The 57,550-nt window shown below is 71.0% G+C and carries 46 protein-coding genes and 1 pseudogene (1 of these 47 cut by a window edge); 13 read left to right on the forward strand and 34 right to left on the reverse strand.

The window, feature by feature from the left end; all coding sequences use genetic code 11:
* Nucleotides 1-48: 48 nt before the first annotated feature.
* The 4 genes from ACWGDB_RS13800 to ACWGDB_RS13815 all read right to left on the reverse strand — a co-directional run bounded on the left by ACWGDB_RS13800 (nt 49) and on the right by ACWGDB_RS13815 (nt 5,180).
* Nucleotides 49-1,878: a glycoside hydrolase family 2 protein gene (locus ACWGDB_RS13800; RefSeq protein ID WP_453822621.1), complete on the reverse strand. Its 1,830-nt coding sequence runs from the start codon at nt 1,876-1,878 to the stop codon at nt 49-51.
* 66 nt (nt 1,879-1,944) lie between these two features.
* Complete coding sequence (locus tag ACWGDB_RS13805; RefSeq protein ID WP_453822622.1) at nt 1,945-2,844, reverse strand: carbohydrate ABC transporter permease; 900 nt, start codon at nt 2,842-2,844, stop codon at nt 1,945-1,947.
* A 2-nt stretch (nt 2,845-2,846) separates the two neighbouring features.
* Nucleotides 2,847-3,797 carry a carbohydrate ABC transporter permease gene (locus ACWGDB_RS13810; RefSeq protein ID WP_453822623.1) on the reverse strand — a complete coding sequence of 317 codons (951 nt, stop codon included), beginning with the start codon at nt 3,795-3,797 and terminating at the stop codon, nt 2,847-2,849.
* A gap of 21 nt (nt 3,798-3,818) precedes the next feature.
* A complete protein-coding gene (locus ACWGDB_RS13815) occupies nt 3,819-5,180 on the reverse strand; it encodes an extracellular solute-binding protein (RefSeq protein ID WP_453822624.1) in 1,362 nt (453 codons plus the stop codon).
* Nucleotides 5,181-5,441: 261 nt separating this feature from the next.
* Here ACWGDB_RS13815 and ACWGDB_RS13820 point away from each other — a divergent pair, with 261 nt between their 5' ends.
* Together ACWGDB_RS13820 and ACWGDB_RS13825 are read left to right on the forward strand one after the other, a co-directional pair.
* Entirely contained in the window at nt 5,442-6,524 is a 1,083-nt protein-coding gene (locus ACWGDB_RS13820; RefSeq protein WP_453822625.1) for a LacI family DNA-binding transcriptional regulator, read from the forward strand.
* 251 nt (nt 6,525-6,775) lie between these two features.
* Nucleotides 6,776-7,669, forward strand: a complete 894-nt coding sequence (locus ACWGDB_RS13825; protein WP_453822815.1) for a S1 family peptidase — start codon at nt 6,776-6,778, stop codon at nt 7,667-7,669.
* 285 nt (nt 7,670-7,954) lie between these two features.
* Here ACWGDB_RS13825 and ACWGDB_RS13830 read toward each other — a convergent pair.
* From ACWGDB_RS13830 to ACWGDB_RS13840, 3 genes and pseudogenes are all read right to left on the reverse strand, one after another.
* Nucleotides 7,955-8,968: pseudogene (locus tag ACWGDB_RS13830) on the reverse strand (lanthionine synthetase LanC family protein); the annotation flags it as partial.
* A gap of 24 nt (nt 8,969-8,992) precedes the next feature.
* Entirely contained in the window at nt 8,993-9,571 is a 579-nt protein-coding gene (locus tag ACWGDB_RS13835; RefSeq protein WP_383609402.1) for a class I SAM-dependent methyltransferase, read from the reverse strand.
* A complete protein-coding gene (locus tag ACWGDB_RS13840; protein WP_453822626.1) occupies nt 9,568-10,008 on the reverse strand; it encodes an SRPBCC family protein in 441 nt (146 codons plus the stop codon). Before ACWGDB_RS13840 ends, ACWGDB_RS13835 begins: the two co-directional genes overlap by 4 nt.
* Nucleotides 10,009-10,192: 184 nt before the next feature.
* Between ACWGDB_RS13840 and ACWGDB_RS13845 the strand changes: the two genes are divergently transcribed.
* Nucleotides 10,193-11,212 (forward strand): DUF2278 family protein, encoded by a 1,020-nt coding sequence (locus ACWGDB_RS13845; RefSeq protein WP_453822627.1) that lies wholly within the window; start codon nt 10,193-10,195, stop codon nt 11,210-11,212.
* A 58-nt stretch (nt 11,213-11,270) separates the two neighbouring features.
* On the opposite strand, the gene ACWGDB_RS13850 is transcribed toward ACWGDB_RS13845, so the two are convergent.
* From ACWGDB_RS13850 to ACWGDB_RS13860, 3 genes are all read right to left on the reverse strand, one after another.
* A complete protein-coding gene (locus tag ACWGDB_RS13850) occupies nt 11,271-12,062 on the reverse strand; it encodes a polysaccharide deacetylase family protein (RefSeq protein WP_453822628.1) in 792 nt (263 codons plus the stop codon).
* Nucleotides 12,063-12,140: 78 nt separating this feature from the next.
* Complete coding sequence (locus ACWGDB_RS13855) at nt 12,141-13,562, reverse strand: family 43 glycosylhydrolase (protein WP_453822816.1); 1,422 nt, start codon at nt 13,560-13,562, stop codon at nt 12,141-12,143.
* A gap of 52 nt (nt 13,563-13,614) precedes the next feature.
* Nucleotides 13,615-15,114 carry a family 43 glycosylhydrolase gene (locus ACWGDB_RS13860; RefSeq protein WP_453822629.1) on the reverse strand — a complete coding sequence of 500 codons (1,500 nt, stop codon included), beginning with the start codon at nt 15,112-15,114 and terminating at the stop codon, nt 13,615-13,617.
* 238 nt (nt 15,115-15,352) lie between these two features.
* On the opposite strand from ACWGDB_RS13860, the gene ACWGDB_RS13865 reads away from it, so the two are divergent.
* Nucleotides 15,353-17,356 (forward strand): flavin monoamine oxidase family protein, encoded by a 2,004-nt coding sequence (locus tag ACWGDB_RS13865; RefSeq protein ID WP_453822630.1) that lies wholly within the window; start codon nt 15,353-15,355, stop codon nt 17,354-17,356.
* A 31-nt stretch (nt 17,357-17,387) separates the two neighbouring features.
* Here the strand turns inward: ACWGDB_RS13865 and ACWGDB_RS13870 are convergent, their stop codons facing one another.
* From ACWGDB_RS13870 to ACWGDB_RS13900, 7 genes are all read right to left on the reverse strand, one after another.
* Nucleotides 17,388-18,239 carry an ABC transporter ATP-binding protein gene (locus ACWGDB_RS13870; protein WP_453822631.1) on the reverse strand — a complete coding sequence of 284 codons (852 nt, stop codon included), beginning with the start codon at nt 18,237-18,239 and terminating at the stop codon, nt 17,388-17,390.
* Complete coding sequence (locus tag ACWGDB_RS13875) at nt 18,236-18,424, reverse strand: hypothetical protein (protein WP_453822632.1); 189 nt, start codon at nt 18,422-18,424, stop codon at nt 18,236-18,238. Before ACWGDB_RS13875 ends, ACWGDB_RS13870 begins: the two co-directional genes overlap by 4 nt.
* Nucleotides 18,421-19,446: an ABC transporter ATP-binding protein gene (locus ACWGDB_RS13880; protein ID WP_453822633.1), complete on the reverse strand. Its 1,026-nt coding sequence runs from the start codon at nt 19,444-19,446 to the stop codon at nt 18,421-18,423. The genes ACWGDB_RS13875 and ACWGDB_RS13880 overlap by 4 nt, the downstream gene beginning before the upstream one ends.
* 6 nt (nt 19,447-19,452) lie before the next feature.
* Nucleotides 19,453-20,310 (reverse strand): ABC transporter permease, encoded by an 858-nt coding sequence (locus tag ACWGDB_RS13885; protein WP_383609429.1) that lies wholly within the window; start codon nt 20,308-20,310, stop codon nt 19,453-19,455.
* A complete protein-coding gene (locus ACWGDB_RS13890; protein WP_383609432.1) occupies nt 20,307-21,260 on the reverse strand; it encodes an ABC transporter permease in 954 nt (317 codons plus the stop codon). Before ACWGDB_RS13890 ends, ACWGDB_RS13885 begins: the two co-directional genes overlap by 4 nt.
* 6 nt (nt 21,261-21,266) lie before the next feature.
* Nucleotides 21,267-22,913 carry an ABC transporter substrate-binding protein gene (locus tag ACWGDB_RS13895; protein WP_453822634.1) on the reverse strand — a complete coding sequence of 549 codons (1,647 nt, stop codon included), beginning with the start codon at nt 22,911-22,913 and terminating at the stop codon, nt 21,267-21,269.
* 67 nt (nt 22,914-22,980) lie between these two features.
* Nucleotides 22,981-24,117, reverse strand: a complete 1,137-nt coding sequence (locus ACWGDB_RS13900; protein ID WP_453822635.1) for a C45 family autoproteolytic acyltransferase/hydolase — start codon at nt 24,115-24,117, stop codon at nt 22,981-22,983.
* Nucleotides 24,118-24,228: 111 nt separating this feature from the next.
* On the opposite strand from ACWGDB_RS13900, the gene ACWGDB_RS13905 reads away from it, so the two are divergent.
* Nucleotides 24,229-25,143, forward strand: a complete 915-nt coding sequence (locus tag ACWGDB_RS13905) for a MurR/RpiR family transcriptional regulator (protein ID WP_453822636.1) — start codon at nt 24,229-24,231, stop codon at nt 25,141-25,143.
* A gap of 39 nt (nt 25,144-25,182) precedes the next feature.
* Here the strand turns inward: ACWGDB_RS13905 and ACWGDB_RS13910 are convergent, their stop codons facing one another.
* The 4 genes from ACWGDB_RS13910 to ACWGDB_RS13925 form a co-directional block, all read right to left on the reverse strand.
* Nucleotides 25,183-27,882: a SpoIIE family protein phosphatase gene (locus tag ACWGDB_RS13910; RefSeq protein WP_453822637.1), complete on the reverse strand. Its 2,700-nt coding sequence runs from the start codon at nt 27,880-27,882 to the stop codon at nt 25,183-25,185.
* Nucleotides 27,883-28,018: 136 nt separating this feature from the next.
* On the reverse strand, nt 28,019-29,155 hold the full coding sequence (locus ACWGDB_RS13915) for a PP2C family protein-serine/threonine phosphatase (protein WP_453822638.1): 1,137 nt from the start codon (nt 29,153-29,155) through the stop codon (nt 28,019-28,021).
* A gap of 106 nt (nt 29,156-29,261) precedes the next feature.
* A complete protein-coding gene (locus ACWGDB_RS13920) occupies nt 29,262-30,041 on the reverse strand; it encodes an IclR family transcriptional regulator (RefSeq protein WP_453822639.1) in 780 nt (259 codons plus the stop codon).
* Between the two features lie 70 nt (nt 30,042-30,111).
* Nucleotides 30,112-32,178 (reverse strand): SpoIIE family protein phosphatase, encoded by a 2,067-nt coding sequence (locus ACWGDB_RS13925; RefSeq protein ID WP_453822640.1) that lies wholly within the window; start codon nt 32,176-32,178, stop codon nt 30,112-30,114.
* Nucleotides 32,179-32,432: 254 nt separating this feature from the next.
* On the opposite strand from ACWGDB_RS13925, the gene ACWGDB_RS13930 reads away from it, so the two are divergent.
* Complete coding sequence (locus tag ACWGDB_RS13930; protein ID WP_453822641.1) at nt 32,433-34,904, forward strand: SpoIIE family protein phosphatase; 2,472 nt, start codon at nt 32,433-32,435, stop codon at nt 34,902-34,904.
* Between the two features lie 99 nt (nt 34,905-35,003).
* On the opposite strand, the gene ACWGDB_RS13935 is transcribed toward ACWGDB_RS13930, so the two are convergent.
* Together ACWGDB_RS13935 and ACWGDB_RS13940 are read right to left on the reverse strand one after the other, a co-directional pair.
* The gene (locus ACWGDB_RS13935; RefSeq protein ID WP_453822642.1) at nt 35,004-36,218 is read right to left on the reverse strand and encodes a hypothetical protein; all 1,215 of its coding nucleotides are present in this window, start codon (nt 36,216-36,218) and stop codon (nt 35,004-35,006) included.
* 212 nt (nt 36,219-36,430) lie between these two features.
* The gene (locus ACWGDB_RS13940) at nt 36,431-36,901 is read right to left on the reverse strand and encodes a flavodoxin family protein (protein WP_453822643.1); all 471 of its coding nucleotides are present in this window, start codon (nt 36,899-36,901) and stop codon (nt 36,431-36,433) included.
* A 337-nt stretch (nt 36,902-37,238) separates the two neighbouring features.
* On the opposite strand from ACWGDB_RS13940, the gene ACWGDB_RS13945 reads away from it, so the two are divergent.
* Entirely contained in the window at nt 37,239-37,766 is a 528-nt protein-coding gene (locus ACWGDB_RS13945; RefSeq protein WP_453822644.1) for a DUF1062 domain-containing protein, read from the forward strand.
* Between the two features lie 61 nt (nt 37,767-37,827).
* Here ACWGDB_RS13945 and ACWGDB_RS13950 read toward each other — a convergent pair whose 3' ends face one another.
* Nucleotides 37,828-38,988: a magnesium and cobalt transport protein CorA gene (locus ACWGDB_RS13950; RefSeq protein WP_453822645.1), complete on the reverse strand. Its 1,161-nt coding sequence runs from the start codon at nt 38,986-38,988 to the stop codon at nt 37,828-37,830.
* Nucleotides 38,989-39,134: 146 nt separating this feature from the next.
* Between ACWGDB_RS13950 and ACWGDB_RS13955 the strand changes: the two genes are divergently transcribed.
* Nucleotides 39,135-40,256 (forward strand): winged helix DNA-binding domain-containing protein, encoded by a 1,122-nt coding sequence (locus ACWGDB_RS13955; RefSeq protein WP_453822646.1) that lies wholly within the window; start codon nt 39,135-39,137, stop codon nt 40,254-40,256.
* A gap of 14 nt (nt 40,257-40,270) precedes the next feature.
* On the opposite strand, the gene ACWGDB_RS13960 is transcribed toward ACWGDB_RS13955, so the two are convergent.
* The 4 genes from ACWGDB_RS13960 to ACWGDB_RS13975 form a co-directional block, all read right to left on the reverse strand.
* Complete coding sequence (locus tag ACWGDB_RS13960; RefSeq protein WP_453822647.1) at nt 40,271-40,921, reverse strand: LysE family translocator; 651 nt, start codon at nt 40,919-40,921, stop codon at nt 40,271-40,273.
* A gap of 159 nt (nt 40,922-41,080) precedes the next feature.
* Nucleotides 41,081-41,866: a S1 family peptidase gene (locus ACWGDB_RS13965; protein ID WP_453822648.1), complete on the reverse strand. Its 786-nt coding sequence runs from the start codon at nt 41,864-41,866 to the stop codon at nt 41,081-41,083.
* A gap of 268 nt (nt 41,867-42,134) precedes the next feature.
* Nucleotides 42,135-44,951 carry an AAA family ATPase gene (locus ACWGDB_RS13970; RefSeq protein WP_453822649.1) on the reverse strand — a complete coding sequence of 939 codons (2,817 nt, stop codon included), beginning with the start codon at nt 44,949-44,951 and terminating at the stop codon, nt 42,135-42,137.
* Between the two features lie 193 nt (nt 44,952-45,144).
* Complete coding sequence (locus ACWGDB_RS13975) at nt 45,145-45,990, reverse strand: response regulator transcription factor (RefSeq protein ID WP_453822817.1); 846 nt, start codon at nt 45,988-45,990, stop codon at nt 45,145-45,147.
* Between the two features lie 129 nt (nt 45,991-46,119).
* Here ACWGDB_RS13975 and ACWGDB_RS13980 point away from each other — a divergent pair, with 129 nt between their 5' ends.
* Complete coding sequence (locus ACWGDB_RS13980; protein WP_453822650.1) at nt 46,120-47,790, forward strand: AMP-binding protein; 1,671 nt, start codon at nt 46,120-46,122, stop codon at nt 47,788-47,790.
* Nucleotides 47,787-49,385, forward strand: a complete 1,599-nt coding sequence (locus tag ACWGDB_RS13985; RefSeq protein ID WP_453822651.1) for an AMP-binding protein — start codon at nt 47,787-47,789, stop codon at nt 49,383-49,385. The genes ACWGDB_RS13980 and ACWGDB_RS13985 overlap by 4 nt, the downstream gene beginning before the upstream one ends.
* A gap of 22 nt (nt 49,386-49,407) precedes the next feature.
* On the opposite strand, the gene ACWGDB_RS13990 is transcribed toward ACWGDB_RS13985, so the two are convergent.
* Nucleotides 49,408-49,923 carry a GNAT family N-acetyltransferase gene (locus ACWGDB_RS13990; RefSeq protein ID WP_453822652.1) on the reverse strand — a complete coding sequence of 172 codons (516 nt, stop codon included), beginning with the start codon at nt 49,921-49,923 and terminating at the stop codon, nt 49,408-49,410.
* Between the two features lie 41 nt (nt 49,924-49,964).
* Nucleotides 49,965-50,654: a hypothetical protein gene (locus ACWGDB_RS13995; protein ID WP_453822653.1), complete on the reverse strand. Its 690-nt coding sequence runs from the start codon at nt 50,652-50,654 to the stop codon at nt 49,965-49,967.
* 246 nt (nt 50,655-50,900) lie between these two features.
* On the opposite strand from ACWGDB_RS13995, the gene gcl reads away from it, so the two are divergent.
* Nucleotides 50,901-52,685, forward strand: a complete 1,785-nt coding sequence (gene gcl / locus ACWGDB_RS14000; RefSeq protein ID WP_453822654.1) for a glyoxylate carboligase — start codon at nt 50,901-50,903, stop codon at nt 52,683-52,685.
* Nucleotides 52,686-52,893: 208 nt separating this feature from the next.
* Here the strand turns inward: gcl and ACWGDB_RS14005 are convergent, their stop codons facing one another.
* From ACWGDB_RS14005 to ACWGDB_RS14020, 4 genes are all read right to left on the reverse strand, one after another.
* Complete coding sequence (locus ACWGDB_RS14005; RefSeq protein WP_453822655.1) at nt 52,894-53,133, reverse strand: hypothetical protein; 240 nt, start codon at nt 53,131-53,133, stop codon at nt 52,894-52,896.
* A 424-nt stretch (nt 53,134-53,557) separates the two neighbouring features.
* On the reverse strand, nt 53,558-55,015 hold the full coding sequence (locus ACWGDB_RS14010) for a catalase (RefSeq protein ID WP_453822656.1): 1,458 nt from the start codon (nt 55,013-55,015) through the stop codon (nt 53,558-53,560).
* Nucleotides 55,016-55,211: 196 nt separating this feature from the next.
* Nucleotides 55,212-56,102: a 2-hydroxy-3-oxopropionate reductase gene (locus tag ACWGDB_RS14015; RefSeq protein ID WP_453822657.1), complete on the reverse strand. Its 891-nt coding sequence runs from the start codon at nt 56,100-56,102 to the stop codon at nt 55,212-55,214.
* Nucleotides 56,103-56,266: 164 nt separating this feature from the next.
* A complete protein-coding gene (locus ACWGDB_RS14020) occupies nt 56,267-57,106 on the reverse strand; it encodes a TIM barrel protein (RefSeq protein WP_453822658.1) in 840 nt (279 codons plus the stop codon).
* A 135-nt stretch (nt 57,107-57,241) separates the two neighbouring features.
* Between ACWGDB_RS14020 and ACWGDB_RS14025 the strand changes: the two genes are divergently transcribed.
* Together ACWGDB_RS14025 and ACWGDB_RS14030 are read left to right on the forward strand one after the other, a co-directional pair.
* Nucleotides 57,242-57,493: a hypothetical protein gene (locus tag ACWGDB_RS14025; protein ID WP_328421642.1), complete on the forward strand. Its 252-nt coding sequence runs from the start codon at nt 57,242-57,244 to the stop codon at nt 57,491-57,493.
* A protein-coding gene (locus ACWGDB_RS14030) for a helix-turn-helix domain-containing protein (protein WP_328421640.1) crosses the window boundary here: on the forward strand, nt 57,490-57,550 show its 5' portion. 308 nt of this gene lie beyond the right edge of the window; only the first 61 of its 369 coding nucleotides appear in the window; the start codon lies at nt 57,490-57,492; the stop codon falls past the right edge of the window. Before ACWGDB_RS14025 ends, ACWGDB_RS14030 begins: the two co-directional genes overlap by 4 nt.

A 57,550-nucleotide genomic window follows, 5' to 3' on the forward strand; every position in this document is an offset into this window, starting at 1 on the left:
CCCCGTCCTACGGCGGGGAGCCGCCACTCTCCTGTCCTGCTCCCGCTGTCAGGCCCGGTCGTCGTCCTGGTTCTCGATCGCTGCCGGGCGCAGCTGTGCGGCACGGATGCGGTCGACGTCCAGCTTGGGACCGCGGTCGAAGCGGTAGATGCCGTTCTGTTCCTGGAAGACGTCGGTCAACTGGGTGTAGCAGTAGCCGAACATGTCACGGTCGCTCAGCAGCACCTCGGTCAGGCCGCTGAAGCGGGCGTGGAACTCCTCCTCGTCGCGGACGCGTTCGCCGTAGCCCCAGGACTCGCTGCGGTCCTCGCCGGACTGGGCGGCGGCCGCCTCGGGGTCCCACCAGATGCCGCCGAACTCGCTGACGAAGTACGGCTGGCCACCGTAGGGAACGGAGTAAGGCGTCCCGCCCTCGTGCGAGTTGACGAAGGGGTCGCCCTTGGCGAGCCCTGACATCAGCTGCCGGAAGGTCTCCGGGTCCTGCTCATAGTGATGCGAGTCGTAGATGTCGGTCTCGGCGACGCGATGGGCGTAACCGGAGGCGTCGATCACCGGGCGGGTGGTGTCCATCGCCTTCGTGGCCAGGAACATCGCGCGGGTGACGTCGTCGAGCCGGGTGATGCGGTCGTGCAGCTTCTGGTACGTCTCGTTGAGCGGGCACCAGCCGATGATCGAGGGGTGCGAGTAGTCACGTTCGAGGGCCTCCAGCCATTGGGCGACGTACGAGGCGTCGGGCCGCTGGTTGTCGCCCGAGGAGCCGCCGACCTCGCAGCCCCAGTCGCCGAACTCGCCCCAGACCAGGTAACCGAGGCGGTCGGCGTGGTGGAGGAAGCGCTCCTCGAACACCTTCTGGTGCAGCCGGGCCCCGTTGAACCCGGCCGCCATGGCCAGCTCGATGTCCCGGACCAGCGCCTCGTCGGTGGGCGCGGTCATCAGTCCGTCGGGGTACCAGCCCTGGTCGAGGACGAGGCGCTGGAAGACGGGGGAGCCGTTGAGCAGGACCGTCCTGCCGCTGAGTCCGACGGAGCGCAGTCCCGCGTAGCTCTCGGCCCTGTCGACCACCTCGCCCGTGGTGTCGAGGAGTTCGAGGCGCAGGTCGTACAGATGCGGGTCGTCCGGCCCCCACTCACGGCGCCGGTCGTCGGGCACGGGCAGGTGCAGGCGCGGGGCCAGGTCCAGGTCGGCGCGGGCCTCGGCGCGGCTCACCTCGCCGAGGGCGTCGCTGAGGACGGCGCGTACCCGGTGGCCGGGGCGGTTGCCGGACAGCGGGAGTTCGAGGTGGAAGGCGGAGCCGGCGAGGTCGGGGGTGATACGGGGGCGCCGCAGGTGCAGATCGGGGACGGGCTCCAGCCAGACGGTCTGCCAGATGCCGGTCACGCGGGTGTAGTTGCAGTCGTGGTTGGCGTACTGGATTGCCTGCTTGCCCCGGGCCTGCGGGCCGGACCTGGGGTCGCGGGCCCGAACCGTGATGACGACCTCCTCGCCCCCGCCCGCGATGTCGCCGAGGTCGGCGGTGAAGGGGGTGAAGCCGCCGCGGTGCCGGGCGACCTCGCGGCCGTCGGCCCACACGGTGGTGTCGTGGTCGACGGCGCCGAAGTGCAGCAGTACGCGGCGTCCGGCCCATTCGGCGGGCAGGGTGAGGGCGCGTCGGTACCAGACGGCCTCCAGGAAGTCGGTGTCGCCGATGCCGGACAGCTCGGACTCGGGCGGGAAGGGAACGAGGATCTCGTCGCGCAGCTCGCGGCCGAGCAGGCCGCGTTCGAGCCCGCTGTCCCCTCGGTCGGTCTCGAACTGCCAGGCGCCGTTCAGGTTGAGCCAGTCGCGCCGCACGAACTGCGGTCGCGGGTACTCCGGGCGCGGTACGGAGGGGGTGGGCACACATGCTCCAGTCGATCGGGGGCCGACGGGATGCCACCGGCCCGTGAGTACGGCGAGGGGGTGAGGTCAGGAACCTCCGAGGCCGGTGGTGGCCACGGAGTCGACGATGCGGCGCTGGAAGAAGAGGAAGACCACGATCAGTGGCAGCGCGGCCAGCAGCGCGGACGCCATGGACTGGGCGTACTGGATGCCGAAGGCGTCCTTGACGGTGGCCAGGCCGACGGGGAGCGTCATCAGGCCCGGGTCGCTGGTGACGATGAACGGCCACATGAAGTTGTTCCACGCCCCGATGAAGACGAAGATCGCCACGGCGGCCACGATCGGCCGCGACAGCGGCAGCACGATCGACAGGAACACCCGGAACTCGGAGGCCCCGTCCATCCGGGCCGCGTCCTCCAGTTCCCGGGGGATGGCGTCGAAGAAGCGCTTGAGGATGAAGACCATCATGGGCGCGACGACCTGCGGCAGGATGACGGCCGCGTAGGTGTCCACCAGGTTGAAGAGCAGCATCTGCTCGAAGAGCGGTACGACGAGCAGCTGCGGCGGCACCAGGATCGCGGCCACGGTGACGGCGAGCAGGGTCCGGCGGCCGCGGAAGGTGCCGCGCGAGAACCCGTAGGCGGCGAGCGTGGACACGACGACCGTGATCAGCGTGACCAGGCCGGCGATCAGGAAGCTGTTGAAGGCCCAGACGGTGACGTTCCCGCGCTCCAGGATCTGCTGATACGCCTCGGTCGTGAAAGCGCCCTTGATCGGGGACAGCCCGGGCGACGCCGCGTCCTGCTCGCTCTGCACCGAGGTCGCGACCGCCCAGACGAACGGCAGCAGCCAGACGGAGGCCAGGACGGCCAGGGCAGTGCCGGCCAGCGCGCGCGGCAGCCGGCCGTGGCCGAGGAGCAGGGACGATTCGGCAGCTGCCAAGGGGGGACGGCGCCGCGGGCGAAGGGGTGTTGCGGTGGCGGACACGGTCAGTCCTCCTGGCGGAAGAGACGCAGTTGCACGAGCGAGACGACGATGACGAGGGCGAAGAAGAGGTACGAGACGGCGGAGGCGTAACCGAGCCGGTAGCCGGTGAAGCCGACGTCGTAGACGTATTCCAGGACCGGCCGGGTCGAGGCGTTGGGGCCGCCCTTGGTGAGGATGTAGATCTGGTCGAACACCTTGAGCGAAGCCAGTACTTGGAGCATCGCGACGAGCACGGTGGTCCTGCGCAGCTGCGGCAGGGTGATGGACCACAGCCGCCGCCAGGCTCCGGCGCCGTCCAGCGCGGCGGCCTCGTAGTAGGTCGCGGGCAGGGACTGGAGCGCGGCGAGGTAGAGCAGGAAGTTGAAGCCGACCGTCCACCAGACGGTGAGGGCGGCGATCGACCACATCGCGACGGCTTCGTCGGAGAGCCAGCCGACGGGCGCCATGCCGAGGGTGTCGAGGAACTGGTTCGCCAGGCCGAGCTCCGGCTGGTAGAGCCAGGTCCAGATGAGCGTCACCACGGTCACGGGCAGCAGGTAGGGAGCGAAGAAGGCCAGTCGCCACACCCATTGCCCGGCGAGGCCGCTGTGCACCAGCAGGGCCATGGCCAGCGCGATCAGGACCAGCGGCACACTGGAGATGGCGGTGAAGACGACCGTGTTGCCGAGGCTGCTCCAGACGTCCGGATCGCCGAACGCCTCGGCGTAGTTGTCGAAGCCGACGAACGCCGTGTTACGCAGCGTGAGCGAGCTGTCGGTGAAGCTCATCCACAGCCCGTGCACGATGGGCCAGACCAGGAACAGGACGAAGACGAGCAGGAACGGCACGACGAAGACGAGGCCGGGGCCCTTGGTGGTGCGGCTGCCCTTGAAGCCGATACGGCGCAGGCCGCCGGGGCGGTCGGCGGCCGGGCCGGTCACGGTGTCGGCGCCGGGGGGTGCGGTGGTGGTCACGTGGGTCACTCCTTCTGCTCGTCAGGCCACCGGGTTGGGCTGCCGGAGCAGCGCGTCCGCCTCGCGGACCATCTGACGAACCGCCTTCTCGGCGGAGGTGTTGCCCAGCAGCGCCGACTGGAGCGGCTGGCACATCCGGTTCTGGAAGTTCGAAGCGGCCCCGGCGAACCAGTTGGGCGGATCGAGCACCGCCATCTCTCCCGCGTCCGCGTAGGAGGACTGCGGGTCGAGGGCGGCGTACTCCGGTTCCGCGATCACGGGCTGGTAGGCGGGGATGTGACCGGCGCTCGCCCAGGTGAAGCTCTGCTTGACCATCTCCGCGACGTACCGGTGGGCCCGGCGGCGGCGTGTCGGGTCGGGGTTCTCCTGGTGCGGGAGGACGAAGCTGTGGCTGTCCGTGTAGACGGCCGGCTTGTCGAAGACCTGCGGGAAGGGGGCGGCGCCGAGCGGGATGCCGGACTGCTTCAGCGTGGGCAGCTCCCACTCGCCGAGCATGACCATGCCGCCGCGACCGCCGATGAAGCCGGCCATCGCGCCGTTGTAGTCCAGGTTGTTGGGGTTGGTACGGCCGTCGAAGAGCCGCTGCATGAAGTCGACGACGCGTACCGCGGCGTCGACGTCGATCTGCGGGGGCCCGCCGTCCGGCAGGGTGAAGGCGGCACCGGTCTGGGCGTAGAGGGCCGCGAACTGCCGCCAGGTCTGGGCGGTGTCGGTGACATGCCCGAACAGGATGCCCTTCTGCCCGGTCGCCTCGGCGAGCGCCTTGCCGGCGTCGAGCAGGGCCTCCGGGGAGCCCATCGGCGCCAGTTCACCCGAGGAGTCGAGGAGGCCCGCCTTGTCGGCGGCCTCCTTGTCGTAGAACACGATGAAGGGGTGGACGTCGAGCGGGATGGCGTAGACGGTCCTGTCGTGCTGCGTCCGCGACCAGACCGCGGGTGCGAAGTCCTTCTGGCTGACGCCGAATTCGGCGAGCAGATCCAGGTCGAAGGGGTCGAGCAGGCCGCCGGGCGCATAGCCGGCCAGCCTGGAGAGGTGCATGATCGCCACGTCGGAGGCCCGGCCGCCGGCGGCCGACATGGCCAGCTTGGTGTAGTACGACGGTCCCCAGTCGAGGATCGTGCGCTCCACCTCGAAGCCCTGTGGCCCCTCGGAGACCGCCTTGATCATGTCGTCCATCAGCATGCCGTCGCCGCCCTGGAACAGGTCCCAGACGCTCAGCGCGGAGGCGTCGGCGGCGGCCGGTGAGGCACAGCCGGACAGCGGGCCGGCGGCGAGCAGCGTGCCCGCGGCGGCCGTGCCGTGACGCAGCAGGTGACGGCGGGTGGGACCAGGTGCCGCGCCGGGTGCGGGGGCTGGTGGTGAGGCGGAGAAGCGGGTGAACATCGCGGACCTTCCGACGGCCGGACACGCATGCCGGACCGACGGTGGAGCGCCCATGGCAAGGGGCGGTCCACCGCCAGGGTCAGGCGGGGGCGCACCGGTCGAGCCGATGCGATGGCTCGTTTTTACATCGATGTACATTGGCTGTAAAGAGCCAGGAGGCACGGCCGGAAATCGAGGGCCGAACGGGCCGGAAAGACGCGCTGCCGATCCGCGACCTGCCGGGACATAAACTCAGCAGCGCTGAGGGGCAGGGAGGTTCCGGTGGCACGACCCAGGATCAAGGACGTCGCACGCCTCGCAGGCGTGTCGGAGAAGACGGTGTCCAACGTCATCAACGACTACACCCACGTCTCCGACCGCACCAGGCGCGTCGTCCGCGATGCCATCGAGGAACTCGGCTACAAGGTGAACCTCGCCGGTCGCCACCTGCGCCAGGGCCGCACCGGCATCATCGCTCTCGTCGTTCCCGAACTCGACGTCCCGTACTTCGCGGAGCTCGCCCGGCACGTCATCCGCGAGGCCGAGCGGCGCTCCCTCACGGTGCTGATCCACCAGACGGGGGCGGATCGCGAGCACGAGCTGGCGGCACTGACCGGATTCGGGTCCAGCTTCGTCGACGGAGTCATCCTCAGCCCGCTCGCCCTCACCCCCGACGACCTGCGCGACCGCGCGGGCGCACCGCCCACCGTGCTGATCGGCGAACTGCTGGAGAAGGGCGCCGACCACGTCGCCATCGACAACGAACAGGCCGCGCGGGAAGCGACCAAGCACCTTCTCGGGCTCGGCCGCCGCTCCGTCCTGGTCATCGGCGGACGCAGCGGCGCGGGCCTGGGCACGGCCGAGGCCCGCACCCGCGGCTACCACGCCGCGCTGGCGGAAGCGGGCATCGCCCACGACCCGGCCGCCCTCCTGCCCGTCGAGTCCTTCCGGATGCCGGACGGCGCCGAGGCCGTGGCCCGGGCGTTGAGCGAGGGCGCCCGCCCCGACGCACTGCTGTGCCTCAACGACCAACTGGCGCTGGGTGCCCTGCGCGCACTGCACGAGCACGGCATCCGCGTTCCCGAGGAGGTCGCCGTCATCGGCTTCGACGACGTCGAGGCCGGACGCTTCAGCGTCCCCACCCTCAGCACCGTGGCCCCCGACAAGGCCGCGGTGGCCCAGGTCGCCGTCGAACTCCTGCAACACCGGATGGACGAGGCGACGGGGTCCGCCTCGCCGGACGCCGACTCGGCCGAGGTGCGCTCACCTCAGGACCTCGTGGTGGCGCATCGTCTGGTGCTGCGTGAAAGCACGGAGGGTTTCGTTGGGGTGCGGCCTTCGGGCTCTCGGCGGAAGTCGTCCTGAACCTTGACGGCGTGCTGATCGCGACCGCCGACGCCACGGCCCGCGGCTGAACACGCCCTACCCCCGCCCCACGCGTCCGGGCACAATGAGCGCTGCTTCGTCTCCGCCCGGCGTCGCAGGCGACATCACGACGGCGCCCGGGCTCGCCTTCGAATCCCGCACGACACCAGCACCACGGCAGGCAAGCCCGGCACGCCCGGTCACCGGTCGGGCGTGCCCGAACCGACCGACCGTCCTCGGGGAGATTCGGGATGACAGCACGCCGTACAACCAACAGACGCTCACAACTGATCGCCTACACGCTGAGTCTGCTCGGCGTGGCCGCCCTGACGGTATCCGGCACCGGCGCGACGGCAGCGTCCGCTGCCCCGCCGCCCACACGGCCCTCGGCGTCCGGCCCGGCCTCGGCGATCACATCACTGGGGATCGACGGGACGGCCTGGGCCGTGGACGAGCGGAGCGGGACGTTGCGAGTCCTCGCCGACGCCACGGTCACGGACGCCGAGCTTGCCCGACTCCGCCACGCCGCCGCCCGGTTCGCCGGTGCTGTCACCCTCGAACGCCTCGACGGCCGGCTGCGCACGCTCCTGTCCGGCGGCGACGGCATCCACGCCCCCGGCCGGCGCTGCACTGCGGGCGTCAATGTGCGGAGCGGCTCCACGTATTACTTCCTCACCGCCGGACACTGCACCGCGGACCTGCCCACCTGGTACACCACTGCTGCTCTGGACACGGCCGTCGGCCCCACCACCGGCAGCAGCTTCCCCGGCAACGACTTCGGGGTCGTCCGGTACGCCAACGCCTCTGTGCCGCACCCCGGCACCATCGGAACGGTCGACGTGACCGGGACCGCGTCCGCCCACGTCGGTCAACGGGTCTGCACCCGGGGCGCGACGACCGGAGTCCGATGCGGCGTGGTCACCGCCCTCAACGCGTCCGTGAACTACGGCGGCGGTGACATCGTCCACGGGCTGATCCGAACCAACATCTGCGCCGAACCCGGCGACAGCGGCGGTCCGCTGTACGCCGGCGACAAGGTCATCGGCATCCTCTCCGGCGGCTCCGGAAACTGCGCCAGCGGAGGGACCTCCTACTACCAGCCGATCCAGGAAGTGCTGAGCGCCTACGGCCTGTCCGTCTACTGACGGCGCGCCCTGGGCCAAGTCGGCCTGACGCGAGCGAGTCACCCCGGGCTGGTCCGGCCACGTGAACGCGTAGTCCGGCTCGCCTCCCCGTACGACCCGTACGAAGCGCAGCAGTTCGCGCACGATGCCTGCGTTGCCCATGGCCCATCCCGGCTGCGGTTCGAGTTCGCTCGGGGTGGCCCGGTGCTCGACGTTGGACCAGCGGGCGCCGTCGCCGTCGCGGGTGGCGTGCGCGGCGAGGTCTGCGGCCAGGAGCCGGGCGAACCCGGGGGAGTCGTCCTGCTCGGCGATGCGGTCGACGGCGAGGGCGAGGACGCCCGCCGTGCCGCAGCAGCGGCCGTTGTTGTCCCAGAAGCCGGGGCGCAACCGGTTCGGCAGGCCGGAGTGCGTGACGGTGTGCCAGCAGCGGTCGGCGAGGGCCGGCCAGGCAGGGTCGGGGGACAGGTCCCGCAGCAGGCGGAAGACCTGGGCGTCGCCGGTGGGGCCGTGGCACCAGCCGTAGTTGTGGCGCTCGACCAGGTCGGGGCGGTGGTGCGGGTCGGAGTGGGGGACGAGAAAGCCATCGGGTCCGCCCTCGTCGCGCGAGAGGACATCCGCGGCACCGGCCAGCGCGAGCTCGACCAGGTCCTTGCGGCCGGTCGCATGGCCGACCGCGGCCAGGCCGTACACGATGCCGAGGGTGCCGTGCGAGATGTGGTGCATACGGCCGGGGGCGCCGGGCCGGTGCTGCCAGTTGACCCCGGTGGGAGTCTGCTCGGCCGTGCGGGCGTATGGCTCCACCGCCCGGACGGCGAGGTCCTCCTGCCCTGCCAGGAGCGCGCCCAGGCCGATCCCGGCGTTCCCGCCCATCAGCTCGAACAGCTCGCCCCAGCGGGTCCCGTCGAAGCGGGAGCGCACCAGCTCCAGGGCCCGGTCCGCGGCGCTGCCGGCGGCCGTGTCGCCCAGGTCGACGTGGACGGCGCGCAGCGCGAGGGCCATGCCGGTGCGGCCGAAGTACAGGGAGTCGTCCTCCCAGCTCTCGACCGAGTCCGCCAGCCCGCGGGCCGCGCGCACGGCGGTGTCCGCGTAGGAGTCGTCGCCGAAGTGCCGCCACGCTTCCAGGAGAACCGGGACGACCGAGGCCGTGCCGCTGTAGAGCATGGGGTTGAGCTCGTCGTCGGAGGGCCTGGTCGGCCATATGAGACCCCCGTCCCCGCTGTCACGCCCGGCTGACAGCAGCCACCGAAGGCCGTCAACGGCCAGGGCCTCGACCTCGTCCGGCGTCATATGCGTCGCCTCCCTCTCCTTGTCGGCGCCCATTCGGGCATGTCCCCTTCGTGGGTCTCAGGCACGCAGTACGAAACATCGCATCCCGCCCGCGTCGAGGTCGTACCACTCACCTCGGTCCCACCCCTCCGTCACGATCGCCACGTCCTGTGCCGTCACCCCGATGTGTCGCCGCTCCTGAGGCAACCGCTCCGCCAGCGGCGTCGTCACCACCCACACCCCGCCCGGCGCCAGCAGCCCCCGCACGCGGTCCGAGACCGCCCTCTTGTCCGACATGAAGGCCAGGACCAGCCGCATCGTCACAAGGTCGAACCGGGTCCGGGGCAGCTTCGCCGCGACGTCGGCCCCGTCCTCGAAGTCCAGGCGGAGCACGCGCAGTCGGGGCTCCAGGTCCGCGTACCGGTCACGGGTCGCCGCCACCGCCGCATCCGCCCAGTCGACGGCGAGCGTGTCGTGGCCGAGGCCGGCGAGCGCGGCGGCGTAGGTGCCGAGCCCGCAGCCGATGTCCAGGGCCCGGGCGCGGGCGCGTGGCCGCATCGCCTCACCGAGCAGCCGCAGTTCCCGCTCCGTGACGCCCCGGAAGCCGCGGCCCCGCGCGAAGTGGTCCTCCCAGCGCGCCCGTTCGACGGGGGTCACGTCTGCCTCAGAAGCCGATTCACCGCACGCCCGAACACATACCGAGCCGTCCGCTTCAGCGCACCGTCGGCCACCCCCGGCAGGAACCGGACCCGCACCTCCTCGTGCCACACCACCCGCGCCCGCCCTCCCGGCCCGGGCCGCACCTCGATCTCGGCCCACCCCGTGATCACCCGGCCCCGCTTCTCCAGTCGGCACAGGCCCGGCGAGTCGTCCCCCGGGGGCTGCCACACCGTGACCTCCATCGGGTCGTCGAAGGACAGCGGGCCGACTCCGGAGCGGGCGATGACGAGGGTGCCCACACGGGTCGGTTCGGGTGGGGTGACCCGGATGCGCGTCAGTGGGACGGCCGCGGCATGGCGGGGCCACTCCGTCAGGCGGCGCCACGCCTCGTCGAGGGGGAGTGGAACCGTGCGTTCGAGGAGAAAGTTCGCCACGGAACGATCTTAGGGAATCGGAGCTGGTCATCGGCGCAGTCGTATACGCGTCGCGCAGTCGGTCCAGCCGGACGTCGGCGGGCGGACGTACGCGAGGTGAACTCTGCTTCGGCCACGCCGCCCGCGCCCTACGCTGCCACCCAAGGGCGGGCAATCCGTCCGCCTCCCGGGGGAGTTGGTCGCCATGCCGCTGAAGACCTATGGCGTACTGATCGGACGAGCGGTCGACACCCGGCGCGAGGGCGCCGACGACACGCCGCACTACCAGATCCACCTCAGCGACGATCACGGCACGCAGTACCGCGCCGCCGTCAACGTCCTGTCCCAGCAGCAGCCCTCCGAGCTGCTCTACCTCGTCGCCGAGGACTTCCGGCACCCGATCACGGCCCGTCTGGAGGGGTTGGAGAGCGGCTGGAACACCCTGCCGCCCGGGCCCGGCGGTCCGAACCTCGACTTCGTGCGCGGCAACCTCTTCGACCCGTCCCTGATGCGGAAGCTGCCCCCGGACCTCGAAGGCCCCGACAACGACCTCGCCGACCTCCTCGACCACTCCGTCCGCCGTGCGGTCGCCGACCCGGAGGCCCGCGTGCATCTGTTCGGAGAGCGCTGGGGACCCGAAGCCAAGGTCAGGGACAAGGTCTTCGGCTTCCTGCCCGGCAACGGCGTCCACGACATCCACATGAACCAGGGCAACAGCCGCCGCTTCCGCGACGACGACGGCGTCTGGCAGGACGGCGGGCTGCTCATCCACTTCCCGGCGCAGTCGCGCTGGGTCGGGATCTTCCTCGCCTTCCAGAGCCAGTCCTGGAGGACGGACGACGTGACCGGCCACGCCGTCGAGGACGTCGACGGTTCGCGCCCCGTGCCCGGCACCCGGCCCGTCCGTATCGTCGCCGCCCTCGTCAACCCCCGCGGTCCCGCCCCCGAGGCCGAGACGGTGACCCTCCTCAACGTCTCGCCCGCCCCGGTCGACCTCACCGGCTGGCACCTCCAGGACCGGCTGGGCCGGCTGTCCGCCGTGCCGCCGGGACCGCTCGCGGCCGGGGCCTGCCTCACCGTCCGCCTCAGCGGTGGCGCCCAACTCGGCAACCACGGCGGCGAGATCAGCCTCCTCGACGCCAAGAGGCTGAAGGCGGACGGGGTTTCGTACACCGCCGATCAGGCAGGGCAGGAGGGGGGGTCGGTCGTCTTCTCGGCACGCTGAGCCACCGCTCCCCGCACCGCCTTCACCCCACCGCTTTCACCTCACCCGGTGAGACGGCTCACCGGTACACCTTCCCCGGCTCGGCCTTCCCCGGCGCGAGCAACTGCGGGACGGTCACGAACACGAACCCGCGCTTCTTCAGCGCGTCGATGATCCCGGGCACCGCCGGTACGGTGCCGTCGTAGATGTCGTGCAGCAGGATGATCCCGTCCCGCTCGGTCTGGTCCAGGACACGCTGTTCTATGAGCTTGGAGTCATTGGTCTTGTAGTCCTTGGCCGTCACGCTCCACAGGACCTCGGACATCCCCAACTCGCGGCAGACGTCGTGCACCGTGTCGTTCGTACGGCCCTGCGGCGGGCGCATCAGGGTGGGGCGCCGCCCGGTGAGGCGCTCTATCTCCTTGTTGGGGCGCTCTATCTCCTCCCGTATCTCGTCGGCGTCCAGCTCCGTGAGTCTCTCGTGGTCCCAGGTGTGGTTGGCCACCTCATGGCCCTCGTCGGCCATCCGCTCGACCAGCTCCGGGTACTTCTCGATGTGCCGCTTGCCGAGGAGGAAGAAGGTTGCCGGAACCTTTTCCGCCTTCAGGATGTCGAGCAGCCGCGCGGAGTGTTCGCTCGGCCCGGCGTCGAAGGTCAGCGCGACGCACTTGGCCTCGCGGCAGTCGACGCTGCCGATGCGGGCCTGGGCGGTGGAGGAGGCCTGGGCCCGGGCGGTGCTGGGTGACGTGGTGTCCAGGCGCACGTACTGCGTGAACGCCACCAAGGAAGCGGCCGCCACCAGAACGGCGGCGGCAGACAACCAAGCCCACGACTTTTTCATCTTCTTGATCGGAATGATCGGAAAAGGCATGTCGCGACTATACAGTGCGAGTATACTCGCACTGTATAGAGGGCGTTCATAGGGTCTGAACGGCAGATTCCGCCGGCTTTACTGGGCGTAGAACGTGGCGTCCGCCCGATCCGTCGCCGTGCTCGGCGCCTGGACCACCAGCAGGTAGTCGTGGTGCCGCACGTAGCGCCCGGCGTAGTTGTACGACTCGTACGAGACTCCCGCCGCGTCGGAGAGCCCGGCCCGCTTGTGGAAGCTGGCGTCGGACGCGAACTGCGCCGTGCCGTCGCTCTTCTCCAGCCACACCTCGAAGTTCTTGTGCCGCAGGTAGTACCCGGGGAAGTTGGCCGACTCCAGCGACACCGTGCCGCTCCCGGTCAGGCCGGTGACGACGCGGAACTGCGAGTCCGCGAGCGGGGAGACGCCGGCCTCGATGCGGGCGCGGTACTCCCAGTGCCGGACGAACCGGTCCGCGAAGTTGTACGAGGAGAAGCGCTGGGGTGTGACGCCGTCGGCCACCGGGATGCCGAAGTCCGGGGTGCCGTCGGCCTTCCAGTACAGCTTCTGGACGCGGGTGCGGCGGTTGGGGTCGTTGAGCGGGTCTCCGGTGATGTCCTTGTAGCTGCGGTCGTGGTAGACGAGGATGTCGCTCCTGCCGTCCTCGGAGACGGTGAAGGAGTTGTGGCCCGGCCCGTACTGGCTGGTGGCGGCGTTGCTGGTGAACACGGGCGTGGAACTCTTGGCCCAGTTCGCCGCGTTGAGCAGGTCGGCGCTCGCGGAGGCGGACAGCAGCCCCAGGCAGTAGTTGCTGTCGGTGGCGCTCGCCGAGTACGACATGAAGACCTTGCCGCCGTGCTGGATCACCGCCGGGCCCTCGTTGACCTTGTAGCCGACGGTCTCCCAGGAGTAGGTGGGCCGCGACAGCATCACCGGAGTGCCGGTGATGGTCCAGGGGTTGGTCATCCTCGCCAGGTAGATGTCCGTGTTGTTGTTCACGGACGGGTCGCGCTGGGCCCAGGCCAGATAGCGCACGCCGCCCACGACGAAGGTCGTGGCGTCCAGGGAGAAGCTCTCCCACTGGGTCCTGATCTGTCCCTTCTCCGTCCAGGCGGCCGTCAGCGGATTGGTTCCGGTGCCCTCAAGCACGTACATCCGGATCGCCCACACGTCGTTGGTGGCGCCGGCGGCGAAGTAGACGTACCACTTGCCGTCGATGAAGTGGATCTCCGGCGCCCAGATGTGCGCCCCCATCACGCCGCTGGTGTGCTTGGTCCAGATGGTGACCTCCGGGGCCGTGGACAGGCCCTGGATGGTCGTCGCGCGGCGCAGCACGATGCGGTCGTACTCGGGCACGGTCGCGGTGAAGTAGTAGTAGCCGTCGGTGTGTTTGAAGATGTGCGGGTCGGCCCGCTTCTCCGCGATCGGGTTGGTGTAGGTCACGGCGGGGGAGTCCGGTACGGCCGCCCGGGCGGCCGGAGGGGGTCCGGCGAGGCAGGCCGCCAGGGCGACGAGGACGGCCATGAGCAGCCGTACGGCTATGCGTCTCAAGGGAGTTCTCCAGAAGTGCGGGTGATCAGGTGGTGGGGACGAGGCGCCACTGCTGGCAGTTGTTGTTCAGCCACGTCCACTGCCGTACGTCCGCGCCGTTCGCGGCGGAGCAGTCGGCCACGTCGGCGACCTTGCCGGTGGACTCGTTGAGGATCCGGATGTAGTCACCGCTCGCCGTGAACACGAGCCGGTAGCGCTGGCACTTGTTGTCCAGCCAGGACCACTGCCGGATGTCCGCGCCGTCGGAGGCGGAGCAGTCGGCGACGTCCATCACCTTGCCGGTGGCGACGTTGACCAGCCGGTTGGTGTCGTCGCCGAGGTCCTCGACCTTCCACTTCTGGTTGGCCCCGCCGGTACACGTCCACTGGAAGATGTCGGTGCCGTCGGCGGTGCTGCCGCCGTTCACGTCCAGGCACTTGCCGCTGTTGCGGTTGACGAGGGTGTACGACGTCGGCGTCGCGGCCGTCTCGCCGGACGGGCCGGGCAGCGTGGTGCCGAGGGCGACGGGGGTGCCGAAGTTCGGGGTGCCGTCGGCGTTCCAGGTGAACTCCTGGGCCCGGGTGGTGCGTCCGTTGCCGCAGCCGCCGCCGGACGAGGAGTTGGCGTGGTAGACGATCCAGTTCTCGGTGCCGTCGGGCGAGGCGAAGAAGCCGTTGTGGCCGGGGCCGTAGGCGCCGTTCGCGTCATTGCGCTGGAAGACCGGCGTCTGCTTCTTGGTCCAGGAGCCGGGGTTCAGCGGATCCGAGCCGGTCAGCTCCAGTTGGCCGAGCTTGTAGTCGGCGGTGTTGCAGTAGCTGGCCGAGTACGTGAGGAAGGTGCGGCCGTTGTGGTACAGCGGTTCCGGGGCCTCGTTGACGGGTATGCCGGACCGCTCCCAGTCCAGGGTCGGACTGGAGATGATCGCGAAGCTGCTGCTCGCCAGGGTGTACGGGTTGCTCAGCGGCGCGATGACCAGGCTCTGCGTACTGCCGTTGATGAAGCCGCTGCCGACCAGGTACAGCTTGTCGTTGGCCTGCAGCACACTCGCGTCGATCAGCCAGCCGCCCGGCGTGAGGTTGGAGCCGGTGAGCGAGCCCTTGTACGTGTACGGGCCCATCGGGTCCGTGCCGGCGCTCTCCAGCACATGCGTGCGCTGCGAGTCGCAGCACGCCACACCGCCCTGTCCGGCCGAGTAGTACACGTACCAGCGGCCGTTGAAGAGATGCATCTCCGGCGCCCAGATGTTGGTGTTGCGGGTCGACGTGGTGTCCGACCACACCTGTACGTTCGGCGCGGTGGCCAGACCCGCGAGAGTCGGTGACTTGCGGATGCCGAGGACGCCGGTGAACGTCGTGGTGATCAGGTAGTAGTTGCCGTCGTGGTACTGCAGCCAGGGGTCGGCGCCCTTGAACGACTTCAGCGGGTTCGTGTACGGGCGGCCGTCCGCCGCGGACGCCGGCTGCGTGGTCGCCACCAGGGCCAGCAGCGAGGCGAGCATGCACAGGATGAGTGATCTGCGGCGTTTCCTGAGGGGTGTACGAGACATCCGAGGCATACGAGACCGTCCCTGTCCGTAACTTCGAACGAAGTTCGTGATTCCGATCGTGATTGGGTCAGAAGATAGAAGTGGGCCATGTCCCCGTCAACGGTTTCGTCATCCGCGCCGCACAAACCCGCGTGCGGACGCATGCCGGGCGCGGCCGGCCGACGATGCGCTTGCCCGTTCAGGTGATGAACCGACCGATGCGCTACCGGAAGGTCAATTGCCCCCGTATCCAGTGCACATGGACAATCACCGCGCGCCCGTCGGCTCAACTTCCTTCTCCCGACGGCAGTTCACGGCCGCAACCACCACGACGGCCGCCCTGGCCGCGTTGACCCCGGCCGCGGCCGCCGCCGCGCCCGCCGTTCCCCAACAGGCCCCCGGGCGACCGCGATCCACCGCCGACTGGGACACCTGCCTGGCCGTCGCACGCGCCCTGCTGGTCGTCGACGAACACGACAAGCCGCTCGTCCCGGGGTATCGGGAGATCCTCGACTCCGGGCTGCCGCGCGCGAAGACCAAGACGGCCAAGAGAGTCCTCGTCATCGGTGCCGGACCGGCCGGTCTCGTCGCCGCCTGGCTGCTCAAGCGGGCCGGACACCGGGTCACGCTCGTCGAAGCCAACGGCAACCGCGTCGGCGGCCGCATCAAGACGTTCCGCACCGGCGGCCACGAGCAGGCGGCCCAGGCGTTCGCCGACCCGGCCCAGTACGCGGAGGCCGGCGCCATGCGCATCCCCGGCAGCCACCCGCTGGTGATGACCCTGATCGACCAACTCGACGTGAAACGCCGCCGGTTCCACCTGGTCGACGTCGACGGCGAGGGCAAGCCCGTCAACAACGCCTGGCTGCACGTCAACGGTGTCCGCGTGCGCCGCTCCGCGTACGCGAGGTCACCCCGCAGGATCAACCGCTCCTTCGGCGTCCCGCGCGCGTACTGGGACACCCCCTCCGGCACCATCCTGCGCCGCGCCCTGGACCCCGTACGCGACGAGTTCAGCACCGTCGGTCCGGACGGCAAGCGCGTCGACAAGCCGATGCCGGAGCGGGTCAAGGGCTGGGCGCGGGTCGTGCAGAAGTACGGAGACTGGTCGATGTACCGGTTCCTGACCGAGGAGGCGGGCTTCGACGAGCGGACCATCGACCTGATCGGCACGCTGGAGAACCTCACCTCACGGCTGCCGCTCTCCTTCATCCACAGCTTCATCAGCCAGTCCCTGATCAGCCCCGACACCGAGTTCTGGGAGCTGATCGGCGGCACCGCGACGCTTCCGGACGCGCTGCTGAAGGAGGTCGCCGACGTCCTGCGCCTGGACCGGCGCGCGACCCACATCGAGTACTGGGCACCGGACCGGCCCGGCGCCGACGACACCTCCCACGTCCACGCCAAGGGCCCGCATGTCTGGATCGACACCGTCTCCGAGGGACGCGACGGCAAGGTGGTGCGCGAGGAGTTCACCGGCGACCTCGCGATCGTCACCGTGCCGTTCTCGGGGCTCCGGCAGGTGCAGGTCAGCCCGCTGATGTCGTACAGGAAGCGGCGCGCGGTCGCCGAGCTGCACTACGACAGCGCGACCAAGGTGCTCCTCGAATTCGGGCTGCGCTGGTGGGAGTTCACCGAGGCCGACTGGAAACGGGAGCTCGACGCCGTACGGCCCGGGCTCTACGACGACTACCGCAAGGGCAAGGCCCCGGCCGACGGCAGCCTCCTGGGCGCCCACCCGTCCGTCCCGGACGGCCACATCAGCGACGCCCAGCGCGCCCACTACGCCGCCAACCGCTGGGCCGGCCGCGACCAGCCCGAGGCCGCGCACATCATCGGCGGCGGCTCGGTCTCCGACAACTCCAACCGCTTCATGATCAACCCGTCCCACCCGATCGAGGGCAGCAAGGGCGGCGTCGTCCTCGCGTCCTACAGCTGGGCCGACGACGCGTCCCGCTGGGACTCCCTCGACGAGGACGCCCGCTACCCGCACGCGCTGCGGGGCCTGCAGCAGGTCTACGGCCGGCGCGTCGAGGTCTTCTACACCGGCGCCGGGCGCACCCAGAGCTGGCTGCGCGACCCGTACGCGTACGGCGAGGCGTCCGTGCTGCTGCCCGGCCAGCACACGGAGTTGCTGGAAGCCATCCGCACCGCCGAGGGGCCGCTCCACTTCGCCGGGGACCACACCTCGGTGAAGCCGTCGTGGATCGAGGGCGCCCTCGAATCCGGGGTGCGGGCCGCGTTGGAGGCGCACGCGGACTGAGACCCCGACGGGCCGCGCGGGCCCCGTGGTGTCACGCGGCGTCCGCCTGGGCCCTGGCCCGTACCGCGTCGGCCGGATCCCAGCCCCGGCGCGGTACGGAGGCCAGCAGGAGGCGGGTGTACGGGTCCTCGGGCGCACCGAGGACCCGGTCCGTCGGGCCCTGCTCGACCACCCTGCCGCGCCGCATCACCACCGTCTCGTCGGTGATGTGCCGGACGACGGCCAGGTCATGGCTGACGAACACCAGGGCCACCCCCGTGTCCCGCCGGATCTCGCCGAGCAGGTGGAGGATCTGCGCCTGGATCGACACGTCCAGCGCGGCGACCGCCTCGTCCAGGACGAGAACGCGCGGATCGACGGCGAGGGCCCGCGCGATGGCCAGGCGCTGGCACTGACCGCCGGACAACTCGTGCGGGTGCGCCCCCGCCTCCCGGGCGCCGAGGCCCACCTGGTCCAGGAGGTCGGCGACCTGCCGGTCGTCGGCATCGCGGCCGTGCAGACGCAGGGCGGTGCGCAGGCACTGGCGGGCGGTGAGGCGCGGATCGAGCGAGACGTAGGGATCCTGGAAGACCATCTGGATCTCGCGGGCACGGGCGAGCCGGTGCGCCGCCCGGCTCCGACTCGGCGACGGCCGTGCGGCACGGTCCCGGCCGTCCACCGCGACCGTACCGGCGTCCGGCCGCACCAGGCCGACCAGCATGCGGGCGACGGTGCTCTTGCCCGACCCGGACTCACCGACCACACCGAGCGAGCCGCCGCGCGGGACGGTGAAGGAGACCTGGTCGGCGGCGGTGAGGCGGTCGCCGCCGGGCAGCCGGTAGGTCTTGGTCAGGCCGTCGGCCACGAGCAGGGACGCCTCGGGCCGGGTGTCGGTCGTGGTCACGGCGTGCTCCTGTCGGCCGGGGAGGGTGGGGCGACGGCCGGTCGTGACTCGGCGGATGCCTCGGCGTGGTCGGTGTCCGGGCCGGGGTCGTGTGCGTAGGTCAGGTCGGGCAGGTGGCGGCGGATGCTCTTCCTGCCGTCCGCCATACGCGGAGACGCCTCGGGTCGGGTCTCGGTCGCGGTCATGCTGTGCTCCTCTTGGCCAGGGGCGCCGACGGGACGGTGGCGAGTGGCGGCTCGGTGGGCTCCTCGGACAGGTCGGCGAGCCTTCGGCACGCGGCGTTCCCGCCGCCGGGGACCGCGACCGGCTCCGGGAGCCAGGTGGTGCACTCCGGCTCGGCGTGCTCGCAGCGTGTCGCGAAGGGGCAGCCCGTGAACGCGTCGGACAGGGACGGGGGGCGACCGGGGATCGGCTGCAACGCCCGTGCGGTGTCGCCGAGTTCGGGGGAGCAGGCGAGCAGGCCACGGGTGTACGGATGGCGGGCGTGGGTGAAGAGGCGCTCCGCGTCCTGCTGTTCGACGACGCGGCCCGCGTACATGACGTACACGCGGTCGCAGAACGCGGCGGCGAGATGCAGGTCGTGGGTGATGAACAGCATCCCCAGGTCCCGTTCCTCGCGCAGGGTGCGCAGCAGGGCGAGGATCTCCGCCTGGGTGGTGACGTCGAGCGCGCTGGTGGACTCGTCGGCCAGCAGCAGCCGGGGCTCGGCGGCGAGGGCCCCGGCGATGACCACCCGCTGGAGCATTCCGCCGGACATTTCGTGCGGCCGTTGACGAAAGCGCCGCTCGGGGTCGGACAGGCCCACGGCGCCGAGGAGTTCGACGGCCTTCTCGCGCGCCGCACGCCGGTCGCCCGCACGACCGGTGCGCAGAAGCCGTTCGACGAGGAAGTCGCCGATCCGGCGCACCGGGTTGAGGGCGGAGCGCGGGTCCTGGTGGACCATCGCGACCGTGCCGGCCCGGTGTTCGCGCAGCCCGGCCCCGTTCAGGCCGAGCACGTCCGTGCCGTCGACCAGCACACGGCCGGTGACCGTCGCCTCCTCGGGCGTCAGCCGCAGCACCGTCTTCGCGGTGGTGGACTTGCCCGAGCCGGACTCGCCGACGAGGCCGACGGTCTCCCCGGAGCCGACCCGCAGACTCACGTCGGCGAGCAGGGGCCGGGCCGCACCCGGCAGGCCCAGGGTCAGGTTCTGGATGTCGAGCAGCATCGCGGGCTACCTCCTGGCGCCGAGCCGGTCGGCGGCCCAGACCCCGACCACGTTGAAGGCCACCACGACGGCGGCGATGGCGGTGCCCGGCACCAGCGCGGGCAGCAGGGCGCCCTGGACGATGGCGGCCTGGCCCTCCTGGACCATCAACCCCCAGTCGGAGCTGGGTGGTTGGGAACCGAACCCCAGATAGCTGAGAGTGGCCAGGCTCATCAGGGCCTCGCCGAACAGCACGACGAGGTACCCGACGATCGACCGGGCGAGATTGGGCACCAGATGCCGTACGCAGATGCGCAGGCCGCCCATGCCCTGGACGCGATAGGCGTCGACGTACGGCTTGGACCGCTCGGCCAGCGCCACACTGCGGGTGTACTTGGCGATCGTCGGCGCGAACGCGAGACCCAGGCCCAGGACCGACGTGGTGATACCCGCGCCGAACACGGCGATGATCAGCACGACGAACAGCAGGCCGGGGAAGGCATACATCACGTCCGTCACCCGTGACACCAAGGTGTCCACCCAGCCGCCGCGCCAGGCGGCGACCGTGCCCAGGGTGACGCCGAGCAGCGCGGCGATGGCCAGCAGCGCGAGCGGGGCGATCAGGCTGGTACGGGCGCCGTACAGGACCCGCGAGAGCAGGTCCTGCCCGGAGGCGTCGGTGCCGAGCAGGTGGTCGCCGGTGGTGCCGACCAGGGAGGACGACAGGTCCACGGCGTCGGGCGCGTACGGCGCGAGCAGCGGGGCGAAGGCGGCGGCCAGGACGACGAGGGCCAGGAAGCCGGCCCCGACGATCACGAGGACGGGACGGCGGCGGGCGCGCCTGCGGCGGGCCGGGAGCAGCACATCGGCGGATACGGCGGTCATGCGGGGCTCCTCATGGCCTTCAGGCGTGGGTCGAGCAGCGGGTGCACGAGGTCCACGAGGGTGGTGACGAGGATGTAGCAGGCGACCATCAGCAGCAGCACCGCCTGGGCGACCGGGAAGTCATGGCTGTTCACGGCACCGACCAGCAGCGAGCCGATGCCGCTCAGGCCGAAGACGGTCTCGATCGCCACCGTGCCGGCCAGCATCCCCGCGGTGACCAGGCCGCACATGGTGACGACCGGGCCCAGCGCGTTGCGCAGCACGTGCCGGCGGATGATCTGCCGCTCCGGCAGCCCGGCCGCGCGGGCCACCTCGACATGGTCGGCCGAGCCCGCCTCGACCATCGCCTGCCGGGTGACCCGGGAGATGACGGCCACCGCGCCGAGCGCCATGGCGAGGGCGGGCAGCGTCAGATGGTGCAGCGTCCCGCCGAAGCCCTCGCCGCTGCCCGTCACCGGGAACCAGCCCAGCCGCACCCCGAAGAAGGCGACCAGTGCGATACCGCCCACGAACGAGGGAACGGAGGCGGTGAGCGTGGTGGTGCCGACGACGGCGGAGTCCACCCAACTGCCGCGCCGGACCGCGGCGAGCACTCCGGCGCCGACCCCCAGGACGACGAACAGGACCGTGGCGTAGCCGACCAGCGCGAGCGTCGTCGGGAAGCGGGACGTCAGCAGGTCGGAGACCTGGTCGCCGTACTGGAAGGAGCGGCCGAGGTCGAGGTGGAGGCAGTCCCACAGCCAGCGGCCGTACTGGACTACCAGCGGCTCGTCGAGGTGGTACTGCTCCCGCACGGCGGCCAGCCGCTCCGGGGTGAGCTTGTCGCGGCCCCCCGCCAGGAACACGGCGGGGTCGCCGGGAGCTGCGTACACGGCGGCGAAGATGACGAAGGACGAGGCCAGCAGCGTGGCCAGCAGTCCCGCGAGCCGCCGTCCGATCGAGGCGAACATCAGCGCTCAGCCCTTCTTCGCGCCGAGCTTCGCGGCCCAGGGGTGGTAGAGGTACGCCATCGAGGCGGGCGGACCGGTCAGCTTGTCGTCGATGACGAGCGCCGTGGGCACCTGCGCGACGGGGATCCACACGGCCGCGTCCGCGAACTGCCGCTGCACGTCGATCGCGAGGGCGGCGCGCTTGGCGTCGTCCAGCGTGCGCAGGCCCTCCTTGAGCTTGGCGTCGTACGCCGAACTCCTGAACCCGACCCAGTTGTTGGAACTGTCCGACAGACCGTTGTCGTAGAAGCCGAGCGGGTCGCTCTTGGAGATGTACCAGTCCGCCACCAGGACGTCGATGTCTGCGCGGGCTTCCTTGTCGCCGTAGAACTCGCCGTACTGGGCGGCCGGGACGGTCTTGATCCGGCCCTCGAGCCCGATCTGCGTCAGCGCGGCGCGCACGGCGTTGGCGATGACCATACGGCCCTGGCTGCTGTCGGTGCCGATGACGATCGGCTCGTCGGGCGCCTTCTTGGCGTTCTTCACCAGCTCCTTCGCCTTGGCGAGGTCCTGCGCGTCCGGGCTTGCGGGGGCGTCGGTGAGCTGCTTCTGGGCGGCGGCGAAGGTGGCCTTCTCATAGCCCCAGGCGCCGGAGCCGACCGGGGTGGCCCAGGGTTCGACCAGGCCGCCGTAGCCGGACTTGGCGATGCCCGAGCGGTCCAGGGCGAGCGAGAGGGCCCTGCGGATGTCGGGGTCGGCGAGGCCGCCGCGCTCGGTCGGGATGAGCGCGAGGGTCGAGGTGCTCGGGCCGAAGTACTCGTCGAGGCCCTTCTTGCCGCGCAGGGCGGCCGCGGTGCCTATGTTGTCGGCGTAGGTGCCGTCGGCCGCTCCGGTGGCGAGCGCGTTGACCATCGCGCTGTCGTCGGCCCAGCGGAAGACGACCTTGCCGGTGAGCGGCTTCTCGCCCCAGTAGGAGTCGGCGCGGGTCAGCGTGATCGAGTCGCCGGACTTCCAGCCGGACAGCTCGTACGGCCCGGAACAGGCGTCGCCCTGACCGGGCGTGCCGAAGTCCTTGCCGGCCTTCTCCACCTGCTCCCGGTTGTAGACGAGCCCGGCGTCACCGGCCAGCGCCTTGGTGAACAGGGCGTCGGGCTCCTTGAAGGTGATCGTGATCTCGTCCTCGCCGGTCTTGCGCATGGCGGAGACGTTGGCGAACTCGTCCGACTGCTCCATCTCCGGTGCCGCGTGCCGCTTCAGGCTGAACAGGACGTCGTCCGCCGTCATCCTCGAGCCGTCGTGGAAGGTGACGTCGTCGCGCAGGGTGAGGACCAGGTGGGTCGCGTCGGGGCGGGCGGTCTGCCGGGCGAGGAAGGGGCGTACGGACATGTCGGGCTGGAGCTGGTAGAGGCGCTCGCAGACGTTGGTGAGCACGGTGCGGCCCGCGCTGCCGCCCTGGGTGTCGAGGTCCAGGGAGTCCGGCTCGTCCTCCAGCAGCCAGTTCACGGCGGCAACGGGCTCGGCGGCCTGCGGGGTGGTGGGTGTGAGTCTGAGGTCGGCGGCGTCGGCGGACCTGCCGCCGCTCGCGGAGGTACCGGTGGTGGCACCGCTGCACGCGGCGAGCAGGGCCATCGCCCCGGCGACACCGGCGGCGGTAGTGGCGGTTCTGAGCTTCATTGCGGGGGCTCCTGAGCGGGGAAGGTGAACGGGAGCGGGGGGATGGGCAAGGCTTGGTGATGGTGCGTCAGTTAGGGGCGTGGGGGCCGTCGTAGAGGTTCCAGGGCAGGTGTTGGTACTCGCGGTCGCACGGGGTGCCGGCGGTGACGTGGTAGTCGCCGGCGGTGAGGTCGACGCAGGAGGAGACGAGGGTCGTCCAGTGCCTGACGGCGGGCTTGCGCGGGTCGGCGTGGGTGCACAGCGACTCCGGGAAACCGAGGTGGTCCGACAGTGCGTCCTTGATCAGCTTGCGCGACTCGTCGGCGCCGCCGGAGTCACGCAGTCGTCGCAGGCCCTGCTCGGCACGGGGTACGCGCACCAGGGAGTCGGCGGCGATCGGGCGGTAGCCGTCGGCGAGGGCGGCGGGGATGCCCGCCTGGTAGTGGTTGCCGTGCACCAGGAGCCCGTCGTCGGGGTACAGCCAGCCGTGGCCGGCCGGGGTGGTCTCCAGGTCGATGGCGAAGCCCTCGCGGCAGGTGACGAGGGCGTTGCTGGCGATGTGCGCGCGGGTGTGGCACAGCACGTCCAGCGCGTCGCTGATGTTCGCCTGGTCGAGGACGCTGCGGCGGACCACGGTCTGCGGCAGGCCGACGGCCTCTCCGAACCGCCCGCCGAGGCCGTTGGCGTTGAGCGCGATCCCGGCCGAGTTGGCGCCCTGGCGGCCGATCTGGCCGGCCTCCACCTGCATGATCAGGGTGGGCTTGGGCGGCTGGACGATCCGCAGCATGACGACGGTGTCGGCGACGCCGGCCCGCCAGTCCCAGTTCTGCCCGGCCCACACGTGCCCGTCGCCGCTGGCCGGGCCGTACACGGCGAAGGAGGTGCAGCCCTCGGCGGGCTCCTCCTCGCGCATCAGGGCGAAGGACTCGTCGTAGATGACCTCGCCGCGGGCGTTCAGGGCCAGGATGTCGAGCAGGTCCAGGCCGGCACCGTCCGCGATGCCCTGCATCTCCTCCAGCAGGTGCGGGGCGTGGTCGCCGACCGGTTTCAGCCAGCGGGCGGCCCGGGCGGTCACCTGGCGCCAGGTCAGGCCGGAGGACACGCCGAACGCCTCCGCGTAGTAGCCGAGCGCGATCCCGAGTTGGGGGGCCACGGCCTCGCCGTACTGTCGTCCCCGTTCGAGGGGGGTCCCGGAGATCTCGATGACCGGCAAGCTCTGTTTCACGCGGGGCTCCTCGGGGACACGTCAGTGCTGTAACGTCTGTTCCGAAAATTCTTCACCTTGGAACGAGATGTTCAGAGCGTAATGGCCGAAACGTGAGAGTCAATACCTGTAATGAAGAATCCAGAATCCGGTAGTGCGGGACCCGGGGGTCTCACGCGGCTGCGGGCCGCCGTCCGCGACATGTGGGAGGAGCTGTCGGCGTCGGAACGGACCGTCGCCCAGTACCTCGCCAGTGCCCCCGCCGAGCAGTTGATGTTCGCCAGCGCGCAGGAACTGGGCGCGGCCAGCGGCACCAGCAACGCCACCGTCGTACGCGCCCTGCAGCGCCTCGGATACGCCGGCCTGCCCGCGCTCAAGCGGGAACTCGCCGCCGACTTCACCTCCGCGCTCGCCCCCGAGGTGCGGCTCCAGCAGCGCATCGCGCACGTGGGGCAGGACCTGGAGGGCATCTGGAACGACGTCTTCGACGAGACGCAGGAACGCATCGACCAGTGCCGGCGGCTGACCGGCGCCGACGCGCTGAAGCGTGCGGTCGAGGTGCTCGCGGAGGCGCGTGAGGTGTTCTGTTACGGCGTCGCCGCGTGCGAACTCGCCGCCCGGCACCTGGCGTTGTCCCTCGGCCGGATCGGGCGCCGGTCCCGTTTCGTCGGAGAGACCGGTTTCGCCCTCGCCGACCCGCTGCTCACACTCGGGCAGGGCGACGCCGTCGTCGTCTTCCAGCCGGGGCGCCGGCTCGCCGAGCTGAACGTCGTCGTCGAGCGGGCGCGCGCGGTCGGCGCCAGGGTCGTCTTCGTGACCGACGAGCTCGGGGGGGTCTTCGAGGACCGCGTCGACGCCGTCCTCACCGCCCCCCACACCCCGACCGGCAACACCAACGAGGCCCTGACCGGCCTCGTCGTCGCCGACGCCCTCGTCCTCGCCCTGACCACCCTGGACGAGACCCGGGCGGTCGAGCACTCCCACCAGCTGACGGCACTGCGGGAGCAGTTGCTGGCGCAGAAGGAGCCGCGCCCGCGCAAGACCTGAGCCGACGGCTGCCTACGGCTGTCACGGCCGTAACCGTCCTTACGACTCGGCCGGAGCGGCCCCCGGATCCGCCAGGGGCTGTTCCGTCCAGATCACCTTGCCCGCCGCCGAGTACCGGGTGCCCCAGCGCTCGGCGAACTGCGACACCAGGAACAGCCCCCGGCCGCCCTCGTCCGTCGCGGCCGCGCTGCGCAGGTGGGGGGCGGTGCTGCTGCCGTCGGAGACCTCGCAGATCAGGGCGCGGTCGCGGATCAGGCGGACGCGGATGGGGCCGGTGGCATGGCGCAGCGAGTTGGTGACCAGCTCACTGAGGATCAGCTCGGTGGTGAACGCCTCCTCCGACAGACCCCAGTCGTCCAGCGTCCGGGTGGCCGCCGCCCGGACCCGGGCCACGGCGGAGGGGTCGTCCGGGACGTCCCAGGTCGCCGAGTGATCGGGGCTGAGCAGCCGCGTCCGGGCGACGACGAGGGCGATGTCGTCGCGCGGCCGCTCCGGCAGCAGGGTCTCCAGTACGGCCTTGCACGTCTCCTCCGGCGTCCGGCCGCCCGTCGGCGGCGTCGCCGCGAGTGCCCCGCGCAGCCGCTCCAGGCCCTCGTCGATGTCCTGCCCCTGGCGCTCGACCAGTCCGTCCGTGTACAGGACCAGCCCGCTGCCCTCGGGCAGCCGCAGCTCGGTCGCCTCGAAGGGCAGGCTGCCGCTCAGGCCCAGCGGCGGCCCGCCGGCGACGGCCGGGAACTCGACGTCGCCGTCGGGGTGGATGAGCGCGGGTTCGAGGTGGCCGGCGCGGGCAAGGGTGCACAGCCCGGTGGACGGGTCGTACACGGCGTACAGGCAGGTGGCCCCGGTGACAGGTGCGCTCTCGTTGTCGCCGTCGTCCTCGTCCTGGTCGATCCGGGCGACCAACTCGTCCAGATGTCCGAGGAGTTCGTCGGGCGGCAGGTCCAGGGTGGAGAAGTTGTGGACCGCCGTACGGAGTCGCCCCATCGTCGCCGCCGCGTGCAGTCCGTGTCCCACGACGTCCCCCACGACCAGCGCCACCCTCGCCCCCGGCAGCGGGATCACGTCGAACCAGTCCCCGCCGACGCCGCCCTGCGCGGCGTGCGCGGGCAGATAGCGGTAGGCGACGTCCAGGGCGCTCTGGTCGGGCAGCGCACGGGGCAGCAGGCTGCGCTGGAGGGTGACCGACAGGGTGTGCTCGCGGGTGTAGCGACGGGCGTTGTCGATGCTGACGGCGGCGCGAGCCACCAGCTCCTCCGCGAGGGACACGTCCTCCTGCTCGAAGGGCTCGGGCCGGTCGGCGCGCCAGAAGGTGGCCATCCCCATGATCACGCCGCGGGCGCGCAGTGGGACCGTGAGCATCGTGTGGATGCCGAAACCCACGATGCGGCGGGCGTTCTCGGGATCCTGCACCTGCCAGCCGGAGAAGGCGGGCATGTCCGCCTCCAGCACGGAATCGCCCGTACCGAATCCGAAGGCCTGCGGCGTGCCCTCGCGGAAGTGGATCAGCTTGCCGATCGGATAGAGCGGGCTGCCGTCCCGTGCGCCCCGGAAGGCGACCCGGCGCATGTCCGCACGGCCCTCCTTCGGCTCCCCGCCGCGCAGCACCGGATCCGCCAGGTCGACCGAGACGAAGTCCGCGAACCGCGGCACCGCGAAGTCGGCCAGCTCCTGCGAGGTGCGGGTGACATCCAGGGTGGTGCCGATCTCCAGACCCGCGTCGTACAGCAGTTTCAGCCGCTCCTGCGCCACGTCCGCCCTGCCGGTCAGCGTCCGCAGCTCGGTGGTGTCCCGCAGGGTGGCCACGCTGCCCGGCGGACCGCCGTCCTGGTCGGTCGACCGCTGGCTGACGGCCAGCAGCCGGCCCCGGGCCAGGTGCACCTCGTCGGTGGCGTCCCGCCCGGAGGCGAACAGTCCGGCGAGGTCGCGCGCGATGCCCAGGTCGGGGCAGGGCCGCCCCTCCGCGTCCGCGGGCAGCCCGAGCAGCCGGCGCGCCTCGTCGTTCGCCAGCGCCAGCCGGCGGCGGCCGTCCATGATCAGGACGCCCTCCCGTACGGAGTGCAGGACGGCGTCGTGATGCTCGTACATCCGTGTCATCTCGGCGGGCCCCAGCCCGTGCGTCTGGCGCAGCAGACGCCGGCTGACCAGCGCGGTGCCGCCGGTGGCCAGCGCGAGGGCGGCCGCCGCCGAGCCGAGCAGCACCGGCAGCTGGTTGTCGACGACCCCACCCACGCTGGCCAGCGTCACCCCGGCGGACACCAGCCCGACGACCTTGTCGTCGCCGTCGGTCACGGGGACCACGGCGCGCACGGACGGCCCCAGGGTGCCGGTGTACGTCTCCCGTACGACCCCGCCCGCCAGGGCCGGTGCGATGGTGCCGACGAAGTGTTTGCCGATCCGGTCGGGGTTGGGGTGGGTGTAGCGGATCCCGTCCGTGCTCATCACGACGATGAAGTCCACGTCGGTCGCGTCGCGCGCCTCCTCGGCACGTGGCTGGAGCGCGGCGCTCGGATCCGGATCCGCCAGGGCGTCCACGACGCCCGGCGCGTTCGCGAAGGACTCGGCCACGGCGAGGGACCGGTTGCCTGCTTCCCGTCTGGTGTCGGTGCGGACCTGCAGCACCAGTGCCACCACGGCGGCGGCGACCAGGAGGACGACGATCGCCGCCTGCAGCACGAAGACCTGCCGGGCGACGGTACGCAGGCTCACCAGCGACCGCAGGCGGCCGATAACTGCGGCCATGCCTCATTTCTAACACCGTTGGACGGGCTGGGCACGGTTCGTTCCGTGGGGAGGGCCGGGAGGGGGTGCCGGGTCGTGCCGTCGTTCGGGTGCGGCGCCGTTGTTGCCGGTCGCGCAGTTCCCGCGCCCTGCGGTACTACGGCGAGCAGGAACCGACGCGTCCGGCCTCGGGCACCTCACGGTCGGCGGGGGTGCCGGCCGGGGCCGGCATGCGGAGCAGCAGCAGTGCCGCGTCGTCGTGGAGCCGGCCGCCCACATGGGCCAGCAGCTCGTCGTGGAGGGCGGTGACGGTGTGTGCGGGTTCGTCACACGTGTGCCGTTCCAGCCCTTCGGCGAGCGGGTAGAACTCCCGCTTGTGGTCGCGGGCCTCGGTGACGCCGTCGGTGTACAGCAGCAGCTGGTCCCCGTCGGCGAAGGGCAGCACATGCAGGGCCGGCGTCTCACCCGAGAGGGTGCGCAGCCCGAGGGGCGGGGCCGGACGTTCCGGGTCGACCGCCACGACGACGGAGTCACGCACCAGCAGCGGCGGCGCGTGACCGCAGTTGACCACCTCCAGCTGCCCGTCCCGGGGGTACCCGGCGACCACGGCGGTGACGAAGTCGTCGCTGCCCAGGTTGCGCGCCAGGCTGCGCTCGATGCGTGCGACGACGGCGAGGAGGTCGGGCTCGTCGTACGCGGCCTCGCGGAACACCCCGAGCACCAGAGCCGCGGTCCCCACCGCCGGCAGCCCCTTGCCGCGCACGTCGCCGACGATCAGCCGGACACCGTACGGCGTGGACACGAGCGCGTACAGGTCGCCGCCGATCCGGGCCTCCGCCGCGGCGGCGCTGTAGCGGACCGCGACCTGGAACGGCCCGACGGTCGCCGGCACCGGCTGCAGCAGCGCGTGCTGGGCGGCCTCCGCGACGGAACGTACGGCGGCGAGCACCCGCTCGCGCCGCCCGCGCAGCGCGCTGGCCAGGCTCCCGGCCAGGGTGACGGCCAGCAGAGCGGCCAGCACGACGGCCAGCTCGCGGGCTCCGGCGTCGTCACGGATGCCGAGGATCGCGCCCAGAGCGGCGGCGAGAAGCCCCAGCCACAGGACTCCGCGCGGCCCGTTGGTGGTGGCCGCGAGCGCGGGACCCACGGCGAGAAGCGGCAGCCAGGTCATCCCCGAGCCGCAGACGAGATCGACGAGCACGATCGCGGAGACGATCAGGATGGGCAGTACGGGCGTAGCGGCGACCAGTCGCCTCGGCCAGTGGTAGCGACCGTGGTGTGGGGCCTGGCTCATGTCTTGTGGGATGTCCTCACCTGTGCGCACGGGGCATAGTTCCGGCGGTTATGTCCGCTTTATTCAGGAAATCGGTTCGACCCCGGATGGGACAAGGACACGGATTTCAGATAGTGAGCGAGAGGCCCCGGGTCACGCGGCTCGCGGTGGGGAGCAGGCGCGCCCGGACCTCCTCCAGGCGGGCCCGCGTCTCCTCCAGCCGGGTGCGCCGGTCGGCCCGCAGCGACACTCCGAGCGAACCGAGGGTGCCCCCGCTGTAGACGGGCACCGCGACGCAGACCGTGCCGAGGGCGTACTCCTCCATGTCCGTGACCGCCGGGGCCAGGGGCTCGGAGTCGAGCCGCCGGATGAGCTCCGGAGGGTCGGTGATGGTCCTGGGCGTGAGGTCCGCGAGCCGATGCCGGGACAGGTAGTCCTTGCGTGACTCCTCGTCCAGCTCCCGCAGCACGGACTTGCCCAGCGCCGTGGCGTGCCCCGCGTCCTCGAACCCCACCCAGAGATCGACCCGGGGAGCGCGGGGACCGTCCACGATCTCGGCGACCCGGATCTCGCCCTCCTCGTAGAAGGTGAGGTACGCGGCGGTCGACAGCTCGTCCCGCAGCGCGGCGAGCGTCGGGCGTATCCGGCTGAGCAGCGCCTGCGCCCGGCCCGATGTGTGCAGGGTGCCGATCCGGTCGCCCAGGACGAACCCGCCGTCGTCGAGCTTGCGCACATATCCGTCGTGGACCAGCGTCCGCAGCAGGTGGTACGCCGTGGCCAGGGGCAGGCCCGTCTCCCGAGCCAGCTGCTTGGCCGGCGCGCCGTTCTCGTGCGCGCTCATCGCCTCCAGCAGGCGGAAGGCGCGCTGTACGGAGCCGATGAGCGTAGGGCCCTCCTGAGCACCCATAGGAACAGCGTGCGCCGGGCGCACGCCGCGGGCAAGGCGGGCCCGCTCCCCGGGACGGGACCGAACCGGTCTACAGCACCCGCGCCACGAGAAGAGCCACGTCGTCGTGGTCGTCGGGGTGGCGCAGGCCGTACAGCAGGAGATCGCAGGTCTCCTCCAGCGGCCTGCGGGGTTCGTCGAGGAAGCCGAGGAGGACGCTCAGGCGGTCGTCGATGGGGTGGAGCCGGGTCTCGACGAGGCCGTCGGTGTAGAGGACCAGCAGATCACCGGGACCCAGCTCGACCGTGGTGGTCCCGAACGGGATGCCGCCCACCCCGAGCGGGGCGCCGGCCGGGAGTTCGAGCAGCTCCGGGGCGCGGCCGGGGCGGGCCAGCGCGGGTGGCATGTGCCCGGCGTTGGCGATGTGGCACTGCCTGGTGCGGGGGTCGTACACCGCGTACAGGCAGGTGACGATGTAGTGCTCCAGATCGCAGGTGATCTTGTCCAGGTGCTGGAGCACGGAACCGGGCTCGAGGTCGAGGTCGGCGTAGGCACAGGTGGCGGTGCGCAGCCGGCCCATGGTGGCGGCGGCGTCGATGCCGTTGCCCATGACGTCGCCGACGACCAGCGCGGTCTTGTCGTCCTCCAGCGGGATGACGTCGTACCAGTCGCCGCCGACCTCGCTGGTGGCCTGGGCGGGCTGGTAGCGGGAGGCGAGCTCCAGGCCCGTGTGGTGCGGCGGATGGTCGGGCAGCAGGCTGCGCTGGAGGGTCAGGGAGGTGTTGCGCACGCTCTGGAACCAGCGGGCGTTGTCGATGGCCACGGCGGCCCGGCCGGCCAGCTCACTGGCGAGCACGACGTCGTCCTGGTCGAACGGCAACGGATTGCGGGTGCGCTTGAGGTCCAGGGCGCCGAGCACCTCGCCGTGCGCGATCAACGGCACCGCCAGATAGGAGTGGACGCCCGCCTGCGCCAGCAGGGCGGTGGCCTCGGCGTCCTTGGCGATACGCGGCAGATCCTGCTCGCCGACATGGCGTACGAGGATCGGCCGGCCGGTGTGCACGCACAGGGTGACCAGCCGGTCGCCGTCGTACGCGGCGAGGTCACCGGGGGAGTCGGCGGCGCGCAGCGCCGCGCTCGGGTAGGACGCCTTCAGCGCGAGCGCGCGGAACAGCTCCGGGCCGTTGTCCGGCTTGCGGTTGCGCCGGCAGGCCAGCGCGGCGTCCAGGACGTCCACGGCGACCACGTCGGCCAGCTCGGGAGTGGCGACCTCCGCCAGCTCGTGGGCGGTCCGGTCCACCTCCAGCGTGGTGCCGACCCGGGTGGAGGCGTCGGCGATCAGGGCCAGGCGCCGCCGGGCCCGGTCGGCCTCGGCCGCCGCGCGGTGCCGCTCGGTGACGTCGACGAACGAGATCGCCGCGCCCAGGACCCGCCCGCCCGGGTCCTCCAGCCGATAGAAGGACAGCGACCAGGCGTGCTCGGTCTCGGGGTCCGCCGGCGGGCGGCCCACGTGGTACTGGTCCAGCAGCGGCGTGCCGGTGGTGAGCACCTGGCGCAGACAGGACTCGATCGTGTCGATGTCGGGCAGCGGCAGCGTCTCCCGCAGCCGACGGCCGACGTGGTCCTCCGCGGGGGTGGCGTCGATACGCTCCAGTCCCGGGTTGACCAGCAGATAGCGCAGGTCCGGGTCCAGGAGCGCGATCCCGATCGGGGACTGGTTGATCAGCCGCTCGCACAGCGCCAGATCCGTCTCGACCCGCTGGAGCAGGGAGTGGTCGGCCGCGATGCCCAGGGCGTAGACGTCACCGAGATCGTCCAGCAGCCGCATGTTGCGGAACTCCGTCAGCCGGGTGCTGCCGTCCTTGTGCCGCACCGGGAACGTGCCGGCCCAGCTCCGGCCGGTCTCCAGCACCTCCGTGAACAGCTGCACCACGGCCGGCAGCTGGTCGGGGTGGATGAACAGGCGCGTCGCGTGCGTGCCGAGGGCCTCGTCGGCGGTGTAGCCGAAGAGCTCCTCGGCCTGCGGGGTCCAGAACACCACGCGCCCGTCGGCGTCGACGACCACCGCGGCCACGCTCAGCACATCGAGCAGGCCGGTCGGCCGGGGCGGCTCCGGCGCGTAGCCGCCGCCCGCGGACTCGAAGGATCCAGCTGTCATCCCAGCTCCTCCTTCACCGCCGGCACGGCCTGCCGGCCTCTGCCACGGTCGGGTACCACGATTGGGGCGAACGGCACATCCATGCTCCCGCCGGCCTGTCCGCCCTGCCCGGTGAGAGGCCGTCGGGCGAGGGGCCCGGGCCCGCCCGCACCTCCATGCAACGGGACCGGGGCCGTCGGCCCGTGCACATCGGCCGGACAAGCAGGAACATGGTCGTGTGGAGGACGGGACCCATGGACGCTGCGTGAGGACCCATGGATGATGCGCGAGAAGAACCGCAGGCGCCCACGTCCGGAGGACCGAGCGCCCTCTTCGACGCGTCCACCGACGCGGCGGCGGTGGTGTCCGGACGCGGTGTGGTGATCGGCTGGACCCGGGCCGCGGAGGAACTCCTCGGCCACCCCGCCGCCGAGATCGTCGGTTCGCCCGCCACGCGGCTGCTCGCGATACCGAGTGACCCGGTCCGTGCGGCCGGCGTCGCCGAGCGCTGCCGGGCCGGCATGGGCTGGAACGGTCTCATACCGCTACGGCACCGTGACGGCCGCCGCGTCGACGTGGACCTGCGGGTCTCCGCGTCCTTCCGCATCGCAGCGGACGAGTGCTTTCTGATCTCGGCACGGGAGCTGCGGCAGCAGTGGGCGGTGGGCCAGTCCATGCTCGACGGATTCCTGACCCGCTCACCGGTCGGCATGGCCGTGATGGACACCGAGCTGCGCTACGTCTGGCTCAACGACACCCTGGAACGCTTCGGCGGTGTCCCTCGCGAGCAGCGCCTCGGCCGGCGGCTGAGTGAACTGCTGCCAGGGCTGCAGGCGGAGACCATCGAGGGCCGGATGCGCAAGGTCCTGGAAACCGGCCTGCCCGTCACCGACTACGAGTACGTGGGATGGAGTTGGGCCGACCCGCACCGCCAGCACGCCTACTCCACCTCCTTCTTCCCTCTCGTGGACCCCGACAACTCGATCACCGGCGTCTGCTACATGGTTCTGGACGTCACCGAGCGGTGGAACGCCCGGCAGCTGTTGTCGCTGGTCAGCGAGGCCGGAACACGCATCGGTACGACGCTGGACGTGCTGTGGACGGCTCAGGAACTGGCCGACTTCGCCGTTCCGCGCTTCGCGGACTTCGTCGTCGTGGACCTGCTGGAGCCGGTGCTCAGCACCGAGGGGCACGGCACGTGGCTGACCGACGCGGGCCCGGCCCCCGCCAAGCCGGTGATGCGCCGGGCCGGTATGAGCTCGGTGCGCGAGGGCTGCCCGGAGGCCGTGGCACGGGTGGGGGAGCGGGTGGACTTCGTCCCGCCGCCGCACGACGCGCATCTGCTCATCGACGGAGGGCCGATCCTCATCCCGGTCCTCGACCCCTCCGACGAACTGTGGACCTCCGAGCAACCCGCGCGAGCGGCCAGCATCCGCGAGTTCGGCCTGCACTCCCTCATCTCCGCGCCGATGCGGGCACGGAACACCACCCTGGGCCTCACCACCTTCATACGGTCGCGCAATCCCGTCTCGTTCCAGCCCGACGACGTCCTCGTCGCCCAGGAACTGGTGGCCCGAGCGGCCCTGTGCGTCGACAACGCCCGCCGCTACACCCGGGAACACACGGCCGCGGTCACCCTGCAACGCAGCCTGCTGCCGCAAGCCCTGACGGGCGGTACGGCACTGGAGGTGGCCTCCTCATATCTGCCGGCGGACCCGAGCGGCGGGGTCGGCGGGGACTGGTTCGACGTGATCCCGCTGTCCGGGGCCCGGGTGGGCCTCGTCGTCGGCGACGTCGTCGGCCACGGCATCACCGCGGCGGCCACCATGGGCCGGCTGCGCACCGCCGTACAGACCCTCGCCGACATGGAGATGCCGCCCGACGAACTGCTCGCCCACCTCGACGACCTCGTACTGCGCCTCAGCGAGGAGCGGCCCGAGGGCGACACGGCCGGGGCGGCCCACCAGAGCACGACCGGCTTCCTCGGCGCGACCTGCCTGTACGCCGTGTACGACCCGGTCACCCGATGCTGCACGATGGCCCGGGCCGGACATCCGCCGCCCGTCGTCATCGCGCCCGACGGGCAGGTCTCCTACCCGGAACCCCCTGCCGGGCCCCCGCTCGGGCTGGGCGGCATGGCCTTCGAGGCCGGCGAGATCGAACTCGCCGAGAACAGCCTGCTCGGCCTGTACACCGACGGCCTCGTCGCGGATGCCGACCGCGATGTGGAACGCGGCATGTCCCGGCTCGGCGAACTGCTGTCCCGGCGGGACCTCGACCTCGACACGCTGTGCTCCTCCGCGGTGCGGGAACTCGTGCCCGTGCCGCAGCCCGACGACATCGCCCTCCTCCTGGCGCGCACCCACGCCCTGGGCGCCGGGCAGGTCGTCTCGTGGGACGTGCCCGTCGACCCGGCCGCCGTCGCCGACCTCCGGGCCAGGGCGACCCGCCAGGTCACGGACTGGGGGTTCGCGGAACTGGCCATGACGACCGAGCTGATCGTGAGCGAGCTGGTCACCAACGCCATCCGCTACGCCGAACCCCCCATCCGCCTACGCCTCCTCCGCGACACCCGCCTGACCTGCGAGGTCGCCGACGGCAGCAGCACCGCCCCCCGACTGCGACACGCCCGCAGCATGGACGAGGGCGGCCGCGGCCTGTTCCTGGTGGCCCAACTCGCCCACCGCTGGGGCGCCCGCTACACGGCCGGCGGAAAGATCATCTGGGCCGAACAGGAAATCCCCTGACCACCGACAGCGGTGTGCCGGGCCCGAGTGCACGGGCCCGGCACCTCAACCGACGTGCGAATCCCCTAGGGGACCAGGATCAGCTCCTCGTCTCCGCCATCACCACCCGTGCTGCTTCTTGTCGTGGCCGGAGTGCTTGGGCTTGTCGGGGTGCTTGGGGTAGTCGGGCTTGACGGGCTTTACGGGGTGGGCCGGCTTGCTCGGGTAGTCGGGCTTGACGGGCTTTACCGGGTGGGCCGGCTTTGCGGGGTAAGCGGGCTTGACCGGGTGGGCGGGCTTCACCGGCTTTGCCGGGTAGGCAGGCTTCGCCGGGTATTCGGGCTTGACTGGCTTCGCGGGGTAGTCGGGCTTTACGGGCTTCGCGGGGTAGTCGGGCTTCACGGGCTTCGCCGGGTACGCGGGCTTAGCCGGGTAGTCGGGCTTGACCGGCTTGGCGGGGTACGCAGGCTTAGCCGGGTAGTCGGGCTTCACGGGCTTCGCGGGGTACGCGGGCTTGGCGGGGTAGTCGGGCTTGACTGGCTTGGCGGGGTACGCAGGCTTGCTGGGGTATTCGGGCTTGACTGGCTTGGCGGGGTACGCGGGCTTGGCGGGGTAGTCGGGCTTCACCGGCTTCGCGGGGTACGCAGGCTTGGCGGGGTAGTCGGGCTTCACGGGCTTCGCCGGGTACGCAGGCTTGGCGGGGTAGTCGGGCTTCACGGGCTTCGCGGGGTACGCAGGCTTGGCGGGGTAGTCGGGCTTCACGGGCTTCGCCGGGTACGCGGGCTTGGCGGGGAAGTCGGGCTTGACCGGCTTCGTGGGGTACGCAGGCTTGCTGGGGTATTCCGGCTTGACTGGCTTGGCGGGGTACTCGGGCTTGGCCGGGTAGTCGGGCTTGACCGGCTTGGCCGGGTAAACAGGCTTGGCCGGGTACTCGGGCTTCACCGGCTTGTCCGGGTAAGCAGGCTTGACGGGGTGAACCGGATATTCCGGCTTGACCGGCTTGGCGGGGTACTCGGGCTTGACCGGCTTCGTGGGGTACGCGGGCTTGGCCGGGTATTCAGGCTTGACCGGCTTGGCCGGGTACTCGGGCTTCACCGGCTTGACCGGGTACTCGGGCTTGACCGGGTGCACCGGGTAGGCGGGCTTCTCCGGGTGCACCGGATAGGCCGGCTTGGCGCCGTGTGCCGGGTGCGCGGGCTTGGCCGGGTACGGCGGGTGCGGGGTGGTGTCGTCCTGGGCGTGGGCGGTGCCCGCGCTCGCCAGCGCGGCTGCGGCGAGCGCGGCAGCCATGGCCGCAGGCGCCAGAACAGATCGCCATTTCGGCGATGTCGTCATCTTCCACTCTCCTCGACTTGGTTCAGGGCCTCGTGACGGTTGGTCAGCACCAAGAGCCGGACAGTGGAATGAATAGGAAATACGGTGATATGAATAACGCCGCGACGGTCATAAGCCACCGGATGGTGTAGCCCCCGGGGGCCAGTTGGCCCGGAGCCCGGCGAGACTCGGGGGCCCGTCCAACGGAGGCGTGGCGAGCACGACCCCGGGTGTCAGGACACCGGTCCTCGCCCGTCCCGCGACCTCTCGGCGAACGCCCGCGCCGCGGCCAGGTCCACGGCGTTCGGCCGCTGCTTGTTGATGCCGCCGACGAGCTTGAACGGCGTCCAGGTGTCGAACGCCCGGCACGAGAAGCTCCCGTCCACCTCGAAGCCCTTGCCTTTCAGGAGCTGCACGAGGGGGCGGGTGAAAGGCGCCGGTGGAATCTCGGGGAGCCCGCTGGTGGCGAACACGAACGCCCGGCCCCGCCCGGCGGGAAGTGCCTTGACGAACTCGGTGAGCCGGGGGTGGAGCCTGCCGTAGAAGACGCCCGAGCCGAATCCCACGAGGTCGGCCCCGGCCAGCTCCGCCAGGTCGGCCCGCTCGGGCGCGACGACCTCCGCGCCGAGTACCCCGGCCATGCTGTCGGCGACGCGACGCGTATTGCCGTGCGACACGGAGGCGCACACGATGACGGTCTTCATCCTCACGATCCCTTCTCTCGCTTCCGTAGGTGGGACCGCGCAGAGGTGCCCAGACGTGACAGCACCTGAACGTGACGCAGCGTCATCACCTGCGCAACGGTGGCCGCGTGCGTGCTGAACCTCCTGGTGAGGCGCTCGAAAACCAGTGGCGCGGCGCTGCCGCGCGCCAATACCGTGCTGCCGATCCAGGTCGCCCAGGCAAGGACGTGCCGTTGTACACCGTGTGAGACCTCCCGAGAGCTGATTTGTCGCGCGTCGCGCATGTGCGCCGCGCTCCTTTTTGCTGCGGATTTCTCACTGAAACCGGTGTACTCCTGTGCTCAATAGCTGGGTGGTCATGCCCACCTGCCTGCCACTCGTTCTCCGCCGTTGCCACACGTGCGCGTCCGAGCGCTTCCGGGCGAACGGCAAGTTTCGCGTCAACGCGAACCACAAGCTCCTCGACGCCTGGCTCCTCGTCCTCTGTACCTCTTGCGGGGAGACTGCGAAGCTCACGGTCCTGGAGCGGATGAACGTGCGCTCCGTACGACCTGACCTGCTGGACCGGCTGCACGACAACGACCCCGGTCTGGCCGCCGAGTTGCTCCAGGATCCGGTCGTGCAGCGCCGTAATCGCATCGCCCTCGACTGGGACAACGCCTGGCGCCTCGACACCGGCGGATCGGATCACCTGGACCGTGAGGTGATCGACGTGTCCGTCCGCTTCGCGGCGCGGATCCCCGTCCGGCCGGTGCGACTGATCGCTGAAGGCTGTGGTCTTTCACGGGCCGAGGTCGAGAGACTGATCGCGGAGGGGAAGTTCGTTTCGGCAGCCCGGCTGAGCGGCAAGCTCTCCGGCCACTTCACCTTCACGCTCAAGCGCTGAGCCTGCCCTCCAGAACCGTCCGGCCAGACCCGCCGGACGGTTCTGGAGGGCCACTCCCCGCCTAGAGCCAGTCCCGCCGCTTGAAAATCACGTACAGACTCACGCAGACCACACCCATCAGGCCGATCGCGAAGGGATATCCGAAGGTCCATCCCAGCTCCGGCATGTGCTCGAAGTTCATCCCGTAGATCGTTCCGACGAGTGTCGGCGCGAAGAGAATGGCCGCCCACGACGAGATCTTCTTGATCTCCTCGTTCTGCTCGAACCCCGCCTCCGCCAACGCCCGCATCTCCGCGTTCTGCTGCTGCGTGACCAGCGTCGTGTTCACCGTGAGGATCTCGGTGAGGGCCTGGCGGAAGCCGTCGACGCGCTCGCTGGTGTGGGTGACGTGGTCGGCCACGTCGCGCAGGTAGCGCTGGAGTTCCTCGTCCGTGCCGTACTTGGAGAAGCCGGCCATCAGCCCGTGCAGCATGCCGACGAGCGGGCGGGTGGCGCGCTGGAACTCGACCATCTCTCGGGAGAGTTCGTAGATACGGCGGGAGACCTCGGGGTCACCCCGGAAGACCTCGGTCTCGATCTCGTCGATGTCGTTCTGAACGCCCACCACCACCGGCTCGTAGCCGTCGACCACCGCGTCCAGTATCGCGTAGAGCACCGCCTCCGGACCGAGTTTGAGCAGCTCCGGAGTCTCCTCCATACGTTGGCGGACCGCCGACAGATCGGGGGCCGCGCCATGGCGGACCGTGATCACGAAGTCGGGGCCGACGAAGACATGCAGTTCGCCGAAGTCGACCTCCTCGGGTGCGTCCAGATAGCGGGCCGCACGAAGGACCACGAACAGCGTCTCGCCGTAGCGCTCCAGCTTGGGCCGCTGGTGCGCCTCCATCGCGTCCTCGACCGCGAGCGGGTGCAGGTCGAACTCGGCGGCCAGGGATAGCAGTTCGGCCTCCGTGGGGCGGGCCAGGCCGATCCAGGCCATGCCGGAGGGCTGGTCGCGCAGCTCGCGGTAGGTCTCGGCGAGGGTGGCGGGGGCGGACACCCGCACGCCGTCCCGGTACAGCACCGCCTGCACGACGCTCGCCACCTCGGAGGAGTCGGAGGCCGTGGTGCGTGCCGCGGGCGCAGGCTCCGGTGGCGCGGGTTGCGGCGGGGGAGTGACGGCTCGGCGCCAGGCGGACTTCACGGGATTCTTCGAGGCGGGGCGTGCGCGTCGCTCGGACATCGCGGCTGCCTCCCGGTCTGGACGACGACTGGGTGATCTCCGGTGCAGGATATACGGGGCGAATGGCACGGGAGCAGTGAGGTGATCCGGGACTCCGTGAGAGTTGCGGACCGAGGGTGTCCGCAAGCCTCGCTAGCGTGCGGAGCATGACGAAGCGCAGCACCAAGAAGACGACGGCCGCGGCCGGCCCCGTGCTCGGCACCCGCGCCCTCAACCGCGCCACCCTCGACCGGCAGTTGCTGCTGCGTCGCTCGCCGCTGTCCGCCCTGGCGGCCGTGGAGCATCTGGTCGGCCTCCAGGCGCAGGAGGTCAAGCCGCCCTACTACGCGCTCGCCGCCCGCCTCGACGGCTTCACGCCCGACGAGCCGTCCGGCCTGCTGGCCGACCGCGCCGTCGTACGGATCGTCACCATGCGCTCGACGATCCACCTGCACACCGCCGACGACAGTCTCACCCTGCGGCCGCTGGTCCAGCCCGCCAGGGATCGCGAGATCAACTACTTCCGCAAGGGCCTCGTCGGCGTCGACCTGGACCGGCTCGCCGGCATCGCCCGCGACCTCGTCGAAACCGAGCCCCGCACCATGAAGCAGCTGCGCGAAGCCCTCAGCGTCGAGTGGCCGGACGCCGACCCGCAGTCCCTGGCCGTCGCCGCCCGCTGCAAGCTCCCCCTCGTCCAGGTCACCCCGCGCGGACTGTGGGGCCGCAGTGGCCAGGTCTCTCTCACCACCGCCGAGCAGTGGCTGGACCGTCCCACCGAGCCGGCCGCCTCACCCGATGCCACGGTGCTGCGCTACCTGGGCGCCTTCGGACCCGCCTCCGTGAAGGACATGCAGACCTGGTGCGGCCTGACCCGGATGCGCGACGCCTTCGAACGACTCCGCCCTCAGCTCCTCACCTTCCGCGACGAGAACGGCGTCGAGCTCTTCGACCTCCCCGAAGCCCCGCGCCCCGATCCGGACACCCCGGCCCCGCCCCGCTTCCTGCCCGAGTTCGACAACCTGCTCCTCTCCCACGCCGACCGCACCCGAGTGATCCCGCCCGCGAACCGTGGCCGTACCTGGCAGGTGAACACGGTCTACTGCCCCCTCCTCGTCGACGGCTTCCTCGTGGGCGTGTGGCGCATCCTCGGCGACGAGCTCGTCATCGAGGAGTTCACCGAGCTCACCAAGGCTCAGCGCGGGGAGGTGACGGAGGAAGGGGAGCGCATGCTGAAGGTGATGCACCCGGAGGCGTCGTACGACATCCGCTTCGGGACCGTCATCCCCTAGACAGCCGCCCCCTGTCAGTCCGCCCGGCCCGTCACCGCGACCGTCACGCCGAGCCCGATCATCGTGCACCCGCCGGCCCCGCCTATCAGGGACAGCCGGCGGTCGGAGCGGGCGAACCAGCTGCGGGCCGCCGACGCGGTCAGGCCCCACAGGGTGTCCGTGACCAGGCCGATGGTGATCGGGACCAGGCCCAACAGCAGCATCTGCAGCGGGACGTGCCCCGCCGAATGGTCCACGAACTGGGGAAGCACGGCGGCGAAGAACACCACTCCCTTGGGGTTGGTGACGCCGACGAGGGCGCCGTCGAGGACCGTACGGAGGTCACCCTGTGTCGCTTCCGTCGGCTGCTGCGTCCGTATCGCCGAGGCCTTCAGCTCCTTGCGGTGCCGGAAGGCCTGCACACCCAGGTGGACCAGATAGGCGGCGCCGACCAGCTTCACCGTCAGATAGATCGTCACGGACCGCTCGACCAGTGAGCCGATGCCCACCGCGACGGCGACCACCAGCAGATACGAGCCGAAGACATTGCCCAGCGCGGTCGCCACGGCGGTGCGGCGGCCGTGTGCCAGGGCGCGGCCGATGACGAACAGGACACTCGGCCCCGGAATCACGATCACCAGCAGCGACATCGCCGCGAAGGCCAGCACACGATCTGTGGACACCATGCCCATCACCCCCGTCCGGAGCCCATTCAAACAGCCACCACTGACAACGGGACAGGACCGTGGACATGGGTGTGGAGATGGACGCGGACATGGATAGGGGGCGTTGCGGGCCGCTCGTGGAGGCCCGCAACGCCCCCTGGTCTTTCACCTGAGGTGTGCTCAGGAGACCTGTTCGGTGACCTCGTCCGAGAACGTGGTCAGCCGGGTGTAGATGCCCGGGTACCCGGCTTGGGCACAGCCCTCGCCCCAGGAAGTGATGCCTGCCAGGACGCCCCCGATGAGCAGGGGACCGCCGCTGTCGCCCTGGCAGGTGTCGACGCCGCCGGAGGTGTATCCGGCGCAGACCATGTCGGACGAGATGAAGTCCGAACCGTAGGAGCTCGCACAGCTGGAGTTGGACACGATCGGCACGGTCGCCGTGCGCAGTTGGTTGGAGGAGGTGCCGCCCGAGGAGGTGGTGCCCCAGCCGAGGATGCGGGCGGTGGCGCCGGTCGCGTACACGCCGGTGTCCGAGGAGTCGACGTACGAGGCCGGCGTGTACGGCATCGACGTGGACAGGGTCAGCACGGCCACGTCGTTGCCCTCGGTGACGTCCGAGTAGTCCGGGTGGATCCATATGTCGCTGACCCGGCTGACGGTGCCGTTCGTGCCGTTGAGGTAGGTGCGGCCGCCCACGACCCGGACGCTGCTGTTGCTTTCGCCGACCATGCAGTGGGCCGCGGTGATCACCTTGGTCGCGGAGACCAGCGTGCCGCCGCAGAACTGGTTCTGCGAGGCGTCCGTGATCTGCATGATGAAGGGATACGAGGTCGTCGTGGTCGTCGTACCGCCCACGATGCGGGAGGACGCCGCCTCAGCGGTGGGGGCGCTGAGCAGTGCGGCCGCGGCGGCGGCAGCGGTCGCCGCGACGGCGGCGGTCTTTCTGGCACGGGTGAGCCCGAACATGAGACTCCTCATTGGGGTGTTGCCGGTGGGGGGTCGCGCGGGTGTGGGGGGTGTGCACGGGGGCCGTGGGACCGATCCCCGTGTGCCCGAGCGAGCGGCACGAACTCAAGGTAGGTCCCGGAAGTTTCCCTTCCCAATGAGGGAACCCCCTAAGGGAGTTGGGCAGGGAAAACCCTCGGTCCGCCTCGATAAACCCGCACGCACCGACAAAGACGGGTGAACTCACCTCGTACGGCGCCGAGATCCCACGTCGTACGGCGCCCCGACCTCAGGTCTTGCGGCGCCCCGCCGCCAGTCTGACGATGTCGACCCGCGATCGGATCCCCAGCTTGCGATAGACGCGGGTGAGCGTCGCTTCGACGGTCTTGACGCTGATGAAAAGGCGCGCGGCGATCTCCCGGTTGGTCGCGCCCTCCATGACGAGCGCGGCGACCTGACGCTCCATCGAGGCGAGCCCGTCCAGGCCGTCGAGCCCGTCCGGGGCGGCGGCGGGGGCCGGGGCCGCCTCCGCGGGCCGCGTGGCTGCGGCCACCTCGACCTGCCGCAGCCAGGGCAGGGCCCGGCAGCGGCGGAACAGCCGCGCCGCCTCGTCGTACGACGCCGGGCCGGCGCCGGAGCGCAGCTGGGCCAGGGCGAAGGCGGCGCGGGCCTCCTCCAGGCTGTAGCCCAGCTTGCCGAGCCGGTCCTGAGCCGACGTCAACTGAGCCGCGGCGGCGTCGTGTTCGCCCCGGACCGCGCGGATCAGCGCCTCGGCCCGGTCCAGTACGGCCAGTACGCCCTCCCGGTCCAGCCGCAGCGCGATCTCGCGTGTGCCGTCGATGACGTCCTGGGCCTCCGCGATCTCACCGCTGCGCACCAGGGCCTCGGCCAGGTCGCCGTGCCACCGGCCGCGCGCCGGGTCGGTGATGCCGAGGCCCTGCTCCACCTCCCGCACCCGGCGCAGCGAACGCACCGCCGCCGCGACGTCCCCGGCCACCAACTGGGCGTGCCCCAGGGCGGCCAGGGCTCGCGACACGTACATCTGGTCGCCGTCCTCCTCGGCGTGCGCCACCGCTTCCCGCGCCAGCTCCAGCGCCCGGTCCACCTCCCCGCCCGCGGCCTCCGCGAGCGAGGTCAGGACGGCGGAGGCCACCTCGCCGATCCCGGTGTCCCGGGCCATCCGCAGGCTCTCGCGGGCCAGGTCGAGGGCGCGTCCGCAGTGCCCGGAGTGCAGTTCGGTCTCGGCCACCCCGCGCAGGAAGTGCACCTCGCTCTCGACCGACCCGCGCCGCCGTACCTCCCGCAGCAGGGCGGTCACCGTGGCGCGCGCCTCGGCCAGCTGGTCGCTCATGATCAGCCAGCGGAACCGGGAGTAGCCGGCGCCGTTGTGATGGCACGCCACCCTCGGGTCCTGGGGCTCCTCCAGCGCGCGCCTGATGGTCGCGGGGGCGTCCGGGTGGCCCATGAGGGTCTCGATCTGGGCCTGGAAGGCGAGCGCCATCAGCTCGGTGTACCGGTCGCCGGCCCGCGCGGCCAGCTCGGCCGAGTACGCCGCCTCGCCGCGGGCCTCGTCGAAGTCGCCCTCCACGAGCAGCGCCCGCCAGGTGAGCTGGTAGTGGACCAGGGCGAGCAGCCGCGGGTCGTCGCCGGCGTCGGCCAGGGCCTGCGGGAAGATCGCGTCGACCTCCGTCATCGCGTGGCCCGCCGTGTCGATCACGATGATCCAGGCCCGCACCCGGTCCTCGGGCACGGTCGTGCGGCTGAGCACCTCACGGGCGATGTCCCGGGCGAGGTCCAGTTCCCCGGCGGTGATCGCGTCCTCGGCGGCGGCCAGGCGCATCACTTCCGGGCCCGGGGTGCCGTCCGCCGGAGTGTGCCGGGCGGCGAGCAGCCCCAACTGCGCGGCCACCGACGGCGCTCCCCGGTCCCGGGCCAGGGCCGCGGCCTCGGCGAGCCGGGCGGCGACCTCCGGGTCGGTGCCATGGGTCGCGAGGGCCAGGTGCCGGGCGCGTTCGATCGGGTCCGACGCGGCCGTGGACAGCGCCGCGTGCGCGGCCCGGCGGTCCTGCGCGGGCGCCTCCGCGTACAGCGCGGCCGAGATCATCGGATGCGCGAACCGTACGGCGGGACCCTCGGGTTCGGTGGCCAGCAGCCCGAGTTCGGCGGCCTGGGCGGTCTCGGACTCGGCGTTGTCCCGGCCGGCCGCGTGCAGCAGGGCCAGCGTGGGGCGGGCGCCCGCGCTCGCCACGAGCAGGGTGCGGCGGGCTTCCTCCGACAGCATCTCCAGACGGTTCAGCACCAGGGCGCGCAGCGAGGTGGGTACCGGCAGGGGTTCGCCGGGGCGGGGCGGCGTGGGGTTCTCGGCCAGGGCGCGGCCCAGTTCGAGGGCGAACAGGGCGTTGCCGCCGCTGGTGCGGTGGATGTCGCGGACCGTGGAGCGGGGCAGGCCGGTGTAACCGCGGTGATCCAGCAGGGCGGACAGCTGGGCCCGGGAGAGCGGGCCCAGCCGGACGGCGAGGGTGTCCGGCGGAGACGCGCGTAGCTGGCGGTCGTACTCCTCGCCCTCGGTCCGCACCGCGCACAGCATCCGCACGGGGGTGTCGCCGAGGCGCCGGGCGGCGAAACCGAGGAGTTCGGCGCTGGCCGGGTCGAGCCACTGGAGGTCGTCGGCGACGACGAGGACGGGCCCGGTGTCGGCGAGGGCGCGCAGGGTGGACAGCACGGCCAGGCGCAGGGCGAGACCGTCGCGCTGGAGGGTGGACTCGCCGCGGCCGGTGAGGGCCGACTCCAGGGCGGTGCGCTGTGCGGCGGGCAGCCGCTCGGACACCTCGTCCAGGACCAGGCCGAGGAGGTCGGCCAGGGCGAGGAAGGGAAGATGGGATTCCGACTCCGTGGGCGAGCAGCGCAACACGGTGCGTGCCGCGCCCCCGTATTCCCCGGCCAAAGCCCGCAGGACCGTCGACTTCCCAATTCCGGCAGGTCCGTGAAGCAGCACGCTGCCGCCCCGCGCGAGCTGCTCACGCGCCGCCGTGAACAGCTCCTCCCTGCCGATGACCTGGTCGGGGCGGCAGCCGGCAGGCTCCTTGAAGTCCCGTCGCACGGTCACCGCTCCCCTCCGTGTGTCGTGTTCGGGCCAATATTAGGCAACAGGTCTTTGAATTTCGGACCGACGACATGGTGAGGCAAATAACAGCGACGGGCATAGGGAAATTCAAAGCGCGGATGAATGAATGGAGGGTCGTCGGGGTGGACCGGCCCACGACGGGCAACCCACGGCCCGTGACAGGCAGCCCGCAGGCCTACGGAAGCAACCCCGCCCGGCGTGCCGCGACCACCGCCTCCCCGCGTGTGTGGGTGCCCAGCTTCCGCATGGCCGACCGGAGATAGCTCCTGACCGTCTCCACCCGCAGTCCGAGCCGCTCGCCGGCGACCGCGTTCGTCGAGCCGGCGGCCACGCACGCCAGCACGTCCAGTTCGCGCGGGGCCAGCCGCACGCCGCTCGGCGCACGCACCGGGCCCTCCGCCAGCAGGCCGCAGGCGTCCAGCAGTTCCGCGCGCAGGGCCGGGTCGCCGATGCGCGGGGCCAAAGCCCGCAGCGCCGCGTGGGCCTCGCGGACCTGCTCCCAGTCGGCGCCCCGGTCGAACGGGGGCGTCTCCACCGGCGCCGTCCGGGCCCGTGCCGCCTCCAGCAGCCCCCGCACCTCGTCCCGCACCACCAGCGCCTGCTCGACGTCCCGTGCCGCCTCCACGGCCGCCGCCAGCGTGCGGTCGCCCAAGGGCTGGGCGGTGCGCAGGGCGCCGTACAGGACTCCGCGCACCCGGCGTCGTACGACGACCGGGACCGCCAGCACCGAACGCAGTCCCTCCACGGCGACGGCGGCGTCGTACTCGTGGGTGATCTGCCGTGAGGCGGAGTAGTCCGTGACCGCGCACGGGCGGGCCAGGGCCACCGCCTTGCCTCCCAGGCCGTTGCCGGCGGTCACCGCGAGCCTGCTCAGGGACTCGGTGGCCGTGCCGTTCAGTTCGCTGATGCGCACGCGCGGACGCCCGGGTTCCACCAGGCCGCCGAAGGCGACCGGCAGCCCGGTCGAGCGGCGCAGGCGCAGCAGCGCGCCCCTTATCTCCACCGATGCGGCCGCGTCCACTGCCACCTGCTCGCCCTTTCCTGCGGCTTTTCCGAGCGCACACCCCCGTTCGGGGGTAGTGAGACCCACGTCACGGATTACACGATGGCAGAGGGCCGCCCGGCAAGGTTCCGGTAACCAGGAGGACAGATGACGACGGGGACGGAGGGGTTCCGCAGTGCGCGGGACTTCCTGCTCGAGCACCGCGAGGACTACACGACCGCCTACGAGGGCTTCACCTGGCCCCGGCCCGAGCGGTTCAACTGGGCGCTCGACTGGTTCGACGTCATCGCGGACGGAAACGACCGCACCGCGCTGCACATCGTCGAGGAGGACGGCAGCGAGGTCCGCCTGTCCTTCGCCGAGATGGCCGAGCGCTCCGACCGCGTCGCGAGCTGGCTGCGGGCGCGCGGCGTCCGTGCCGAGGACCGCGTCCTCGTGATGCTCGGCAACCAGGCCGAGCTGTGGGAGACCGCCCTCGCCGCCATGAAGCTGCGCGCGGTCGTCATCCCGGCCACCCCGCTGCTGGGCCCCGCCGACCTGCGCGACCGGGTGGAGCGCGGACGCGTGCGGCATGTGCTCGTGCGGGCCGAGGACACCGGCAAGTTCGACGAGGTGCCCGGCCGCTACACGCGCATCAGTGTCGGCGGCGCCCGCGAGGGCTGGCAGACGTACGAGGACGCGTACTCCGGCCCGGCCGACTTCACCCCCGACGGGCCTACGGCGGCCGACGATCCGCTGATGCTCTACTTCACCTCCGGCACCACCGCCCACCCCAAGCTGGTCGAGCACACCCACACCTCGTATCCGATCGGGCACCTGGCCACCATGTACTGGATCGGCCTCAAGCCCGGCGACGTGCACCTGAACATCTCCTCGCCCGGCTGGGCCAAGCACGCCTGGTCCAACCTCTTCGCGCCGTGGAACGCGGAGGCGACCGTCTTCATCCACAACTACACGCGCTTCGACCCGGCCCGCCTGATGGCGGAGATGGACCGCGCCGGCGTCACCACCTTCTGTGCCCCGCCGACCGTCTGGCGCATGCTCATCCAGGCCGACCTGAGCGTCCTGCGCACCCGCCCGCGCGAGGTCGTCGCCGCCGGTGAGCCGCTCAATCCCGAGGTCATCGAGCGGGTCCGCGAGGCGTGGGGCGTGACCATCCGGGACGGCTTCGGGCAGACCGAGACCGCGGTCCAGGTCTCCAACAGCCCCGGCCAGCCTCTGAAGACGGGCTCCATGGGACGCCCCAGCCCCGGCTTCCGCGTGGAACTCCTCGACCCGGTCTCGGGCGCGCCCGGCGCCCCCGAGGGCGAGATCGCGCTCGACCTGTCCGCCCGTCCCGTCGGCGTGATGACCGGCTACCACGGCGACGCGGACCGCACCTCGGAGGCGATGGCCGGCGGCTACTACCGAACCGGCGACATCGGCTCCCGGGACGCCGACGGCTACATCACCTACGTCGGCCGCGCGGACGACGTCTTCAAGGCGTCGGACTACAAGATCAGTCCCTTCGAGCTGGAGAGCGCCCTGCTGGAACACGAGGCGGTGGCCGAGGCGGCCGTCGTGCCCGCGCCGGACGAGCTGCGGCTCGCGGTGCCGAAGGCGTACGTCGTCCTCGCGGAGGGCTGGGAGCCCGGCCCCGACACGGCCAAGGTGCTCTTCGAGCACTCACGGGAGGTCCTGGCGCCTTACAAGCGCATCCGCCGCCTGGAGTTCGCGCCCCTGCCCAAGACCGTCTCCGGCAAGATCCGCCGCATCGAGCTGCGCGAGGCCACGGCGGCCGGTTCCGATGCCGAGTACCGCGAGGAGGACTTCCGGTGAGTTCGGAGCTGTCCTACACCCACGGGACGAGCGACACCGTCCTGCTCGGCGACACGATCGGGGCCAACCTGGACCGGGCGGTCGCCGCGTGGCCGGACCGGGAGGCGCTGGTCGACGTGCCGTCCGGACGGCGCTGGACTTACGCCCGGTTCGCCGCCGACGTCGACGAGCTGGCGTACGCGCTGCTCGCGAGCGGTGTCGCCAAGGGCGACCGGGTCGGCATCTGGGCCGTCAACTGTCCCGAATGGGTCCTGGTCCAGTACGCCACCGCCCGCATCGGCGCGATCATGGTGAACATCAACCCCGCCTACCGCACCCATGAGGTCGAGTACGTCCTCAACCAGGCGGGCATCTCACTCCTCTTCGCGTCCCTGAGCCACAGGACGAGCGACTACCGGGCGATGGTCGAACAGGTGCGCGGAAAGTGCCCGCAGCTGCGGGAGACCGTCTACATCGGGGACCCGAGCTGGGAGGCGCTGATCGCGCGGGGGACGCCTGCCCCGTTCGAGGAACTGTCCTGCGACGACCCGATCAACATCCAGTACACGTCGGGCACGACGGGCTTCCCCAAGGGGGCCACCCTCTCCCACCACAACATCCTCAACAACGGCTATTTCGTGGGGGAGTTGATCGCGTACACCGAGCAGGACCGGATCTGCGTCCCGGTGCCCTTCTACCACTGCTTCGGCATGGTCATGGGCAACCTGGCCGCCACCTCGCACGGCGCCTGCATGGTGATCCCGGCCGCGTCCTTCGACCCGAAGGCCACGCTGGAGGCCGTCCAGCAGGAGCGCTGTACGTCCCTGTACGGCGTCCCGACCATGTTCATCGCGGAGCTGAACCTCCCCGACTTCGCGTCGTACGACCTCTCCTCCCTGCGCACCGGCATCATGGCGGGCTCGCCCTGCCCGGTGGAGGTGATGAAGCGGGTCGTCGCCGAGATGCACATGGCGGAGGTCTCCATCTGCTACGGCATGACCGAGACGTCCCCGGTGTCCCTCCAGACCCGACGGGACGACGACCTCGAACACCGTACGGCCACGGTGGGGCGCGTGCTGCCGCACATCGAGGTGAAGATCGTCGACCCGGCCACCGGCGTGACCCGGCCCCGCGGCACGGCGGGCGAGCTGTGCACCCGCGGCTACAGCGTGATGCTCGGCTACTGGAACGAGCCCGAGAAGACCGCCGAGGCCGTCGACGCGGGCCGCTGGATGCACACGGGCGACCTCGCGACGATGCGCGAGAACGGCTACGTCGAGATCGTCGGCCGGATCAAGGACATGATCATCCGGGGCGGCGAGAACATCTACCCGCGCGAGATCGAGGAGTTCCTCTACGGCCACCCCAAGATCGCCGACGTCCAGGTCGTCGGAGTGCCCCACGAGCGGTACGGCGAGGAGGTACTGGCCTGCGTCATCCCGCGCGACACGGCCGATCCGCTGACACTGGAGGAGCTGCGGGCCTTCTGCGACGGGCAGCTCGCGCACTACAAGATCCCCAGCCGGCTGCGGATCCTCGAGTCGTTCCCGATGACGGTGTCCGGGAAGGTGCGGAAGGTGGAGTTGCGGGAGACGTACGCGGAAAGCGGCGGCTGACCGCGTCGAGCAGGCGGTCGTTCTACCGGTCGTCCAGGGCCCACCGCATGCAGACACGGGGCCAGCGGTCGAGGCCGAGCTCCGCCTCATGGGCGCGGATCTTCCGTAGCCCCGGGGTGAGTTCGGCCTCGTCCAGTGCCCGAAAGCCAAGGCGGGCGTAGTACGGCCCGTTCCACGGGACGTCGGTGAACGTGGTCAGGGTGAGGGCGGTGAGGTCCTGCTCGTGTGCGCGGTCGGCGGCGTACGCGAGGAGGGCGCGGCCCACGCCCCGGCGGGCGACGGCCGGGTGGACCGAGACCTGCTCGATGTGCAGGGCGCCGTCGACGGGCTCGCAGATCAGATAGCCGACGGGGTGGTCACCCGCGTCGCACGCGATCCAGGCGCGGCCCGCCCGGCGGTAGTGCTCCAGGACGTCCAGGGTGGGCGGCTCGTCGTCGGCGATCGCCGCCATGTCCAGGTCGTGGAAGGCGGCTCCTGCCGCGCGCTCGATGTCCTGGAGGACGGGGAGGTCGTCGGAGGTCGCGGGGCGGATGCGCATGGGCCGAGTCTCCGTCGCCGGCGGTGTCGGGCGCGAGCGGATTACCGGGCGCCCGTCGCGTCCAGTTCGTCGGCGAGGCCGTTGACCGGCTGGGGCGTCCCCGTCAGGTCGAGGACGAAGAGGGGGACGCCCAGGCCGTCGGCGCGGACGCGGGCGTCGGGGGCGTATCCGGCCAGGGAGAAGTAGACGCAGGCCGCGGACTCGGACATGGCGGTCAGCCACAGGCACTCCACGTCACGCAGCGAGGCCGGGCTGACCGTCGGGTCGACCTGCGCGAGCAGCCCGTGGGCGGCGATGCCGACCCCTGACGCGGGCCGCTGGTCGGCACGGCGGATGTCCCGGTAGCCGAGCCACCGCAGATAGACGGCGGCCGCGGTGACCGCGTCACGGGCGGTGCGGATCGTGACGGGCTGAAAGGCGCGGCGCGCCGCGGGCGGCGTCTCCCGCCGCGCCGCCGCCGTGTCGGCTCCCGCCTCCGCCACCGGCACCCGCACCGTCGTCCCGCAGGGGCACCCCACCTCCGGACGTGGCCAATGGCTCTCCTGGCCGCACGCCCCGCAGCGCACGCCGATCCATTCGTCGTCCCAGGCCCGATGGGCGACGGCGGTCGGGGTCCCGTGCGGATCGAGCTCCGGCGTGACGGGCGCCCCGCACGCGCACGGATAGGCGGGTGCCTCGTAGAGATGCTCGCGCCGGCAGGCCGGGCAGCGCACCGACACGCTCTCGGACATGGCCCACTCCAGGACGACCTCGCATCGGGACAGCGCTCCCATCGTCCTCCACGTGGTGCCCGGTTGTCCGCCCGTTGACGGTCTTCGCCTCTTGACGCTCCTCAGCCACCCACTTACATTGCTTCCAGATAGTAGAAAACAGTTTCCGCAATGTGGAAATCGCAAGGCGGAACAACATCGTCACGGAATTGCTCACCGCGGGGCGCGACGGGAGTGCGAATCCGACAGCCGAAGCAGGAGTACTCAATGGCACGTATGACCGCTGCCCGAGCGGCAGTCGAGATCCTCAAGCGCGAGGGCGTCAGCAACGCGTTCGGCGTGCCGGGCGCGGCGATCAACCCCTTCTACGCGGCGCTCAAGGCCTCCGGCGGGATCAACCACACCCTCGCCCGCCATGTGGAGGGCGCCTCGCACATGGCGGAGGGCTACACGCGCACGCACGCCGGCAACATCGGCGTCTGCATCGGCACGTCAGGCCCCGCCGGCACCGACATGATCACCGGCCTGTACTCCGCGATCGGTGACTCCATCCCGATCCTGTGCATCACGGGCCAGGCGCCGACCGCCGTGATCCACAAAGAGGACTTCCAGGCCGTCGACATCGCCTCGATCGCCAAGCCGGTCACGAAAATGGCGGTGACCGTGCTGGAGGCCGCCCAGGTCCCGGGAGTCTTCCAGCAGGCCTTCCACCTGATGCGCTCCGGCCGTCCCGGCCCGGTCCTCATCGACCTGCCGATCGACGTCCAGATGACGGAGATCGAGTTCGACCCGGAGACCTACGAGCCCCTCCCGGTCTACAAGCCGGCCGCGACCCGCGCCCAGATCGAGAAGGCGATCGGGCTGCTGAACGCGTCCGAGCGGCCGCTGATCGTCGCGGGCGGCGGTGTCATCAACGCCGACGCCGCCGAACTCCTCGTCGAGTTCGCCGAGCTGACGGGCACGCCGGTCGTTCCGACCCTGATGGGCTGGGGCCTGCTGCCCGACGACCACGAGCTGAACGCCGGCATGGTGGGCCTGCAGACCTCGCACCGCTACGGCAACGCGACCTTCCTGGAATCCGACTTCGTCCTCGGCATCGGCAACCGCTGGGCCAACCGCCACACCGGCAAACTGGACGTCTATACGGCCGGGCGCAAGTTCGTCCACGTCGACGTCGAGCCCACCCAGATCGGCAAGATCTTCGCGCCGGACTACGGCATCGCGTCGGACGCGAAGGCCGCCCTGGAGCTGTTCGTCGAGGTGGCCAAGGAGCTGAAGGCCGCCGGCAAGCTGCCGGACCGCTCCGACTGGGCCGCGTCCGCGCAGGAGCGAAAGGCGACCCTCCAGCGCCGTACGCACTTCGACAACATCCCGATCAAGCCGCAGCGCGTCTACGAGGAGATGAACAAGGCCTTCGGCCCGGAGACCCGGTACGTCTCCACCATCGGCCTCTCGCAGATCGCGGGCGCCCAGATGCTGCACGTCTTCAAGCCGCGGCACTGGATCAACTGCGGCCAGGCGGGCCCGCTCGGCTGGACGATCCCGGCGGCGCTGGGCGTGGCGAAGGCCGACCCCGAGGCGCAGGTCGTCGCCCTGTCCGGCGACTACGACTTCCAGTTCATGATCGAGGAGCTGGCGGTCGGCGCGCAGCACAGGATCCCGTACGTCCATGTCCTGGTGAACAACTCCTACCTGGGCCTGATCCGTCAGGCGCAGCGGGCGTTCGAGATCGACTTCCAGGTCAACCTGGAGTTCGAGAACATCAACTCGCCCGAGCTGGGCGTCTACGGCGTCGACCACGTCAAGGTCGCCGAGGGCCTCGGCTGCAAGGCGATCCGCGTGACCGACCCGAGCGAACTGGGCGCCGCCCTCGAGCAGGCCAAGAAGCTCGCGCAGGAGTACCAGGTCCCGGTGGTCGTCGAGGCGATCCTGGAACGCGTCACCAACATCTCCATGTCGACCACGAACGACATCAGCAACGTCGTCGAGTTCGAGGAGATCGCGACGGAGCCGGGTCACTCGCCGACGTCGATCAGGACGCTGAAGGTCTGACGCGACCGATCAGCGAGGGGCGGTCCGGCCGAAAGGCCGGGCCGCCCCTTTCGCATGTCCCGGTGCGATGCCCGCCGCCCCCGTGCCGGCGGGCACCGCGTGACGAGAATGTGCCCGCGCGAGGGGGCGGTTGAAGCCTCCTGGCGCCTGTTCAGAGGTTCGTCTGAGGATTCCGTAGCCGGCGTACGGCCGCTGGTGTACGCGGCACCTACTCCTCGTGGTGCTCCGACAGCCCCGGCCAATCGTCGGGGCCGCCGCCCTGCCACTCGATGAGGTCGCTCTCCGCCACGTCGGTGACGTACAGGTCGGCGAGGCGCAGGATCTCGCTCACGTCGTCCACGTGCGTGGCGATGCCCAGGGTGTCGTCGCCCTCGGTGACCCGCCTGGAGCCGTCCAGGGCCGGTGGGTGCACCACGACGTGCGGATGCTCGGTCGGATGTGCTGCCATGCCTTCAGCGTCCTGCGGCCGGGCCGCTTCCGCACCCCGGAGGACGCCGTTTCCGCATCCCGGGAGGACGCCGAAGAGCGCCGGGCACAGGACCGTCCGTGCCCGGCGCTCTTCGGCCGGTGAGATATCCGGTTGTGGCCGTCCGACGGTGCGAGGCTGGGCGCGACAGGACGTTCGCGCCGCCGGACGGGGTCTGGAGGGGGTTCGGGACCGCGGCGGTTGCGACGGAACCGGGTGCTCCTCCCCTCAGGTCGAAGAAGGAGACCGGGACCTTTACCACCGCACTGGCTCGCACGCCGCCGCGGTCCTCGTGTTGCCCGCGCCAGTGCCGGGCGACCACCCCTCATCCGGGTCGCTCGGCGTCGATGCGGGCGATGCGTCCGTCTCATGACCTCCCGTCAGGAGACGGACGCAGCCTTGGGGTTCAGTCCTCGCGCAGGGCGCGGACCGCCTCCTCCACGCGCTTGCCGTACTCCGGGTCGGCGGCGTGGAAGTGGGCCAGGTTCTTCTCGATCACGTCGTCGCGGGAGACCTGGGACAGGCCACCGGCGATGTTCGCGATCAGGCGGGACTTCTCCTCGGCGGACATCAGGCGGTACAGCTCGCCGGCCTGGAAGAAGTGGTCGTCCTTGGTGTGCAGAGGCGCCTCGTGGGTGCCCGTGTGGCCGGTCACCGCGAGCGGGGCCGACAGCGGGCGGCCGGTCTCGACCGGGCCGTCGTAGGAGTTCGGCTCGTAGTTCTTCGCCCCGCGGCCCTGGGAATTGGTCGCCATGAGGCCGTCGCGGCCGTAGTTCTGCGCGGTCGTCGCCTTCGGGGCGTTCACGGCCAGCAGGGTGTGGTTGACGCCCAGACGGTAGCGGTGGGCGTCCGCGTAGGCGAACAGGCGGCCCTGGAGCATTTTGTCGGGGGAGGGGCCGATGCCCGGGACGAAGTTGTTCGGGGAGAACGCGGCCTGCTCGACCTCGGCGAAGACGTTGTCCGGGTTGCGGTCAAGCACCAGCCGGCCCACGCGCTGCAGCGGGTAGTCCTTGTGCGGCCACACCTTGGTGAGGTCGAACGGGTTGAAGCGGTAGTCGGCCGCCTCGGCCGCCGGCATGAGCTGGACGTAGAGCGTCCACGACGGGTGCACGCCCCGCTCGATCGCCTGCAGCAGGTCGGTCTGGTGGGAGTTGGCGTCCTTGCCCGCGAGCTCGGCGCCCTGCTCGGCGCTCAGGCAGCGGATGCCCTGGTTGGTCTTGAAGTGGTACTTGACGAAGAAGGCCTCGCCCTCGGCGTTCGTCCACTGGTAGGTGTGCGAGCCGTAGCCGTTCATGTGGCGGTACGACGCCGGGATGCCGCGGTCGCCCATCAGCCAGGTCACCTGGTGCGTGGCCTCGGGGGCGTGCGCCCAGAAGTCCCAGACGTTGTCCGGCTCCTGCTTGCCCGTGAACGGGTCGCGCTTCTGCGAGTGGATGAAGTCGGGGAACTTGATCGGGTCCTTGATGAAGAACACCGGGGTGTTGTTCCCGACGAGGTCGTAATTGCCCTCCGCCGTATAGAACTTGAGGGCGAAACCGCGCGGGTCGCGGACCGCGTCCGCCCCGCCGAGGCTGTCGGCCACGGTCGAGAAGCGCAGGAACACCTCGGTCCGCTTGCCCACCGTGCTCAGGAAGTCGGCGTGGGTGAAGCCGGTGACGTCGTCGGTCACCTCGAAGTGGCCGTACGCGCCGGAGCCACGGGCGTGCACCACGCGCTCCGGAATGCGCTCGCGGTTGAAGCGCGCCAGCTTCTCCAGCAGGTGCTGGTCCTGGAGCAGGAGCGGGCCGCCGACGCCGGCGGAGGCTGAGTTCTGGTTGTCGGCGACCGGGGCGCCGGACTCGGTGGTGAGCACGCGCTTCGACATCGTGGACCTTCCGTGCGGGTGTCAGCGGAAAACTGTTTCCGCTTTGTGGAGCCTAGAAGTGGGGCGAACGGGCGTCAACAGTTTGTTGAATGGAATCAACGGTTTGTTGAAGGTGATTCCGGGCCGCGGCGACGCCTGGGCGCGACAGGACAGGTGTCAGCGGCGCCGCGGCCCGGAAGTGTGGGGCGGGCCCGGATCAGACCTGGGCGCCGGACAGGCGCTCCACGGCCCGCAGCAGGGCCGAGTGGTCCAGCCCGCCGTCGCCCTGCGCACGCAGGGACGCGACCAGCTGGGCGACCACGGCACCGACCGGAAGTGCGGCGCCCACGTTGCGGGCGGCGTCCGTCACGATGCCCATGTCCTTGTGGTGCAGGTCGATACGGAAGCCGGGCTTGAAGTCCCGGTTCAGGAAGTTGTCCTTCTTCCGCGTCAGCACGGTCGAGCCCGCGAGGCCGCCGTTGAGGACGTCCAGCGCCGCCTGCAGGTCCACGCCGGACTTCTCCAGGAAGACCACGGCCTCGGCGCACGCCTGGATGTTCACGGCGACGATCAGCTGGTTGGCGGCCTTCACGGTCTGACCCGAGCCGTGCGGACCGCACAGCACGATGGTCTTGCCGAGAGCATCGAAGATCGGCTTCGCCTCGGCGAAGTCGGCCTGCTCGCCACCGACCATGATCGACAGTACGGCCTCGATGGCGCCTGCCTCGCCGCCGGACACGGGGGCGTCCAGGACGCGGATGCCCTTGTCATTGGCGGCCTTCGCCAGGTCGACCGAGGTCTGCGGGGTGATCGACGACATGTCGATCAGCAGCGCGCCGGACTTCGCGTTCTCCAGGATGCCGTCGGGGCCGTAGGAGATGGCCTCGACGTGCGGGGAGGCCGGCACCATCGTGATGACGACGTCGGCGTCCTTCACGGCCTCGGCGATCGAACCGGCGACCGTGCCACCGGCGGCGGCCAGGCGGTGCAGCTTGTCCTGCTCCAGGGTGAAGCCGGTGACGTCGTAACCCGCCTTGATCAGGTTCTCGGACATGGGGGAGCCCATGATGCCGAGGCCGATCCAGGCGACGTTGGGGAGGGTGCTCATGATGGGGTACCTCTCTGAACTGCGGTGGTACGTCTGCGGATTGGCGCCGGTACGGCACTTCTCGGCGCCGGTCGGTGAAATCCAGCCCGTCCGGCGTTTGAGGACGAGGCCCGTTCAGGGCCGAAGCGGGGGTCTGGGGGCGGCAGCCCCCAGTGACGGTGCCGTCAGCGGGCGGCGCGCTGCTCCACCGGCAGCCAGCCGAAGGCCTCCGCGCTCGGGCGGTCGCCCGGCTTGTACTCCAGGCCGACCCAGCCCTCGTAACCGGCCTTCTTCAGCTGGTCGAGCAGCTCCTCCAGCGGCAGCGTCCCCGTGCCCGGGGCGCCGCGGCCCGGGTTGTCGGCGATCTGCACATGGCCGGTCCTCGAGGCGTACTGCTCGATCACCGACGGCAGGTCCTCGCCGTTCATGGACAGGTGGTAGAGGTCCATGAGGAACTTGGCGTTGCCGAGACCAGTCGCCTCGTTGACCCTGTCCACGACGCCGACCCCGGCCGGTGCGGTCACCAGCGGGTACAGCGGCGACTCCGGCTTGTTCAGGGTCTCGATGAGCAGGATCGCGCCGATCCGGTCGGCCGCCCGCGCCGCGAGGACCAGGTTCTCCAGCGCGAGCGCGTCCTGCTCGGCCGGGTCCACGCCCTCGACGCGGTTGCCGTACAGGGCGTTGAGCGCCCGGCAGCCGAGGGAGGCCGCGAAGTCCGCCGCCACGTCGATGTTCGCGCGGAACCTCTCCGACTCCTCGCCCGGGACCGACAGGGCGCCACGGTCGGGGCCGGGCAGCTGACCGGCGTAGAAGTTCAAGCCGGTGAGCTGGACACCCGCGTCATCGATCGCCTTCTTCAGGGCATCGAGCTCGGACTGCTCGGGGGTGGGGGAGTCGATCCAGGGCCACCACAGCTCGACCGCGGAGAAGCCGGCCGCGGCGGCGGCCGCGGGGCGCTCCAGGAGCGGGAGTTCCGTGAAGAGGATCGACAGGTTGACGTTGAAGCGCTGCTCTGCGAATCCCATGTCGCCGGCGCTCCCTTCCGTGTCGAGATTCCGTATTGCGGAAGATATTTTCTGCTTACTGGAAGATTGCCGTCGTGTGTCGAAGCTTGTCAAGAGGGGTCGGCGGAAAGCGTCACCGCGCGTTAGGTTGACCGCGTGCGATTGAGAGTGGAGTTCACGACCGAGCCCTTCGACCTCGACGAGGCACCCGCGCATGCGCTGGCGGCCCGCGAGGTCATCGAGGCGGCCGAGCTCGACGAGGTGGACGTCGGCCCGTTCGGGAACACGGCGGAGGGCGGTGCCGACACCGTGCTCACCGCCGTGGACGCCCTGCTGCGCAAGAGCCTGGAGGCCGGTGCCACCCGGATCTCGCTCCAGGTCAATGTGGTCGGGGAGGGTGACGCGTGACCGGCACCGGCGACGAGCCCTTCATCGCGGCCGTGAAGCCGCTGGTCGACGCCATGG

This window comes from Streptomyces sp. NPDC055013 (assembly GCF_053608645.1).

Coding starts and splice junctions, on each gene's coding strand:
- ACWGDB_RS13815 (WP_453822624.1), bottom strand. CDS start 5,180: ATGTTCACCCGCTTCTCCGCCTCACCACCAGCCCCCGCACCCGGCGCG.
- ACWGDB_RS13825 (WP_453822815.1), top strand. CDS start 6,776: ATGACAGCACGCCGTACAACCAACAGACGCTCACAACTGATCGCCTAC.
- ACWGDB_RS13845 (WP_453822627.1), top strand. CDS start 10,193: ATGCCGCTGAAGACCTATGGCGTACTGATCGGACGAGCGGTCGACACC.
- ACWGDB_RS13850 (WP_453822628.1), bottom strand. CDS start 12,062: ATGCCTTTTCCGATCATTCCGATCAAGAAGATGAAAAAGTCGTGGGCT.
- ACWGDB_RS13855 (WP_453822816.1), bottom strand. CDS start 13,562: ATGGCCGTCCTCGTCGCCCTGGCGGCCTGCCTCGCCGGACCCCCTCCG.
- ACWGDB_RS13860 (WP_453822629.1), bottom strand. CDS start 15,114: ATGTCTCGTACACCCCTCAGGAAACGCCGCAGATCACTCATCCTGTGC.
- ACWGDB_RS13865 (WP_453822630.1), top strand. CDS start 15,353: ATGGACAATCACCGCGCGCCCGTCGGCTCAACTTCCTTCTCCCGACGG.
- ACWGDB_RS13875 (WP_453822632.1), bottom strand. CDS start 18,424: ATGACCGCGACCGAGACCCGACCCGAGGCGTCTCCGCGTATGGCGGAC.
- ACWGDB_RS13880 (WP_453822633.1), bottom strand. CDS start 19,446: ATGCTGCTCGACATCCAGAACCTGACCCTGGGCCTGCCGGGTGCGGCC.
- ACWGDB_RS13885 (WP_383609429.1), bottom strand. CDS start 20,310: ATGACCGCCGTATCCGCCGATGTGCTGCTCCCGGCCCGCCGCAGGCGC.
- ACWGDB_RS13890 (WP_383609432.1), bottom strand. CDS start 21,260: ATGTTCGCCTCGATCGGACGGCGGCTCGCGGGACTGCTGGCCACGCTG.
- ACWGDB_RS13895 (WP_453822634.1), bottom strand. CDS start 22,913: ATGAAGCTCAGAACCGCCACTACCGCCGCCGGTGTCGCCGGGGCGATG.
- ACWGDB_RS13905 (WP_453822636.1), top strand. CDS start 24,229: ATGAAGAATCCAGAATCCGGTAGTGCGGGACCCGGGGGTCTCACGCGG.
- ACWGDB_RS13910 (WP_453822637.1), bottom strand. CDS start 27,882: ATGGCCGCAGTTATCGGCCGCCTGCGGTCGCTGGTGAGCCTGCGTACC.
- ACWGDB_RS13915 (WP_453822638.1), bottom strand. CDS start 29,155: ATGAGCCAGGCCCCACACCACGGTCGCTACCACTGGCCGAGGCGACTG.
- ACWGDB_RS13920 (WP_453822639.1), bottom strand. CDS start 30,041: ATGGGTGCTCAGGAGGGCCCTACGCTCATCGGCTCCGTACAGCGCGCC.
- ACWGDB_RS13925 (WP_453822640.1), bottom strand. CDS start 32,178: ATGACAGCTGGATCCTTCGAGTCCGCGGGCGGCGGCTACGCGCCGGAG.
- ACWGDB_RS13930 (WP_453822641.1), top strand. CDS start 32,433: ATGGATGATGCGCGAGAAGAACCGCAGGCGCCCACGTCCGGAGGACCG.
- ACWGDB_RS13935 (WP_453822642.1), bottom strand. CDS start 36,218: ATGACGACATCGCCGAAATGGCGATCTGTTCTGGCGCCTGCGGCCATG.
- ACWGDB_RS13940 (WP_453822643.1), bottom strand. CDS start 36,901: ATGAAGACCGTCATCGTGTGCGCCTCCGTGTCGCACGGCAATACGCGT.
- ACWGDB_RS13945 (WP_453822644.1), top strand. CDS start 37,239: ATGCCCACCTGCCTGCCACTCGTTCTCCGCCGTTGCCACACGTGCGCG.
- ACWGDB_RS13950 (WP_453822645.1), bottom strand. CDS start 38,988: ATGTCCGAGCGACGCGCACGCCCCGCCTCGAAGAATCCCGTGAAGTCC.
- ACWGDB_RS13955 (WP_453822646.1), top strand. CDS start 39,135: ATGACGAAGCGCAGCACCAAGAAGACGACGGCCGCGGCCGGCCCCGTG.
- ACWGDB_RS13960 (WP_453822647.1), bottom strand. CDS start 40,921: ATGGTGTCCACAGATCGTGTGCTGGCCTTCGCGGCGATGTCGCTGCTG.
- ACWGDB_RS13965 (WP_453822648.1), bottom strand. CDS start 41,866: ATGTTCGGGCTCACCCGTGCCAGAAAGACCGCCGCCGTCGCGGCGACC.
- ACWGDB_RS13980 (WP_453822650.1), top strand. CDS start 46,120: ATGACGACGGGGACGGAGGGGTTCCGCAGTGCGCGGGACTTCCTGCTC.
- ACWGDB_RS13990 (WP_453822652.1), bottom strand. CDS start 49,923: ATGCGCATCCGCCCCGCGACCTCCGACGACCTCCCCGTCCTCCAGGAC.
- ACWGDB_RS13995 (WP_453822653.1), bottom strand. CDS start 50,654: ATGTCCGAGAGCGTGTCGGTGCGCTGCCCGGCCTGCCGGCGCGAGCAT.
- gcl (WP_453822654.1), top strand. CDS start 50,901: ATGGCACGTATGACCGCTGCCCGAGCGGCAGTCGAGATCCTCAAGCGC.
- ACWGDB_RS14005 (WP_453822655.1), bottom strand. CDS start 53,133: ATGGCAGCACATCCGACCGAGCATCCGCACGTCGTGGTGCACCCACCG.
- ACWGDB_RS14010 (WP_453822656.1), bottom strand. CDS start 55,015: ATGTCGAAGCGCGTGCTCACCACCGAGTCCGGCGCCCCGGTCGCCGAC.
- ACWGDB_RS14015 (WP_453822657.1), bottom strand. CDS start 56,102: ATGAGCACCCTCCCCAACGTCGCCTGGATCGGCCTCGGCATCATGGGC.
- ACWGDB_RS14020 (WP_453822658.1), bottom strand. CDS start 57,106: ATGGGATTCGCAGAGCAGCGCTTCAACGTCAACCTGTCGATCCTCTTC.